Annotated in this window: 49 protein-coding genes and 4 tRNA genes (1 of these 53 running past the window's edge); 10 read left to right on the top strand and 43 right to left on the bottom strand. The window is 71.4% G+C overall.

Going from position 1 to position 57,671, the window contains the following annotated elements; translation table 11 throughout:
* Positions 1-83: the beginning of a dTDP-4-dehydrorhamnose reductase gene (gene rfbD / locus ACGF0D_RS08350; RefSeq protein WP_392867367.1), read on the bottom strand. 853 nt of this gene lie to the left of the window's left edge; 83 of the gene's 936 nt are visible here — the first part of the coding sequence; it begins with the start codon at positions 81-83; its stop codon lies off the left edge, out of view.
* A complete protein-coding gene (rfbB, locus tag ACGF0D_RS08345; protein WP_392867370.1) occupies positions 80-1,057 on the bottom strand; it encodes a dTDP-glucose 4,6-dehydratase in 978 nt (325 codons plus the stop codon). Before rfbB ends, rfbD begins: the two co-directional genes overlap by 4 nt.
* Before the next feature lie 81 nt (positions 1,058-1,138).
* Between rfbB and rfbA the strand changes: the two genes are divergently transcribed.
* The 3 genes from rfbA to ACGF0D_RS08330 all read left to right on the top strand — a co-directional run bounded on the left by rfbA (position 1,139) and on the right by ACGF0D_RS08330 (position 3,997).
* Positions 1,139-2,014, top strand: coding sequence for a glucose-1-phosphate thymidylyltransferase RfbA (gene rfbA, locus ACGF0D_RS08340; RefSeq protein ID WP_392867373.1), 876 nt, complete (start codon positions 1,139-1,141; stop codon positions 2,012-2,014).
* Complete coding sequence (gene rfbC, locus ACGF0D_RS08335; protein WP_392867377.1) at positions 2,011-2,610, top strand: dTDP-4-dehydrorhamnose 3,5-epimerase; 600 nt, start codon at positions 2,011-2,013, stop codon at positions 2,608-2,610. The genes rfbA and rfbC overlap by 4 nt, the downstream gene beginning before the upstream one ends.
* 211 nt (positions 2,611-2,821) lie before the next feature.
* Complete coding sequence (locus ACGF0D_RS08330) at positions 2,822-3,997, top strand: acyltransferase family protein (protein WP_392914378.1); 1,176 nt, start codon at positions 2,822-2,824, stop codon at positions 3,995-3,997.
* Positions 3,998-4,040: 43 nt separating this feature from the next.
* On the opposite strand, the gene ACGF0D_RS08325 is transcribed toward ACGF0D_RS08330, so the two are convergent.
* The 9 genes from ACGF0D_RS08325 to ACGF0D_RS08285 all read right to left on the bottom strand — a co-directional run bounded on the left by ACGF0D_RS08325 (position 4,041) and on the right by ACGF0D_RS08285 (position 15,493).
* Positions 4,041-4,493 (bottom strand): GtrA family protein, encoded by a 453-nt coding sequence (locus tag ACGF0D_RS08325; protein WP_392914377.1) that lies wholly within the window; start codon positions 4,491-4,493, stop codon positions 4,041-4,043.
* A 27-nt stretch (positions 4,494-4,520) separates the two neighbouring features.
* Positions 4,521-6,941 carry a hypothetical protein gene (locus tag ACGF0D_RS08320; protein WP_392914376.1) on the bottom strand — a complete coding sequence of 807 codons (2,421 nt, stop codon included), beginning with the start codon at positions 6,939-6,941 and terminating at the stop codon, positions 4,521-4,523.
* Between the two features lie 95 nt (positions 6,942-7,036).
* Positions 7,037-7,987 carry a glycosyltransferase family 2 protein gene (locus tag ACGF0D_RS08315; RefSeq protein ID WP_392867389.1) on the bottom strand — a complete coding sequence of 317 codons (951 nt, stop codon included), beginning with the start codon at positions 7,985-7,987 and terminating at the stop codon, positions 7,037-7,039.
* Between the two features lie 355 nt (positions 7,988-8,342).
* Complete coding sequence (gene tuf / locus ACGF0D_RS08310) at positions 8,343-9,536, bottom strand: elongation factor Tu (RefSeq protein ID WP_380608275.1); 1,194 nt, start codon at positions 9,534-9,536, stop codon at positions 8,343-8,345.
* Positions 9,537-9,735: 199 nt separating this feature from the next.
* Positions 9,736-11,841 carry an elongation factor G gene (fusA, locus tag ACGF0D_RS08305; RefSeq protein ID WP_392914375.1) on the bottom strand — a complete coding sequence of 702 codons (2,106 nt, stop codon included), beginning with the start codon at positions 11,839-11,841 and terminating at the stop codon, positions 9,736-9,738.
* 39 nt (positions 11,842-11,880) lie between these two features.
* The gene (gene rpsG / locus ACGF0D_RS08300) at positions 11,881-12,351 is read right to left on the bottom strand and encodes a 30S ribosomal protein S7 (RefSeq protein WP_030055803.1); all 471 of its coding nucleotides are present in this window, start codon (positions 12,349-12,351) and stop codon (positions 11,881-11,883) included.
* A 2-nt stretch (positions 12,352-12,353) separates the two neighbouring features.
* On the bottom strand, positions 12,354-12,725 hold the full coding sequence (gene rpsL, locus ACGF0D_RS08295) for a 30S ribosomal protein S12 (RefSeq protein ID WP_014144289.1): 372 nt from the start codon (positions 12,723-12,725) through the stop codon (positions 12,354-12,356).
* Between the two features lie 376 nt (positions 12,726-13,101).
* Entirely contained in the window at positions 13,102-14,718 is a 1,617-nt protein-coding gene (locus ACGF0D_RS08290) for a DUF2142 domain-containing protein (RefSeq protein ID WP_392867395.1), read from the bottom strand.
* Positions 14,719-14,941: 223 nt separating this feature from the next.
* Positions 14,942-15,493: a DUF1707 and DUF4190 domain-containing protein gene (locus ACGF0D_RS08285; RefSeq protein ID WP_392867398.1), complete on the bottom strand. Its 552-nt coding sequence runs from the start codon at positions 15,491-15,493 to the stop codon at positions 14,942-14,944.
* Positions 15,494-15,737: 244 nt separating this feature from the next.
* On the opposite strand from ACGF0D_RS08285, the gene ACGF0D_RS08280 reads away from it, so the two are divergent.
* The 4 genes from ACGF0D_RS08280 (at position 15,738) to ACGF0D_RS08265 (ending at position 20,797) form a co-directional block, all read left to right on the top strand.
* A complete protein-coding gene (locus tag ACGF0D_RS08280) occupies positions 15,738-16,559 on the top strand; it encodes an ABC transporter ATP-binding protein (RefSeq protein WP_392867401.1) in 822 nt (273 codons plus the stop codon).
* On the top strand, positions 16,556-18,184 hold the full coding sequence (locus ACGF0D_RS08275) for a transporter (protein WP_392914374.1): 1,629 nt from the start codon (positions 16,556-16,558) through the stop codon (positions 18,182-18,184). Before ACGF0D_RS08280 ends, ACGF0D_RS08275 begins: the two co-directional genes overlap by 4 nt.
* A 103-nt stretch (positions 18,185-18,287) precedes the next feature.
* Entirely contained in the window at positions 18,288-19,559 is a 1,272-nt protein-coding gene (locus ACGF0D_RS08270) for a DUF2786 domain-containing protein (RefSeq protein WP_392914373.1), read from the top strand.
* A gap of 125 nt (positions 19,560-19,684) precedes the next feature.
* Positions 19,685-20,797 carry an ADP-ribosylglycohydrolase family protein gene (locus ACGF0D_RS08265; RefSeq protein ID WP_392867409.1) on the top strand — a complete coding sequence of 371 codons (1,113 nt, stop codon included), beginning with the start codon at positions 19,685-19,687 and terminating at the stop codon, positions 20,795-20,797.
* 26 nt (positions 20,798-20,823) lie between these two features.
* Here ACGF0D_RS08265 and ACGF0D_RS08260 read toward each other — a convergent pair whose 3' ends face one another.
* The 22 genes from ACGF0D_RS08260 to ACGF0D_RS08155 all read right to left on the bottom strand — a co-directional run bounded on the left by ACGF0D_RS08260 (position 20,824) and on the right by ACGF0D_RS08155 (position 45,833).
* Positions 20,824-22,143: a serpin family protein gene (locus ACGF0D_RS08260; protein WP_392914372.1), complete on the bottom strand. Its 1,320-nt coding sequence runs from the start codon at positions 22,141-22,143 to the stop codon at positions 20,824-20,826.
* A 66-nt stretch (positions 22,144-22,209) separates the two neighbouring features.
* Complete coding sequence (locus ACGF0D_RS08255; RefSeq protein WP_392914371.1) at positions 22,210-23,208, bottom strand: ADP-ribosylglycohydrolase family protein; 999 nt, start codon at positions 23,206-23,208, stop codon at positions 22,210-22,212.
* A 19-nt stretch (positions 23,209-23,227) separates the two neighbouring features.
* Entirely contained in the window at positions 23,228-24,442 is a 1,215-nt protein-coding gene (locus tag ACGF0D_RS08250) for a cytochrome P450 (protein ID WP_392867418.1), read from the bottom strand.
* 89 nt (positions 24,443-24,531) lie between these two features.
* The gene (locus ACGF0D_RS08245) at positions 24,532-25,272 is read right to left on the bottom strand and encodes an NAD-dependent deacetylase (RefSeq protein WP_392867420.1); all 741 of its coding nucleotides are present in this window, start codon (positions 25,270-25,272) and stop codon (positions 24,532-24,534) included.
* Positions 25,273-25,351: 79 nt separating this feature from the next.
* Positions 25,352-25,978, bottom strand: a complete 627-nt coding sequence (locus ACGF0D_RS08240; protein WP_392914370.1) for a hypothetical protein — start codon at positions 25,976-25,978, stop codon at positions 25,352-25,354.
* Positions 25,979-26,092: 114 nt separating this feature from the next.
* Positions 26,093-26,773, bottom strand: coding sequence for a response regulator (locus ACGF0D_RS08235; RefSeq protein WP_392867426.1), 681 nt, complete (start codon positions 26,771-26,773; stop codon positions 26,093-26,095).
* Entirely contained in the window at positions 26,770-27,978 is a 1,209-nt protein-coding gene (locus tag ACGF0D_RS08230; protein ID WP_392914369.1) for a sensor histidine kinase, read from the bottom strand. Before ACGF0D_RS08230 ends, ACGF0D_RS08235 begins: the two co-directional genes overlap by 4 nt.
* Before the next feature lie 79 nt (positions 27,979-28,057).
* Positions 28,058-28,732: a DUF4097 family beta strand repeat-containing protein gene (locus ACGF0D_RS08225; protein ID WP_392914368.1), complete on the bottom strand. Its 675-nt coding sequence runs from the start codon at positions 28,730-28,732 to the stop codon at positions 28,058-28,060.
* Positions 28,733-28,904: 172 nt separating this feature from the next.
* Positions 28,905-28,978, bottom strand: a tRNA-Met gene (locus ACGF0D_RS08220).
* A 143-nt stretch (positions 28,979-29,121) separates the two neighbouring features.
* A complete protein-coding gene (locus tag ACGF0D_RS08215; RefSeq protein ID WP_392867434.1) occupies positions 29,122-33,015 on the bottom strand; it encodes a DNA-directed RNA polymerase subunit beta' in 3,894 nt (1,297 codons plus the stop codon).
* Positions 33,016-33,113: 98 nt separating this feature from the next.
* Positions 33,114-36,590: a DNA-directed RNA polymerase subunit beta gene (rpoB, locus tag ACGF0D_RS08210; RefSeq protein WP_392867437.1), complete on the bottom strand. Its 3,477-nt coding sequence runs from the start codon at positions 36,588-36,590 to the stop codon at positions 33,114-33,116.
* A 709-nt stretch (positions 36,591-37,299) separates the two neighbouring features.
* Positions 37,300-37,683 (bottom strand): 50S ribosomal protein L7/L12, encoded by a 384-nt coding sequence (gene rplL / locus ACGF0D_RS08205; protein ID WP_329930353.1) that lies wholly within the window; start codon positions 37,681-37,683, stop codon positions 37,300-37,302.
* A 91-nt stretch (positions 37,684-37,774) separates the two neighbouring features.
* Entirely contained in the window at positions 37,775-38,338 is a 564-nt protein-coding gene (gene rplJ / locus ACGF0D_RS08200) for a 50S ribosomal protein L10 (RefSeq protein ID WP_045693068.1), read from the bottom strand.
* 351 nt (positions 38,339-38,689) lie between these two features.
* Positions 38,690-39,568, bottom strand: a complete 879-nt coding sequence (locus tag ACGF0D_RS08195; protein WP_392867440.1) for a hypothetical protein — start codon at positions 39,566-39,568, stop codon at positions 38,690-38,692.
* A 145-nt stretch (positions 39,569-39,713) separates the two neighbouring features.
* Positions 39,714-40,646 (bottom strand): hypothetical protein, encoded by a 933-nt coding sequence (locus tag ACGF0D_RS08190; protein WP_392914367.1) that lies wholly within the window; start codon positions 40,644-40,646, stop codon positions 39,714-39,716.
* Positions 40,647-40,734: 88 nt separating this feature from the next.
* Positions 40,735-41,616, bottom strand: coding sequence for a hypothetical protein (locus ACGF0D_RS08185; protein WP_392914366.1), 882 nt, complete (start codon positions 41,614-41,616; stop codon positions 40,735-40,737).
* A 146-nt stretch (positions 41,617-41,762) separates the two neighbouring features.
* Positions 41,763-42,545: a hypothetical protein gene (locus ACGF0D_RS08180; RefSeq protein WP_392914365.1), complete on the bottom strand. Its 783-nt coding sequence runs from the start codon at positions 42,543-42,545 to the stop codon at positions 41,763-41,765.
* Between the two features lie 231 nt (positions 42,546-42,776).
* Complete coding sequence (rplA, locus tag ACGF0D_RS08175) at positions 42,777-43,499, bottom strand: 50S ribosomal protein L1 (RefSeq protein ID WP_218198318.1); 723 nt, start codon at positions 43,497-43,499, stop codon at positions 42,777-42,779.
* Between the two features lie 104 nt (positions 43,500-43,603).
* Positions 43,604-44,038 carry a 50S ribosomal protein L11 gene (gene rplK, locus ACGF0D_RS08170; RefSeq protein ID WP_359897545.1) on the bottom strand — a complete coding sequence of 145 codons (435 nt, stop codon included), beginning with the start codon at positions 44,036-44,038 and terminating at the stop codon, positions 43,604-43,606.
* 166 nt (positions 44,039-44,204) lie between these two features.
* Positions 44,205-45,077: a transcription termination/antitermination protein NusG gene (gene nusG / locus ACGF0D_RS08165; RefSeq protein ID WP_392914364.1), complete on the bottom strand. Its 873-nt coding sequence runs from the start codon at positions 45,075-45,077 to the stop codon at positions 44,205-44,207.
* A 208-nt stretch (positions 45,078-45,285) separates the two neighbouring features.
* Positions 45,286-45,612, bottom strand: coding sequence for a preprotein translocase subunit SecE (secE, locus tag ACGF0D_RS08160; RefSeq protein WP_392867450.1), 327 nt, complete (start codon positions 45,610-45,612; stop codon positions 45,286-45,288).
* Between the two features lie 148 nt (positions 45,613-45,760).
* A tRNA-Trp gene (locus ACGF0D_RS08155) sits at positions 45,761-45,833 on the bottom strand.
* Positions 45,834-46,115: 282 nt separating this feature from the next.
* Here ACGF0D_RS08155 and ACGF0D_RS08150 point away from each other — a divergent pair.
* Positions 46,116-47,363, top strand: coding sequence for a pyridoxal phosphate-dependent aminotransferase (locus ACGF0D_RS08150; protein WP_392914363.1), 1,248 nt, complete (start codon positions 46,116-46,118; stop codon positions 47,361-47,363).
* A 126-nt stretch (positions 47,364-47,489) separates the two neighbouring features.
* Positions 47,490-48,554, top strand: a complete 1,065-nt coding sequence (locus tag ACGF0D_RS08145; protein WP_392867456.1) for an adenosine deaminase — start codon at positions 47,490-47,492, stop codon at positions 48,552-48,554.
* A gap of 7 nt (positions 48,555-48,561) precedes the next feature.
* Here the strand turns inward: ACGF0D_RS08145 and ACGF0D_RS08140 are convergent, their stop codons facing one another.
* The 8 genes from ACGF0D_RS08140 to ACGF0D_RS08105 form a co-directional block, all read right to left on the bottom strand.
* Positions 48,562-49,605, bottom strand: a complete 1,044-nt coding sequence (locus ACGF0D_RS08140; RefSeq protein WP_392914362.1) for a UDP-N-acetylmuramate dehydrogenase — start codon at positions 49,603-49,605, stop codon at positions 48,562-48,564.
* 78 nt (positions 49,606-49,683) lie between these two features.
* Entirely contained in the window at positions 49,684-51,123 is a 1,440-nt protein-coding gene (locus tag ACGF0D_RS08135) for an MFS transporter (protein ID WP_392914361.1), read from the bottom strand.
* 103 nt (positions 51,124-51,226) lie between these two features.
* Positions 51,227-51,790, bottom strand: coding sequence for a TetR/AcrR family transcriptional regulator (locus ACGF0D_RS08130; protein WP_392914360.1), 564 nt, complete (start codon positions 51,788-51,790; stop codon positions 51,227-51,229).
* A gap of 105 nt (positions 51,791-51,895) precedes the next feature.
* Positions 51,896-52,318, bottom strand: a complete 423-nt coding sequence (locus tag ACGF0D_RS08125; RefSeq protein ID WP_097237453.1) for a MaoC family dehydratase — start codon at positions 52,316-52,318, stop codon at positions 51,896-51,898.
* A 5-nt stretch (positions 52,319-52,323) separates the two neighbouring features.
* A complete protein-coding gene (locus tag ACGF0D_RS08120) occupies positions 52,324-52,782 on the bottom strand; it encodes a MaoC family dehydratase N-terminal domain-containing protein (RefSeq protein WP_392867466.1) in 459 nt (152 codons plus the stop codon).
* 117 nt (positions 52,783-52,899) lie between these two features.
* Positions 52,900-53,064, bottom strand: coding sequence for a 50S ribosomal protein L33 (gene rpmG / locus ACGF0D_RS08115; protein WP_006604855.1), 165 nt, complete (start codon positions 53,062-53,064; stop codon positions 52,900-52,902).
* A gap of 83 nt (positions 53,065-53,147) precedes the next feature.
* Positions 53,148-53,220: transfer RNA gene (locus tag ACGF0D_RS08110), tRNA-Met, on the bottom strand.
* 43 nt (positions 53,221-53,263) lie between these two features.
* Positions 53,264-53,336: transfer RNA gene (locus tag ACGF0D_RS08105), tRNA-Thr, on the bottom strand.
* Positions 53,337-53,614: 278 nt separating this feature from the next.
* Between ACGF0D_RS08105 and ACGF0D_RS08100 the strand changes: the two genes are divergently transcribed.
* On the top strand, positions 53,615-54,883 hold the full coding sequence (locus ACGF0D_RS08100) for a hydrolase (RefSeq protein WP_392867467.1): 1,269 nt from the start codon (positions 53,615-53,617) through the stop codon (positions 54,881-54,883).
* A 248-nt stretch (positions 54,884-55,131) separates the two neighbouring features.
* On the opposite strand, the gene ACGF0D_RS08095 is transcribed toward ACGF0D_RS08100, so the two are convergent.
* Both ACGF0D_RS08095 and ACGF0D_RS08090 read right to left on the bottom strand, forming a co-directional pair.
* Complete coding sequence (locus ACGF0D_RS08095) at positions 55,132-55,806, bottom strand: response regulator (protein ID WP_392914359.1); 675 nt, start codon at positions 55,804-55,806, stop codon at positions 55,132-55,134.
* A partial coding sequence (locus ACGF0D_RS08090; RefSeq protein ID WP_392914358.1) for an ATP-binding protein occupies positions 55,803-57,671 on the bottom strand: 1,869 nt, incomplete at its 5' end. The genes ACGF0D_RS08095 and ACGF0D_RS08090, both read right to left, overlap by 4 nt.

Below are 57,671 nucleotides of genomic sequence, written 5' to 3'. Positions count from 1 at the left end.
AGCACCGACAGCAGGTCCTGCCCGAGCATCCCGGCCGCGCCGGTGACCAGCCAGCGCACGGGCGCGGCGGCGTTCGCGGTCACTTGGCCAGGGCCGCCTTCTGCTTCAGCGGCTCCCACCAGGCGCGGTTCTCGCGGTACCAGGCGATGGTCGCGGCGAGGCCGTCCTCGAAGCGGACCTGCGGCTCGTAGCCGAGCTCCTCGCGGATCTTGCTGATGTCGATGGAGTAGCGGAGGTCGTGGCCCTTGCGGTCCTCGACGTGCTCGACCATGTCCCAGCCGGCGCCCGCGGCCTCGAGCAGCAGGCCGGTCAGCTCCTTGTTGGTGGCCTCGGTGCCGCCGCCGATGTTGTAGACCTCACCGGCCCGGCCGCCGCGCATGACCAGCTCGATGCCCCGGCAGTGGTCCGAGACGTGCAGCCAGTCGCGGACGTTGCCACCGTCGCCGTACAGCGGCACCTTCTTGCCGTCGATCAGGTTGGTGGTGAACAGCGGGATGACCTTCTCCGGGAACTGGTAGTGCCCGTAGTTGTTGGAGCAGCGGGTCACCACGACGTCCATGCCGTGGGTGCGGTGGTAGGCCAGCGCCAGCAGGTCGGAGGAGGCCTTCGAGGCGGAGTACGGGGAGTTCGGCTCCAGCGGCCAGGTCTCGGTCCAGGAGCCCTCGTTGATCGAGCCGTACACCTCGTCGGTGGAGATGTGCACGAAGCGGCCGACGCCGTGCTTGCGGGCCGCGTCGAGCAGCACCTGGGTGCCCACGACGTTGGTCAGCACGAACGGGCCCGCACCGGCGATCGAGCGGTCCACGTGGGACTCGGCGGCGAAGTGCACCACCACGTCGTGACCCGGCATGACCTGGTCGACGGCGTCCACATCGCAGATGTCGCCCTGGACGAAGGTGTAGCCCTGGTGCCCGGCCACCGGGGCCAGGTTCTCCAGGACACCCGAGTAGGTGAGCTTGTCAAAGACCGTGATCCGGGCATTCTCGTCAGCCCCGAGGAGCTGACGGACGAACTCCGAACCGATGAATCCGGCGCCGCCGGTCACGAGGATGCGCATAATGCGCGTAGTCTACCGCCGCCCGAACACCCTCCCGACCCGGCCCCTCCCGCGTTCACCGATCTCGAATAAGGTGCACCCATGCGTGGAATCCTCCTGGCCGGCGGCACCGGCTCGCGGCTGTGGCCGCTGACCCGTGCGGTGTCGAAGCAGCTCCTCCCGGTCTTCGACAAGCCGATGATCTACTACCCCCTCTCGACCCTCGTGATGGCCGGGATAAGCGAAATCCTGATCATCACCACCCCGAACGACCGGGACCAGTTCGAACGGCTGCTGGGCGACGGTTCCCAGTTCGGCCTGAAGCTCCAGTACGCCGTCCAGGAGAAGCCCGAGGGCATCGCCCAGGCCTTCGTGCTCGGCGCGGACTTCATCGGTGACGAGCCGGTGGCCCTGATCCTCGGCGACAACATCTTCCACGGCAGCGGCCTGGGCACCCGGCTCACCGAGCACTCGGACATCAAGGGCGGCCGGGTCTTCGCCTACCCGGTGGCCGACCCGACCGCGTACGGCGTGGTCGAGTTCGACGAGAGCGGCCAGGTCCTCTCCATCGAGGAGAAGCCGACCGAGCCCAAGTCCCGTTACGCCGTTCCGGGCCTGTACTTCTACGACAACCGGGTGGTCGAGATCGCCCGCAACCTGCAGCCGAGCGCCCGCGGCGAGCTGGAGATCACCGCCGTCAACGACGCCTACCTGCAGACCGGCGACCTGCACGTGACGATCCTCGACCGCGGCACCGCCTGGCTGGACACCGGCACGTTCGTGTCGATGGTCCAGGCCTCGGAGTTCGTCCGGGTCATCGAGGAGCGCCAGGGCTTCAAGATCGGCTGCATCGAGGAGGCCGTCTGGCGGGCCGGCCTGATCGACGACGCCCAGCTGCGCGAGCTCGCCGAGCCGCTGCTGAAGAGCGGCTACGGCCAGTACCTGCTGGGCCTGCTCGAAGAGGCGGCCGCCAAGTGAAGTTCCGCGAGCTCTCCATCGAGGGCGCCTTCGAGATCACCCCGCAGGTGCACGGCGACGCCCGCGGCCACTTCACCGAGTGGTACCGCTTCGACCGGCTCGCCGAGGTCGTCGGCCACCCGCTGAACCTGGCCCAGGCCAACCTGTCGCTCTCCGCCAAGGACGTCGTCCGCGGCATCCACTTCGCCGACGTCCCGCCCGGCCAGGCCAAGTACGTGGCCTGCACCCGCGGCGCGGTGCTGGACGTCATCGTCGACCTGCGGGTCGGCTCGCCGAACTTCGGCAAGTGGGAGTTCGTCCGGCTGGACGACACCGAGCGCAAGGCCGTCTACATCCCCGAGGGCCTCGGCCACGGCTTCTGCGCCCTCACCGACGACGCCACGCTGACCTACCTCTGCTCGGCGACGTACAACCCGACCGGCGAGCACGGCGTGCACCCGCTGGACCCGGACCTCGGCATCGAGTGGCCGACCGACGCCCCGCAGCTCTCCGCCCGCGACGCGGTGGCGCCCTCCCTCTCGGAGGCCCTCGCCACCGGCCTGCTGCCGGACTACCAGGCCTGCAAGGCCTACACGGACTCGCTGAAGCAGCAGTAGCGGAGCCCGACCGGCCGAGGGGACGAGCGCAGGTGCACCCGTCCCCTCAGCCGTTCCCCCTGCCCCCCTCACAGGCCCATTCCCAGGCCGCTCCCCAGCCGGCCGGATCGGACGGACCATGACCCACCCCGCGGGACCCTCACACGGCATACGTGGGGGCGTCGACACCCGACGCCCCGCGTGGCTGAGGGGAGGCAGTCTGTCCGGCCGCGTGAACAGCTTCGGCGCGATCCGGACGACCCTCGCGGTAGCCGTCGTCTACTCCCACGCCTACCCGCTCGGGTTCGGCCGGCCCGCTCCGCTCTCCCAGTTCAGCGGCGGCCAGATCGACCTCGGCCGGCTCTCGGTGGTCGGCTTCTTCGCGCTCTCCGGGTTCATGATCACCGGAAGTGCCATGCGCAGCACGATCGGCCGCTACTCCTGGCACCGCGCCCTGCGCATCCTGCCCGGGCTCTGGGCGTCGCTCCTGGTCTGCGTCCTGCTGGTGGCACCCGCCCTGTACTACCGGACCCACCACTCGCTCGACGGCTACTGGTCGCACTCGCACGGGCCACTGAGGTACCTGAAGGGTGCCTGGAACGCCTCGCTCTCCACCGGGTTCGACATCTCGAACGTGATCGACGACGGCGTGAAGGCCGGCACCAACCACGACCCCGGCATCAACGGCTCCCTCTGGTCGCTCGACTACGAGATGCTCTGCTACGTCATGATGGGCCTGCTGGCCGCCGGCGGCGTGCTGCTGCGCGCGAAGAAGACGGTGCCGCTGCTGACCCTGGTCGGCTGGATCCTGGTCTTCGAGGACTGGCGGACGACCCCCGGCTTCGTCAACAACCCGCACCACATGGGCTTCTACATCCATGTGCCGGTCTTCGGCCAGGTCTACACCCAGTACTTCGTCTACCTGGCGTTCGTCTTCCTGCTCGGCGCCACGGTGCAGCTGTACAAGGAGCGGATCCCGATCCACGCCGGGCTGGCGCTGCTGTCGGCCGTCGTGCTCGTCGCCAGCCTGCGCTACGGCGGGCTGTTCGCGTTCGGCTACCCGGCCTTCGCGTACCTGCTCTTCTGGCTGGCGGTCCGGCTGCCCCGGCCGTTCCAACGGATCGGCGTCAAGCGGGACCTCTCGTACGGCATCTACGTGTACGGCTTCACCGTCGAACAGGCCGTCGCCGCGCTCGGGGGCAACACGCACGGCATGAAGGTCTACCTCCTGCTGTCCCTCGGCGGGACGATCCTCCTCGCGGCGCTCTCCTGGTACCTGGTCGAGAAGCCCGCGCTGAAGGCGAAGGACTGGACGCCGCGGCCGGTGCGCGCGCTGGCCGAACGCCGGGCCCGCAAGGCCGCCCCGGTGCCGGCCGAGCCGGCCGCGGAGCCGGTCGCCGCGCCCTGACGACCGTACGACGCCAGGCCCCCGGTGGCCCGGTTCGTCCCCCTCAACGGGTCCTGAAGACCCACACCTTGAGGAGGACGAACCGGGCCACCGTCGCGAGGCCGTTGGCCACGATCAGGCCGGCCACCTCGACCACCCGCGAGGCGTGCGGCGCGAGCAGGGCCAGCAGGGCGAGCGCGCCGCTGCTCAGGCCCAGGCCGATCAGGAAGGCGACGGCGCCCTGGAGCTGGTGGCGCACCGCGCCCTCCGAGCCGGTGATGCCGAAGGTGAAGCGCCGGTTGGCGGCGGTGTTGGCGACCGCGCTCACCGCCAGGGCGATCAGGTTGGCCGCCTGCTGGTCGACGACCTGGCGGGCCACCACGTACAGGCCGAGGTAGAAGAGCGTGCTGAGCACGCCGATGACCAGGAACGACGGCAACTGCCGCTTGGCGGTGCCGGCCGGTGCGGCGGCCCGGCCGTCGGGGGCCGGCGCCGGCGCGTTGTCGGTGGAGACCATGGGTTGCCCACTGCTTCGTTCGTCGGGTCAGGAGAGCTCGTACACGGCCACCCGGCCGTTGTCGAACACCTGCTTGGCGAGGTTCCTGAGCTGCGGCGACTCCTCGCCCGCCTTCCGCTGGACCACCAGGTAGCGGACCTTGTGATCGCGGTGCAGCCGCTTCAGGATGTCCGGCGTCGGCGCGTAGAACGCGGCCTCGTTGAGCTGGAACAGCTCGGTGTCCCAGAACGGCGAGCCGGAGGCCGACGCCCCGTTCGCGGTGGCCATCAGCCTCGGCGCGTAGGCCCAGCCCTCGATCAGGACCGAGCGCTCCGAGTAGCCGCTGAGCCAGTGCGAACGGTAGTTGGCGCACGGCAGGCCGTCCGCGTAGTCCTCGTACTGCCAGCAGTGGCTGTTCGTCGCCAGGATGTCCGAGGGCTCGCTGTGCGAGCGGATCCAGCGGGCGGCGTTCACCTGGCTCGCCGGCATCACCCAGCTGCCGTCCCACATCATCTCCTGGGCCTGGACGGCGTCGAGGGCCAGGCCAGGGGTGCCGAGTGTCAGTCCGGCGGTCAGCAGGACGACCCCGCCCCGGCGCCGCAGGCCGCGCGCCCCCCGGGAGAGCAGCCGCCAGAGCAGCCCCAGGAGGAGCGCCAGCACCGCGAACGCGGCCGCCACGCTCAGCGCCGGCAGCAGCGGCGTGTACGGCTCGGTGCCGGTGCCGTCGCCGGTGTGCTCGTGGAGGAAGGTCTCCCAGGTCGCCGAGTACCGGTACGAGAGCCAGGTGAGCAGCCCGGTCAGGGCCACCGCGCCGACGGCCAGGGCGGCCTTGCCGGCCCTGGGCAGCCTGGCCCGCTCGAAGGCCTCGCAGTACCCCCAGGCGGACAGCACCGCCCCGAAGGGCATCGCGGAGATGGTGAAGTAGCTGGCGTTGTAGCCGTTGACCACCAGGTAGGCCGCCGGTCCGGCCACCGCCGCGCCGAGCAGGAACCACTGCGCCGGCTCCAGCCGGAGCCGGCGGCGCCACAGCAGCGGCACCGCGCCCAGGAGCTTGATCTGGTGGTTCAGGAGGAAGGCGATCAGGACGGCCACGACCAGGCCGCTCTGGGCCAGCACCGGCCGGCCCTCCAGGGGTTCGGCCCAGTACTTCTGGATGTTGCCGAAGGGGATGACCTCCAGGCCGTAGCTCTCGAAGTCGAAGATCACCGCCGTCGCGAAGAGCTGCGCTCCCGCGATGGCCCCGCCCAGCCCGACGACCGTCCAGGGGATGCACCTGCTCCTGATCACGACCGCCAGACCGGCGACGGCCAGACCCGCGAGGGCCACCGGGAGGGTGCTCGCCTTGGCCGCGCTGGAGGCGGTCGCGAACATCGCCGTCAGGACGAAGACGCCCCGCCCGAACTGCGGTGCCCGGAACGGCCCGTCCTCGCCGCCCGGACCGCCGACCCGGCGGAGCCCGTCGGCGACCACGCCGACCAGCGCGATCAGCAGCGGCTGGCTGTACGTCAGCGACATGCTCGACCAGGACATCAGCCGGACGGCCGGCGCACCGAAGGTCCAGCTCATCACGGTGTTCGGGTAGACCGCGGTGAACTCCCCGACCGCGAAGAGCAGCAGCGCGGCCAGCGGTCCCGCCCACGCCCGGCCGGTGACCCGCTGGGCCACCACGGTCATGATCAGCACACCGAGCGCGGCGAACGCGGGGACGAGCAGCCTGGTCTCGACCACCGGCAGGTCGATGTGGCCGACCATGTCGGTCATCGCCATGTGCGCGAACGTGAACCAGTGGTAGTGGAGCGGCTCCCCCGCCACCTGCGGCACGGTCAGCGGCACGTGCTGCTTGGCATCGGCCGCCAGCGACAGCATGTACGGCATGTCGCCGAACAGCCGGGACCGCTCGTCCGTCGCCAGGACCGGGAACTTCGACAGGAAGACCTGGTAGTAGTACAGGCTGGTCAGGCCCACCACCGCGGCCGTCGACCAGGAACAGCCCGGGGACAGCCGCCGGTAGCCACTGGGGCGCCAGTGCCGGCGCAGGCCGGGGACGAGCGCGAACGGGACGACCACCGCGAGCGGCCAGCCGACGGCCACCGACTGCAGGCCGGCGCGGACGAGGACCGCCCACGCCGCCAGTTCCAGCACCAGCCCGGTCACCGCGCCGAAGACGAGGTCCTCCAGCAGGGTGTGCGGACGCCTGCGCAGGGCCCGGAAGACCAGGGTGCCCGGGAGCACCACGCCCCAGCCCGCGTAGAAGGTGTACCGGGCGATGTCGCCGACCCTGGTGTCCGCGGCCAGCAGCAGCCCCACCAGGAGCAGGTAGGCCGAGACGGCGGGCAGGAAGCGCCAGAGGGCGTGCGCCCGGGAGCCCCCGTCCGTCGCGCCGCCGGACAGCCCGCCGGACGGCGCCGGGACCCCCGGACGTCCTCCGGTGGCCGGGGCGGCTCCGGTCGCGGTGCTGTTCGTATGCATGGTGTCCGTTCTCTCGTCCGAGCTCACAGCTCGCAGCACGGCAGCCTGGCGGAGGCCGGCCGCGGTCCGTCGACCGGCGGCGGAACGACTCCGGGTCAGCCCGTGTAGGAGGCGCTGCGACGAGCCGTCGCGGGGTCGGGCCCGTCCGCCGAGTCGTAGCCGACGAAGTACGCCGGCCTGGCCTGGGCCGCCGAGTAGATGCGCCCGACATACTCACCCAGCAGACCCATGCAGACGAGCTGGACGGCGCCGAGGAACAGCATGCCCATGAACAGCGAGGACCAGCCGGGGACGGTCTTGTCGAGCGCGTACGCGACCACGGTGTAGACACCGAGGGCGAAGCAGACCAGGAAGCTCAGCAGGCCGAGCCAGGTGGCGAGCCGCAGCGGGCTCGCCGAGAAGTTGGTGACGCTGTCGACGGCCAGGCGGACCATCTTGGACAGCGGGTAGTGGGTCGAACCGGCGACCCGTTCCTCGCGCACGTAGACGACCTCGCCGCTCGGGAAGCCGAGCCACGGCACCAGCAGCCGGTAGACCGGCTGGTGCTCGGGCATCGCCTTGAGCGCGTCCACCGCGGCACGGCTGAGCAGGCGGAAGTCGCCCGCCTGGTTCGGCATCTTCTTGCCGACGAGCTTGCGCATCAGCCAGTAGTAGCCGCCGGCGGTGCGGCGCTTGAAGACCGTGTCGGTGCCGCGGTCGCCGCGCACGCCGTAGACCACGTCGAGGCCCTGCTCGCGCGCGAGCGAGAGCATCTCGGGGATCTTCTCCGGCGGGTCCTGGAGGTCGGCGTCGATGGAGACGACGTAGTCGCCGAAGGCGCGGTGGATGCCGGCCGTGAGCGCGGCCTGGTGCCCGGAGTTGCGGGCGAAGCGGACGATGCGGAACTCCGGCCAGTCCTGGCGGATCTTCTGCATCAGCACCGGGGTGGCGTCCGTGCTGCCGTCGTCGATGCCGACCACTTCGTACGTGATCCCCAACCCGTCGAGGATCGGGCGCAGGCGGTGCACGGTCAGCGGCAGCGCCTCCTGCTCGTTGTAGATCGGCATGACGACCGACAAGAGCGGCGCCGGCTCGCCGGCCGACCCGACTCCCTGATCTCCTGCGTTGAGCATCCTTCTTCGCCTGTCCCCATGTGATCCGAAAGCGGTTGGGAGGCTTGGACCGCCGAGTCGACCCCACCGGCCGGAACCTTCTCCCTCCGCACCCGGAGCATCGCGGACGGCGGCGAGGGAGAGCCAATGAGCGGCAGGATAGCAGTCTGCTCTGAGCACACTCTCAACGGACCTGTTACCTGATCGCCGTCGATTCGATATCCCGACACGCCGAAGGGCCCCGCTCACTCGGAGTGCGCGGGGCCCTTCGGACCGAGCCTGTACGAGGCAGGCAGGTCAGAGCATCAGACTACTTGATGATCTTGGTGACCTGGCCGGCGCCGACGGTGCGGCCACCCTCACGGATGGCGAACTTCAGGCCCTCCTCCATGGCGATGGGCTGGATCAGCGCAACGGTCATGGCGGTGTTGTCGCCCGGCATGACCATCTCGGTGCCCTCGGGGAGGGTCACGACGCCGGTCACGTCCGTGGTACGGAAGTAGAACTGCGGGCGGTAGTTGTTGAAGAACGGGGTGTGGCGGCCACCCTCGTCCTTCGACAGGATGTAGGCCTGGGCCTCGAAGTCGGTGTGCGGGGTAACCGAACCCGGCTTGATGATGACCTGGCCGCGCTCGACGTCCTCGCGCTTGATGCCACGGAGCAGCAGACCGACGTTCTCACCGGCCTGGCCCTCGTCGAGCAGCTTGCGGAACATCTCGATGCCGGTGACCGTGGTGGTGGTCTTGGTCTCCTTGATGCCGATGATGTCGACAGTCTCGTTGACCTTGAGGATACCGCGCTCGATACGACCGGTGACGACGGTGCCACGACCGGTGATCGTGAAGACGTCCTCGATCGGCATCAGGAACGGCTGGTCCACGGCGCGGGCCGGGGTCGGGATGGCCTCGTCGACGGCGTGCATCAGGCCGAGGAGCTTCTCGCCCCACTCCTTGTCGCCCTCCAGCGCCTTCAGCGCGGAGACGCGGACGACCGGCAGGTCGTCGCCCGGGAACTCGTACTCGGAGAGCAGCTCGCGGACCTCGAGCTCGACGAGCTCCAGGATCTCCTCGTCGTCCACCATGTCGGCCTTGTTCAGGGCGACGACGATGTACGGAACGCCGACCTGGCGGGCCAGGAGGACGTGCTCCTTGGTCTGCGGCATCGGGCCGTCGGTGGCGGCGACCACGAGGATGGCGCCGTCCATCTGGGCGGCACCGGTGATCATGTTCTTGATGTAGTCGGCGTGACCCGGGCAGTCGACGTGGGCGTAGTGGCGCGCCTCGGTCTGGTACTCGACGTGCGCGATCGAGATGGTGATACCGCGCTGACGCTCCTCCGGGGCCTTGTCGATCTGGTCGAACGGCGTGAAGGGGTTGATCTCCGGGTACGCGTCGTGCAGCACCTTGGTGATGGCCGCGGTCAGCGTGGTCTTGCCGTGGTCGATGTGACCGATGGTGCCGATGTTGACGTGGGGCTTCGTCCGCTCGAACTTCGCCTTCGCCACTGAGTCCTCCTGAGGACAGTTCCTGTACGCCGTGCTGACGCCAGTTGGTCTGAAATCGGTTTTGGTGCGGGTTGTCCGGAGGACATCCCGTGCCGTCCCGCTGCTGGGGGGGCCGGAGGCCCCGGGAGGATCCGACCGGATCCTCCCGGGTTGCCTCCTAATAGCCTAAGGCTTCGTAATCGTCCCGATTATCGGGACGTCACTCGCCCTTGGCCTTGGCGATGATGTCGTCCGCCACGTTCTTCGGAACCTCGGCGTACGAGTCGAACTGCATCGAGTAGCTCGCGCGACCAGAGGTCTTGCTGCGCAGGTCACCGACGTAGCCGAACATCTCGGAGAGGGGCACCAGCGCCGAGACGACGCGGGCACCGTGACGCTCGTCCATGGACCGGATCTGGCCACGACGAGAGTTGATGTCGCCGATCACGTCGCCCATGTAGTCCTCGGGCGTGGTGACCTCGACGGCCATCATCGGCTCGAGAAGGACCGGCTTGGCCTTCTTCGCGCCTTCCTTGAAGGCCATCGAACCGGCGATCTTGAACGCGAGCTCGGAGGAGTCGACGTCGTGGGCCTGGCCGTCGAGCAGGCTCACGCGGACACCCTGCAGCGGGTAGCCGGCGAGGATGCCGAACTCCATGGCCTCCTGGCAACCGGCGTCGACCGACGGGATGTACTCCCGCGGAACGCGGCCACCGGTGACCTTGTTGACGAACTCGTAGCCCTCGGCCTGCTCGAGCGGCTCGATCGCGATCTGCACCTTGGCGAACTGACCGGAACCACCGGTCTGCTTCTTGTGGGTGTAGTCGATGCGCTCGACCGCCTGGCGGATGGTCTCGCGGTACGCGACCTGCGGCTTGCCGACGTTGGCCTCGACCTTGAACTCACGGCGCATACGGTCGACCAGCACCTCGAGGTGCAGCTCGCCCATACCCGCGATGATGGTCTGGCCGGTCTCCTCGTCCGTGTTGACCTGGAAGGACGGGTCCTCCTCGGCGAGACGCTGGATGGCGACACCCAGCTTCTCCTGGTCACCCTTGGACTTGGGCTCGATCGCGACGCGGATGACCGGGGCCGGGAAGTCCATGGACTCCAGGATGACCGGGTTCTTCTCGTCGGACAGCGTCTCACCGGTGGTGGTCTGCTTCAGGCCCATGACGGCGATGATGTCGCCGGCGCCCACCGAGTCGATCTCCTCACGCTTGTTCGCGTGCATGCGGTAGATCTTGCCGATGCGCTCCTTCTTGCCCTTGACGGCGTTCAGCACCGAGGTGCCGGACTCCAGGCGGCCCGAGTAGACCCGGACGAAGGTGAGCTTGCCGAGGTGCGGGTCCGACATGATCTTGAACGCGAGCGCGGCGAGCGGCTCGTCGTCCGAGGCCTTGCGGGAGATCTTGACGGTGTCGTCGCCCGGCTTGGTGCCCTCGATGGACTCGATGTCCAGCGGGGACGGCAGGTACTTGACGACCGCGTCGAGCAGGGGCTGAACGCCCTTGTTCTTGAAGGCGGTACCGCAGAAGATCGGGGTGAAGTCCGAGTTCAGGGTGCCCTTGCGGATCGCGTCCTGCAGCAGCTCGACCGGGATCTCCTCGCCCTCGAGGGCGAGCTCCATGATCTCGTCGCTGACGTTCGAGACCGTGTCGATGAGCGCCTCGCGGTACTCCTCGGCCTGCTCCTGCAGGTCGGCCGGGATGTCGACGACGTCGTACATCTCGCCCTTGGCGGCCTCGGCGGACCAGACCAGCGCCTTCATGCGGACCAGGTCGACAACGCCCTGGAAGTCCGACTCGGCACCGATCGGGAGCTGCATGACCAGCGGGGTGGCGCCGAGGCGGTCCACGATGGTCTGCACGCAGAAGAAGAAGTTCGCGCCCGTGCGGTCCAGCTTGTTGATGAAGCAGATGCGCGGAACGCCGTAGCGGTCAGCCTGCCGCCACACGGTCTCGGACTGGGGCTCGACACCGGCGACACCGTCGAACACCGTCACGGCACCATCGAGGACGCGCAGCGAACGCTCCACCTCGACGGTGAAGTCGACGTGACCCGGGGTGTCGATGATGTTGATGGTGTTGTCGACGTCGTCGACCGTCCAGTGACAGGTCGTCGCGGCCGACGTGATCGTGATGCCGCGCTCCTGCTCCTGCTCCATCCAGTCCATGGTGGCAGCGCCATCGTGGACCTCACCGATCTTGTACGAGACACCGGTGTAGAACAGGATCCGCTCGGTGGTGGTGGTCTTGCCCGCGTCGATGTGCGCCATGATCCCGATGTTGCGGACCCTGGCGAGGTCAAGGGAGGTTGCAGCCATGGTGGCTCGTTCTCTCTCTGTCTAGTGACGGGGTACGGACTACCAGCGGTAGTGCGCGAAGGCCTTGTTGGACTCGGCCATCTTGTGGGTGTCCTCGCGACGCTTCACGGAAGCGCCCAGGCCGTTGCTGGCGTCGAGGATCTCGTTCATCAGGCGCTCGGTCATGGTCTTCTCGCGACGGGCGCGGGAGTAACCGACCATCCAGCGCAGCGCCAGGGTGCTGGCGCGGCCCGGACGGACCTCGACCGGAACCTGGTAGGTCGCGCCACCGACACGGCGGGACTTGACCTCGAGGGCCGGCTTGACGTTCTCCAGCGCGCGCTTCAGCGTCACGACCGGGTCCGAGCCGGTCTTCTCACGGACGCCCTCGAGGGCGCCGTAGACGATCCGCTCGGCGGTGGAGCGCTTGCCGTGCAGCAGGATCTTGTTGACCAGCTGGGTGACGACCGGGGAGCCGTAAACCGGGTCGATGATGACCGGGCGCTTCGGGGCGGGGCCCTTACGAGGCATTCTTACTTCTCCTTCTTGGCGCCGTAGCGGCTGCGAGCCTGCTTGCGGTTCTTGACACCCTGGGTGTCGAGCGAACCGCGGATGATCTTGTAGCGGACACCAGGAAGGTCCTTCACACGACCACCGCGCACCAGCACGATGGAGTGCTCCTGCAGGTTGTGGCCCTCGCCCGGGATGTAAGCGGTGACCTCGATCCCGCTGGTGAGGCGCACACGGGCGACCTTGCGGAGAGCCGAGTTCGGCTTCTTCGGGGTGGTCGTGTACACACGCGTGCAGACCCCACGGCGCTGCGGGGAGCCCTTCAGCGCGGGAGTCTTGTTCTTCTCGACCTTGTCCTGCCGGCCCTTTCGGACCAGCTGCTGGATCGTAGGCACCGTTTCTCCGTTTTCTGTGTGCCAAGGCTTGGTGAAACTAACCTGCGGTGTCTCCCTCGCACCCGCCCCCGTGGTCGACCCACGCGGTCGGGTGTGTTGGGCTTGTTACGACACGGAATCCCATGGCTGATGTACAGCGACGGCGCTCTACGCGCGGCGCGCTGGGAGGCGCTCCGGCTCGGCGCGGCGACCGGTGTGCATGCACGCACAAGGACCCGGGGACACCCCAGGCACAAGGTCAGAGCGTACCTAGCGCATCGGGCGCGGTCAAAACAAATGCAACGCCGCAGGTCGCGGGGCCTGGCCTCGAAACGGGACGGGAACCGGCGCCGGTGCCGCCCATATCACGGCCGAGAGCCCCCCGCAGGGCGAAACCCTACGCCTCCGCGCGGGCGGCGGCGAGCGGGGTGCTCCCGTCGTCGGCACCGTCCCCGGACGTCCCGGCCGACGCCGACTCGTCCTGTGGCCGGTCCGTCCCCTTCCGGTCCGACAGGGCGACGAGCAGCCCCAGCGCCAGCACGCCCACCCCGTACACCAGCACCCAGGGCTGCCAGCCCACGAACGGCGGCGACCAGTGGGCCGGGCTGATGAAGAACGAACCGCCGGTACCGACCGTGTTGCGGCGCAGCGCCCAGATGAACCCCGCGAAGTCGGCCAGGGCCAGCGCGAGGGAGCAGAGCACCATCAGCCGGCGCCAGGCGAAACCGCCCCGCGGCAGCCGCTCGTGGCAGATCGCGGCGCACACGATCGGCAGCCCGACGGCGAACGGCAGCAGGTAGCGGCCCTGCCAGATCATGCCGACCTCACGCGCCTGCATGGCCTGGGCCACCAGCGGTATGACCACGATCCCGGCCAGGATCCCCAGGACGGCCAGGGTGTCCCTGAGCCGCGCGTAGCAGAGCGCCAGCAGCACCAGGGCGATCGCCACGGCGCACCACAGCAGCAGCGTCGCGGCCGGGGGTTCGGCGTCCAGCCAGCCGAAGTAGCCGATCATCTGCTTCATGTACAGCAGGCCGTTGTCGAAGGTCTGACGGGCCGCGGACAGCGGGGTGAGGTTGCCCGGGGCGTTGATGGTCGAGTGGTCCGGATGGGTCGAGGACCAGACGAGGGCCACGACGGCCGAGACCGCGGCCACGGCGCCCCAGGCCCAGGTCGCCCGATGGCGCAGGATCTGACCCAGGACGCCCCTGCGCCCGAGCAGCAGGGCGAAGAAGACCGCCCCGCTGAGCCAGATCAGGCCCAACGGCCGGATGCTCATCAGCACCACCGCGCCGATGCCGAGCCGGGCGACGCGGCGGCTCAGGAGCTGTGGGTCCGGGTTCATCAGCAGCGCCACGGCGGAGCTCCAGACCAGGATGCCCGCGGCGATCTCCGGGCCGCTCGGGTTGACCACGCCGAACATGAACAGCGACATCGGGGTGGCGGCCGCCACCACGCCGAGGATGCTGAGGGAGCGCCGGCGCCACTCCGCCGCCGAGACCACGGCGCTCGCCACCAGGGCGGAGCAGATCGCGGCCGAGATCAGGCGCATCAGGTAGAAGGCCGTCTTGCCCGGGAGCAGCAGGCTGGGCCAGCCGACGGCGAAGTAGTACGCCGGGTGGTAGCGGCCCGCCGAGGTGGTCACCTCGGCCGTCCCGGAGCGCTGCTTGAGCGGGGGCGCGCAGTCGGCCGACTGCCAGGACTTGAAGGCGTAGCACCAGTGGGTCTCCGCCAGGTCCTCGTAGATCCGCGGGAGCTCCACCCCGCTCTCGGCCCAGTAGCCCTGGATCCCGCCGACCGTGTGCGGGGTCATGACCTCCACGCCGTTGACCTGGCCCCGGGCGACCGCGCCCGCCCGGATGATGTGCGCGGGTTCGTCGGGCGCGCCGCCGATCGGAGTCGTCAGCGACCAGGAGGCGCTCAGCGCGAAGAGGATCGCGAACGCGACCGCCCACAGCCGCCGGGGTGAGGACGCGAGCCGCTCGGCGATGCTCTTGACGGCAGTGATCATCATCTGGAAATGGGCCTTCGGGGTCGGTCCGAACTCGGCGTGCGACGCCCACGGCCGGGCGCGGTGGGTGCTCGCATCGACGAGATGTAACAGGCAACGGTCAGCCATGGACGAGAAGACCGTACCGAACCGAGCCCTGAGGGACTAATGGCACCCTCCCGGTGGAGGCCCGCCGAGTCGGTCCGGCCCGGTGCGGTCCACCGACGACGGAGGCGGTACCAGCGGGTCAGACGGTACCCAGCAGGATCAACAAGGTCCAGAAAGCGGTGCCCATGTAACCGATGACCAGGCCGAGGACGGCCGCCCAGTCGCCGTCCATGTTGCGTTGGCGGATCTGCGACCGGGCGATGTGGCCGGTCACCACGGCGGGCAGCGAGAAGCAGACCAGGCCGAGCACCAACGACGTGACCGCGAGCACATTGGTGGGGCGGGGCGGCGGCGGGGGCGGGGGCGGCGGGAGGAAGGTCGCCGGGACCGGCTGCGGCGCGGTCATCGGTGGCGCCGTCATCGGACCGGAGGGCAGGTCGGCCACCAGGGCGGCCAGCTGGCCGTAGGTCTGCGCTCCGGCCGCCGCCTCGTGGCGCTGCTCGTACTCCTGGATGGTGAGCCGTCCCTCGGCGAACGCGGCCTTGAGGACGTCCAGCGTGCGGTCCCGGTCGGCGTGGCCCGCCCGCATCACGGCCTGCGGGGACACCGGGGGCGCCGGCTGCCAGCCCGCCGCCGGCTGCTTGGCCGGCGGATGGCCGGAACCGGGCTCGCCCCATGGTTGTACGGACATCCGCCACCTCCCGGTAGCGCGGCACCCCCGCGCACGTCACTGCTCACTCATAGTGCAGGACGAACGACAGGACCGGGTAGTTGCCGAATCGGACCAGTGGTCGGGAAGAGGATGTCGGGCGGCGCGCCTGGGCCGTTCGGCGGACGGTCTCAAGGGATGCTCAACTCGGGCGACAGCCCGTTCGAGCAGTGCCAGGCTGGTCTCCAGCCACGACGATGTCCCACCACGAGCAGAGAAGGCCGCCATGCAGGCGTCAGCGCCGCCGTCCTCCGACCTCCCCGGGCCGGGAACCCCGTCCGCCGTCAGCATCCAGGGGCTCTGGAAGCACTTCGGCACCCAGGCAGCCGTGGCCGGGCTGAGCCTGGAGCTTCCGGCCGGGGCGTTCGTCGGCCTGGTCGGGCCGAACGGCGCCGGCAAGACCACCACGCTGTCGATGGTCACCGGGCTGCTCCGGCCCGACCAGGGCACCGTCTTGGTCCACGGCACCGACGTGTGGGCGGACCCGGTCACGGTCAAGGCCCGAATAGGCATCCTGCCCGAGGGCCTGCGGATGTTCGAGCGGCTCAGCGGGCGCGAGCTGCTCCAGTACACCGGGCGGCTGCGCGGCCTGCCCGGCGCCGAGGTGGACCGGCGGGCCGAGGAGCTGCTGGCCGTCCTGGACCTCGGCCGGGACGCCGACAAGCTGGTCGCCGACTACTCCACCGGCATGCGCAAGAAGATCGGCCTCGCCGCCGCCCTGCTGCACAACCCGGACGTGCTGTTCCTGGACGAACCCTTCGAGGGCGTCGACCCGGTCTCCGCCCAGACCATCCGCGGCGTGCTCAAGCGGTACGCGGCGGCCGGTTCCACGGTGGTGTTCTCCAGCCACGTGATGGAACTGGTCGAACAGCTCTGCGACTGGGTCGCGGTGGTCAACGCCGGCCGGGTGATCGCCCAGGGCCCGCTGGACTCCGTCCGGGGCGGGCGCAGCCTGCACGAGGCCTTCCTGGAGCTGATCGGCGTGCGCGAGGACGACGGGCAGGTGCTCGGCTGGCTCGGCGGCGGCCAGGCCGGAGGCGACCGGTGACCGGACGGGACGGGGTCACGGCTCCGGTGCCGGACGGGCGGACGGTGGTCCGTGCCCTGGTGGCGCTCAAACTGCGGCTGCTGCGCAACGGGCTGCGGCGCAGCCCCGGCCGGACCACCGTCTACGTGATCGGCGGCGTCGTGGGCCTGGCCTTCGCGGCCGGCGTCGCCGTCGCGATGGCCGCGCTGAACGGGCGGTACGCCGGCTCCGGGGACGCCGGGGTGATGCTGCTCGGCGTGCTGACCCTCGGCTGGGCCGCGCTGCCGCTGTTCCTCTTCTCCAGCGACGAGAGCGCCGACCCGACCCGGCTGACCATGCTGCCGCTGCGGCCCGGCCCGCTGCTGCGCGGCTCGCTGCTGGCCGCCCTGATCGGGCCCGGGCCGCTGATCACCCTGGTGCTGGTGACCGGCGCGGTGCTGGCCGGCGCGGCGGGAGGCGCCTCGACCGCGGTCGCGGTGGCGGGCGTGCCGCTCGCGGTGCTCTGCCTGGTCACGCTCTCCCGGGCGGTCGCGGCGGGCAACGCCCGGATGCTCTCCAGCCGCCGCGGCAAGGACTTCGCGATCTTCGGCGGGCTGGCCTTCGCCCTGCTGGTGCAGGTCGCCAACGTCGGCTCGCAGAGCATCCTCGGCCGCCGGGGCGGGCCGATCGACCTCACCCCGCTGAAGCCGATCGCCTCGGTGCTGCGCTGGATCCCGCCGATCAGCGCGGCGGACGCGCCGCGCACCGCGGGCGAGGGCCGGTACGGGCTCGCGCTGCTCCAGCTCGCCGCGACCGCCGCGCTGCTGGCGCTGCTGCTGCGCTGGTGGCGGCGGAGCCTCCAGGAGCTGATGGTGACGGCCGACTCCTCCACCCTGGAGGTGGCCCGCGGGGTGCGGAACGCGCGCGGGTGGGGCTTCCTGCCCCAGGGGCGGACCGGCGCGGTGATGCAGCGCCACCTGCGGTACGCCTGGCGCGAGCCGCGGGCCAAGGCGGCGCTGTTCACCAGCATCGGGATGACGCTGGTGATCTGCGTGCTGTCGATGGTCCAGGGCTGGGCGAGCGTGTACCTGCTGGCGATGACCGGGGTGTTCCTCGGGCTGCAGATGCTCAACCTGTTCGGCATGGACGGCTCGGCGTTCTGGATGGTCGCCGCCACCCTGCGCACCCCGGCCGACGCCCGGTCCGAGCTGCGCGGCCGGGCGTACGCGGTGCTGTCGTACGCCGTCCCGGTGACGGTGGTGCTCGGGCTGGTGCTGGCGGCCGTCACCGGCCGGTGGGGCGAGCTGCCGTCGGCGCTCGGCCTGGCGCTGGCGCTGCTCGGCTGCGGGATCGCGCTGGGCTCGATGTTCAGCGTGCTGGCGCCGTACACCATGCCGGCCGACAGCAACCCGATGCGCAACGCCGCCCCGGGGCAGGGCGGGCTGATCCTGCTCAACCAGTTCGGCTCGATGTTCGGCGTCACGGTGCTGGCGCTGCCGGTCGGCGGCTACCTCGCCTGGGCGCTGGCCTCGGACGGGCCGAGCTGGCCGGTGCTGCTGATCGGCCCGCTGTACGGCGCCCTGGTCGCGGCGCTGGGCGTGCGGATGGCGGCGAGCCGGCTGCTGAAGCGCACGCCGGAGATCCTGGCCAAGGCCATCGAGCGCTGAGCCGGGCCGCCGCACCGGCCCGGCCCGCTCCCCGGCGGGTTCCCGCCGCGGCTCCGGCATCATGGGCAGGAGGCCGGACCGTCGAGGAGAGCAGGGACAGACCGTGGGCGAGCGCGCGCAGCAGGCCGGGACCGCCGGACCGCTGCTGGAGCAGGCGGTGCGGTCGGTGCTGACGGCCCCCGAGGACGCACTGGACCTCGCCCTGGACACCGGGGCGTCGCTGCTGGCCGCCTCGGCCGGACAGTGGCCCGAGGTCGGCCGGGCGCTGCTCGGCCACGCGGACACCGCCGTCGGCCGCTGCTGGTCCGCCGGGTGGCGGCCGGCCGACCTGGTCCGGGTGGTGCGGCGCGAGCTGAAGCCCGTCCACCTGGCCCTCGCGGTGGACCTGATCGCCGCCGAGGGCCGCCGCCACCCGGCGGCCGCCCTGGACCGGCGCTGGCTGGAGCAGCTGCGCGAGCTGGAGGCCGAGGTGTGGTGGTCCGGCGACGAGGAGTACCTCGGTGCCTTCACCGACCGGCACCGGCTGGACCGCTTCGCGCTCGCCACCGCCGTCCTGGAGCTGCTGCGCACCTGGGGCCGGCTGCCGCCGATCGCCCCGGTGGGGCCCGCCCCCGGGCAGGCCGTGCGGCCGCAGCGCTCGGCGCCTGCGGCCGGCGAGCCGCGGATGCTGGCGCGGATCCGGGCGCTGCTGGCCAAGGCCGAGTCCACCGAGTACCCGGAGGAGGCCGAGGCGCTGACCGCCAAGGCCCAGCAGCTGATGGCCCAGCACAGCATCGACGAGGCACTGCTGGCCGTGGACGGCACCGACCGCGACACCCCGGCGGCGCTGCGGATCGGGGTGGACAACCCGTACGAGGGCCCCAAGACGATGCTGCTGGACGCGGTCGCGGCGGCCAACCGGTGCCGGGTGGTGTGGGCGAAGGAGTTCGGCTTCTGCACCGTGGTCGGCTTCGACGGCGACCTGGACGGCGTCGAGCTGCTCTACACCTCGCTGCTGGTGCAGGCCACCCACGCGATGAACAAGGCGGGCTCCCGCAGGGACTCACGCAGCAAGGCGTTCCGGCAGTCCTTCCTGGTCGCGTACGCGGCGCGGATCCGGGAGCGGCTGACCGCCGCGACCGAGCGCGCCACCAGCGCCGCCGCGGCCGGGCGGCACCTGCGCGAGGACGGCACCGAGGAGCAGCTGCTGCCCGACGAGCGGCTGCTGCCCGCGCTCGCCGCCCGCTCCGAGGCGGTGGACGAGGAGGTCGGCCGGCTGTTCCCGAAGCTGGTCTCGCAGCGGGTGCGGGTCAGCGACGGGGTGGGCTGGGCGGCCGGACGCGCCGCCGCCGACCGGGCCACGCTGCACGGGCGCGCCGGGGCGATCCGCCGCTGAGGGCGCCGGGCGGGCCCTGCCGGCCCCACCGGTCCCGTCCCGACCCGCGCAAGATCCACAAGAGCCGCCCCGCTTCCCGGGGACCTGATAGAACGTAGTCCGCCAGGAACGAAGGGGGACTCGACGTGACGGAACCGGCGGCGGAATCGGGGTACCGGGACCGGGTGCGCGGAGCACTGCTCGGCGGAGCGATCGGCGACGCGCTGGGCTGGCCGGTGGAGTTCCAGCAGCTCCACCAGATCCAGGACCGGTACGGGCCGCAGGGCGTGACCGCGCTGCCGGCCGGGCCCGGACCGGTCGAGGTGACCGACGACACCCAGATGACGCTGTTCACCGCCGAGGGCCTGATCCGCGGCTTCGTCCGCGGCTGGACGGGCGGCGGCGGCTCGGTGCCGGAGGCCGTGCACGGCGCCTACCGCCGCTGGCTGCGGACCCAGTACCAGGGCGCTCCGGACACCGAGCCGCAGCCCCACCCGTACGACGGCTGGCTGCTGAGCCGGCCCTTCCTGTACGCGCGGCGGGCGCCGGGCAACGCCTGCCTGAGCGGGGTGTCCGAGCACCCGGTGTTCGAGGCGCCGTCGGCGATCGGGCTGACCGGGCCGATCAACCCGGGCTCCAAGGGCTGCGGCACCGTGATGCGCTCGGCGCCGTTCGGGCTGGCCCGGCTGGGCGTCGAGCAGTCCTTCGGACTGGCGGTGCAGTGCGCCCAGCTCACCCACGGCCACCCGACCGGCTACCTCGCGGCGGGCGCCTTCGCGGCGCTCGTCGAGCGGCTCGCGAACGGCACCGAGCCGTGGGCGGCGGTCGGCGAGACGGTGGAGCAGATCCGCGAGTTGCCGAGCTCCAAGGAGACCGTCCAGGCGCTGGCGCGGGCGGTGCGGCTCGCCCAGGAGGCCGAGCCGGCCGCGGAGACGGTGGAGCGGGTCGGGCTCGGCTGGATCGCCGAGGAGTGCCTGGCCATCGCGGTGTACTCGCTGCTGGCGGCCACCCTGGACCCCGACCCGGTGCGCACCGCGCTGCTGCTGTCGGTGAACCACTCCGGGGACAGCGACTCGACCGGCGCGGTCTGCGGCAACCTGGTCGGGGCCGCGTACGGCGCGGCGGCGCTGCCCGCCGAGTGGGCCGGGGCGGTCGAGGGCCGGTCGGAGCTGCGGCAGGTCGCGGACGACCTGCTGGTGCTGTTCGGCAGCCGCGACCCGCTGCACCCCGGGCTCGGCGGGCGCTACCCGGCCTGGTAGCGCGGGCGCGAGTGTGAAGACGGGCGCTACGGCGCCTGCGGGTCGGTGACCTGGCCGAGGAACAGCGGCGCCCCGCTCCGGGTGTCCCGGATCAGGAACAGGAACGGCCGGTCGAGGTGCATCTCGACCGGCCGTTCGACGTTCGGCGCCGCCGCCACGTCGATCCCGGCACCACTGCCGGCCGCCGCGACCGTGCCCTGCTCGCCGACCTCGATGGTGACCTTCTGCACGACCGTGCCGACGGCCAGCGGGTCCTTGGCGATGCCGCCGAAGTCGGCCCGGTCGAAGGCCGCCTCCACCCCGAGCGAGCGCAGCGCGGGGGTGAGCTCCTTCGAGGTGCCGAAGTGGAAGCGCGGCAGCCGGAGGTCGACCGGCCGCTCGGCGAGCGCGCCGAGGATGCGGTCCAGCTGGGGCTGGTCCAGGCCCTTGGCGAAGGCGGTGAAGCCGCCCTGCCCGGGGAGGATCAGGTCCATCGCCAACCCGCCGTCCGCATAGGGCAGTTCGACGGCCTGCCAGGGCTCGCCGACGATCCCGCCGGAGCCGTCGGCGTACTTGAACTCCCCGGTCTGCCCCATCGTGGGGACGGCCGGGGTGGAGCCGTCGAGCTTGTGGAACGGGCGGTCGGCGGTGTGCGAGGGCTTGAAGGCGGAGGCCCACTCGGCCTTGAGGTACAGCGCGTCGGTGAGCACCAGCCGGGTGTTCGAGGTGATCGCGTCCCGGCCGAACAGGTCCTTGATCCGGCCGTCGGTGGCCTTCTCCACGGCCGCGTTGACGGTCCTGCGGGCCCCGTCCGGGTCCTTGGCGAAGTCGGCCTGGTGCACGCCGGTGTCGAAGGCGGCGGCGAGGGTGGCCAGGTAGTCCGGTTCCACGGCCAGGCCCTGCTGCGTCCAGAGGTCGTTGCTGCGGCGCAGGGTGAGCTTGCCGGTGGCCGGGACCGGCCGGTTCAGCGCGCCGGTGGCGTAGGCGTACTGCCGCGGGTCGAGCCCGGTGTGCAGGGCCTTGGCCAGTTCCCCGGCGGTGGTGCCGCGGGCGCCGGGCAGCAGCATGGCGAGCAGGGTGGCCAGGCCGGACGGGGAGACCACCAGGTTGCTCCCGGCGGCGTCCGGCTGGGCGGTCAGGGCGTGCAGGAGGTCCAGGCCGAAGGCGTCGGTGGCCGCCGCGGTGGCGGCCACCTGGGCCGGGTCCACGGCCGGCCGGCTCGCGGGCGCGGACGCCCGGAGCTCCACGGGCGCGGCGGCTCCGGTGCTGCCGCAGCCGGCGAGCAGCGGCGCGGCGAGCGCGGCCGCGAGGAGCAGCGCCGCCGGGCGGCGGAGGGTGCGACGGGGTGCGGTGCTGCGGTTCGTCATGGCCCTTCGACGCACCGCCCCACCGACCGGTTCCGCCCGGCCCGCCCCGCCCGGCGGGGCCCCGGATCAGTCCCAGAGCGCCCCGAACTCCAGCAGTTCGTCCCGGTGCTCGATCCGCTCCACCCAGTCGGCCGGCCAGGCCGCCTCGCCGTGGTGGGCGCCCGCGAAGGCGCCGGTCAGGCAGGCCAGCGAGTCGGAGTCGCCGCTGGAGTACGCGGCCCGGCGGACGGCCGCCACCGGGTCGTCGGGCAGCAGCAGGAAGCAGAGCAGGCCGGTGCCGAGGGCCTCCTCGGCGATCCAGCCCTCTCCGGTGGCCAGGCAGGGGTCGGCCTCGACGTCGGGCGCGGCGAGCGCGGCGTCCAGTCGGTCGAGCACCGTGAGGCACTCCTCCCAGCCCCGGGCCGTGCCGGCCTGCGGGGAGGGGTCGTGCCAGCGGTCGGCGAGGTCGCCGAGCCAGAACCCGTCGTACCGCTCCCGGCTCGCCAGCGCGTACGCCCGCAGCGCCGCGGGCAGGTCGGCCGGCCGGACGCCCTCGGCCAGCCGCCGCACGGCGTACGCGGTGAGGTCGCCGGCGGCGAGGGCGGTCGGGTGGCCGTGGGTGAGCGCGGACTGCAGCTGGGCGGCGCCGGAGAGCTGCCGGGCGTCCAGGCCGCGGACCAGTCCGACCGGGGCGACCCGCATGTTGGCGCCGCAGCCCTTGGAGCCGACGTCGCTGGCCTGCTGCCAGCGGTACTCCGGGTGGCTGAGCCGCTGACAGGCGCGCAGGCAGGTCATGCCGGGGGCGCGGTTGTTCTGCGGGGAGCGCCACCAGTCGACGAACTCCTCGCGGACCGGCCGCTCCAGCCGCAGCGGGGTGAGCGGCCCGCGCTCCAGGGCGGTGCGCAGGCCGCGGGCGAGGGCGAGCGTCATCTGGGTGTCGTCGGTGACCAGCGCCCGCTTGGGCAGCGGGAGTCGCCGCCAGTCGGGATGGATCCAGGCGATCTCCTCGACCTCGTGGAACTCGGTCTCCTTGCCCAGCGCGTCCCCGATCGCCAGACCCAGCAGCGCCCCCGTCGCCTTGCCCACGGCAGCTCCCCCTCCTCCGTCACACCTCGACCAACAGCTCCTTGAGCCCGCGGATCACGTAGCCCGGGTTCCACTCGGGCTCGCGGACCAGCCGCAGGCCCGGGGCCCGGCGCAGCAGCGTGCCGTAGGACTCGGTGAGTTCCAGTCTGGCAAGCGGGGCGCCGAGGCAGAAGTGGATTCCGGCGCCGAAGGTGATGTGCGGGTTGTCGGTGCGGCCGAGGTCGAGGCGGTCCGGGTCGGCGAAGCGCTCGGGGTCGCGGTTGGCGGAGCCGAAGAGCAGGGCGATCTCGGCGCCGCGCGGGATGGTGACGCCGCGGACCTCGATGTCCTCCAGCACCCAGCGCTCGAACATCTGCAGCGGGGTGTCCCAGCGCATCAGCTCCTCGACGGCGGTGGGCAGCAGCTCGTCGACCGAGCCGCGCAGCCGGGCGAGCTCCCCGGGGTTGCGGAACAGCGCCCACCAGCCGTTGCCGGTGGTGTTGACGGTCGCCTCGTGGCCGGCGTTGAGCAGCAGCACGCAGGTGGAGATCATCTCCTGCTCGCTGAGCGCGTCGGAGCCCTCCTGGGCCTGGATGAGCGCGCTGATCAGGTCCGTCCCCGGGTTCGCCCGGCGTTCGCGGATCAGGGTGCGCAGGTAGTCGGAGAACTCGATGCTGGCGGTGACGGCCCGGCGGGCGACCTCCTCGCTCGGGTTGAGCTCGAACATCCCGGTGATGTCGGCGGACCACGGCCGCAGCAGGTGCCGGTCGCCCTCCGGCACGCCGAGCATCTCGGCGATCACGGCGACGGGCAGCGGCTCGGCGACGGCGGCGATCAGGTCGCCGCCGCCGGCCGCGAGCAGCTCGTCGACCAGTTCCCCGGCCAGCCGGCGCACGGTGGGGCGCAGGCCCTCGACCATGCGCGGGGTGAAGGCCTTGGAGACCAGCCGGCGCAGCCGGGTGTGGTCCGGCCCTTCGAGGTCCAGCAGCCCGTGGTCGTTCAGGGTGTGGAAGGGCTCGTGCGCCGGGTCGGGCGCGGTGCGGCCGAACTCCTCGTGGCTGAAGCGGTGGGTGTAGGTGCGGCCCAGTCGCCGGTCGCGCAGCAGGGCGCTGACGTCCTCGAAGCGCGAGACGAGCCACTGGTTCGTCGGCTCGAAGTACGTCACCGGCGCGTGCTCGCGCAGTTCGGCGTACGCGTCGTACGGGTGGGCCACGAACTCCGCCGACCAGGGGTCGAACTTCGCCGTCGTCGTCATCGGTCGATCACTCCAGGCCAGAAGGGGGAAGCCGGAACGATCATCGTACGCACGCGGTACATCCGGGAATACGACCTTCCGGCCCCTGATCAGGCCCGTTCCCGTACAAGTCGGCGCACCAGCTTCGGCAGCGCCTCCGAGATCGACTCCCGGATCACCTCGGCCGCGGCCTCGTCGTACGGGGTGGGCTCGCCGTTCACGATGATCAGCTTCGCCCCGGTCTTCACCGCGTTGTACGGCAGCGCCGCCACCGGGAACACCTGGAGGCTGGTGCCGACCGCGATGAAGACGTCGCAGGCCCGGACGATCGAGTCGGCCTGCCCGAGCACCTCCGGGTCCAGGTTCTCGCCGAACATCACGATGTTCGGCTTGAGGATCCCCCCGCACTCCCGGCACTCCGGGTCCGGCTCCCCCGCCTCGACCCGCGCCAGCGCCTGCGCCATCGGACCGACCACCCGGCAGCGCAGGCACTGCGTCTCCCGGAGGTTGCCGTGCAGCTCCAGCACCTTGCGGGCGGTCAGCCCGGACTCCTGGTGCAGCCCGTCGATGTTCTGGGTGAGCACCCGCGTCGGCAGCCCGGAGCGCTCCAGGTCGACCAGCGCGCGGTGCCCGGCGTTCGGCTCGGCGGCCAGGGCGGCCGTCTCCAGCCGCATCCGCCAGGCCCGCCGGCGCACCCGCGGATCGTCCCGGTACGGCTCGATGGTGACCAGCTCCTGCGCCGACGGGTCCTTCTGCCACAGCCCCTTCGGGCCGCGGTAGTCGGGGATGCCGGAGTCCGTCGAGATGCCCGCGCCGGTGAGCACGGCGACCAGGGGGCGCTTCGCGTTCATACCCCGGACGGTACGGCCGACGGCCCGTCGGCGGCCACCGAAAATCCGGCGGGGGCCGTTTCGGGCCGAAGGGCGCACATCAGGCCAGCGCGGCCCGCGGCGCGGCGGCCGGGCGGGCCAGCGGGGCCAGGGCGAGCAGGTAGCAGGCGGCGGCGAGCGGGATGAGGGCCAGGTCGACGCCGGTGGCCAGGGTGCCGAGCAGCACCAGCGCCGGGCTCCACCAGCGCAGCGCCCGGGAGCGGCCCGCCGCGGCGGCGGTCAGCAGCGCCAGCAGGCCGACGTAGAAGAGCAGCGGCCCGACCTGGTAGACGGCCGGCAGCACGCCGGGGACGCCCTGAACCCGGTCGAACAGCCGGGACTGCTCGGCCTTGTCCGCCGCCACCAGCCCGACGACCAGGTCGACGCCGATCTGCGCCAGCGAGCAGAGCAGCCCCGCGAAGGCCGCCCCCAGGGCCGCCCCGGCCCCGACCCGCCCGGCCGTGCCGCGCGGGGCGAGCCGCCGGTACAGGGCGAGCAGGACCGGGACGAACAGCAGCAGCCCGGCGAACATCGCGGCGTGGCCGGCCGTCCAGCCGGGGCCCGGCGCCCGGGAGCCCGGCACCAGCCGGATGCCGCCGTAGAGCGCCATCAGCGCGGGGGCGCCGACGACGGCGTACGGGGTGAGGCGGGCGATGCGGGTGGTTCGGGCGTCCGAGGTGGCGTTCATCCTGACCTCCGGTGGTGTGGTCCGTTCCGACACCGCAGAGCCTGGCCGCCCGGGCCCTCGTCCCGGATCGCCCGCACCGGCGAAAGGGCCGCCTCCCCCGCACGGGGGAGCCCGTCAGGACTCCCCCGCCACCACCGCCCCGGCCTCGTACGCGAACACCACCGCGTGCACCCGGTCCCGCAGCCCGAGCTTGCTCAGCACATTGCTGACGTGCGTCTTCACCGTGTGCTCGCTGACCACCAGCTCGGCCGCGATCTCCGCGTTGGACAGCCCGCGGGCGATCAGCCGCAGCGTCTCCTGCTCGCGCAGGGTCAGCTGCTCCAGCAGCCGCGACGGCGGCCGCACCGCCCGCTCCGGCGCCCCCGGCCGGCGGGCCGCGAACTCGCCGATCAGCCGCCTGGTCACCGAGGGCGCGAGCAGCGCCTCCCCCGAGGCGACCATCCGCACCCCGTGCGCCAGGTCGTCCCGCCGGACGTCCTTGAGCAGGAAGCCGCTGGCGCCCGCGTACAGCGCGTCGAAGACGTAGTCGTCGATGTCGAAGGTGGTCAGCATGATCACCTTGGTGGCCGGGAACTCGGCGCACACCCGACGGGCCGCCTCCAGCCCGTCCATCACCGGCATCCGGACGTCCAGCAGCAGCACGTCCGGGCCGTGCGCGCGCACCGCCTCGACCGCCTCGGCGCCGTCGCGGGCCTCGGCCACCACCTCGATGTCCGGCTGCGCGTCCAGGATCATCCCGAACCCGGCCCGCACCAGCTCCTGGTCGTCCGCGACGACCACCCGGATCGGCGTCATCCGCCCACTCCCTCCACCACTTCGCCCGTGCCCAGCGGCAGCCGGGCGCTCACCAGGAAACCCCTGCCCTCCGGGCCCGGCCCGGCCTCGGCCCGCCCGCCGCAGGCCGCCGCCCGCTCCCGGATGCCGACCAGCCCGCGGCCGCCGGACCAGCCGACCACGGTACGGCCGGCGGGCGCCGGCACCCCACGGCCGTTGTCCGAGACCACGACCTCCAGCACCTCCCCGGCCCGCCGGACCCGGATCGCCGCCCGGTCCGCCCCGGCGTGCTTGACCGTGTTGGTCAGCGCCTCCTGCACGATCCGGAACGCCGCCGCCTCCACGTCGGCCGGCAGCGGGTCCTGCTCCGCCGGGAGTTCGAGGTCCACCCGCAGCCCCGCCGCACGCACCCGATCGGCCACCCCGGCGAGCTCGGCCAGCCGGGGCTGGGGCGCCAGCTGCCGGCCCGCCTCCGGGTCCTTCAGCACCCCGAGCACCCGCCGCAGCTGGACCATCGCGTCCCGGCCCGCGTCGGCGATGGTGTCGAACGCGCGGATCGCCCGGTCCGGATCGCTACGCACCACCACCGGCCCGGCCTCGGCCTGGATCACCATCAGCGAGACGGCGTGCGCCAGGATGTCGTGCATCTCCCGGGCGATCCGGGCCCGCTCCTCCGCCACCGCCCGGGCCGCGTCGCTCGCCGCCCGCTCCCCGGCCTCCCGGGCCCGCTCCGCCTGTACCCGGGCCAACTGCCGCTGGGCGCGCACCAGCGAGCCGAACACGAAGGAGCCGCCCGAGGTGAGCACGCTGAACAGCGCGCCGTTCGGCGAATGGGTGCCGATCACGTTGGCGACCACCACGAACGCCAGCACCGGCCAGCGCTGCCAGTCCGGGAAGCGCTCCGCCACGGTGTACATCCCGATCACCGCGTACAGCGGCATCTGCGGGTTCGCCGAGTGCGCGAGCACCGTCACCAGCACCGCGGGCACGCTGCCCACGACCATGAGGGGCAGCGTGATCCGCCGCCGCCAGGGCAGGAACAGCGCGGTGGACACCGCCAGCAGGTAGACCCACCAGGGCCAGTCCGTGTCGTCGTGGTAGACCGACCAGACCGACACCGCCGCCGAGCAGACCGCCAGGAAGGTGTCCAGGACGTACGGGCTCGGGCCGGTCGCCCACTCCCGCCGGATCCGCCCCGTCCGCCACCGCGCCGCGCGCTCCACCACCGCACCTCCCCCGTAGCCGGGGACGCCGCCCCCGCGGAGAAGATCATGCCCCAGCGGCAGGACCTCCGGAACGGCCCGGTCAGGCACCGGTGACCGTCACACCGCCGGTGTCCGCCCGCGCGGTGATCCGGCGCTCCGCCCCCGGCTTCGACGGGATGCCCACCTCCACCCCGCCGACCGAGGCCCGGGCGTCCACCGCGTAGGCCTCCCCGACCGGCACCCGCAGCCGCACCCCGCCGTTCGTGGTGCTCGCCTCGACCGTCGACGGCGCCACCGCGAAGTCGGCCCGCACCCCGCCGTTCACCGCGGTCAGCCGCACCTTCGGGGACCGCAGCCCGTCGGCCTCGACGCCGCCGTTGGTCACCTCGGCCTCCGCCTCGCCCGCCAGCCCGGACAGCCTGACGCCGCCGTTGCCCTCCTTGACCCGCACCCTGGTCCCGACCGGCACCTGCACCGTGTAGCCGATCCCGCAGTGACCGCAGTCGTACGTCAGCTTCAGCACGCCGTCCGCCACCTCGTGGCTGCTCTTCGGTACGTCCCCCGAGTAGTTCTGCCGCTCGACCACGTGCACGCCGTCGCCGCCGCCGTTCACCACCACGCCGCCGTCGAACCCCTCGACGACGAGTTCCCGGACCGGCTCCGCCACCCCGTAGCTCAGCGTCCGGTGCTCGTCCTCGCCCCCGAACGGCAGGCACCCCTGCATCCCCAGCACGACCCCCGCCGTGATCGCCACCGCGCCCAGCACCCGCTTCATCCCCGACCCCTTCGAAAGCCCCGTCCCGACGCCGAGAACCCTCCCGCGGCCGCCTCCCCCACCGCCTCCCCCACCGGAGCGGTTCCCGCCCCTCCCCCGCACGACGGAGCCGCCCGCCCCGGGAACGCCGAAGGGCCCGGAGGCTGAATGCCTCCGGGCCCTTCGTACTGAGTAGCGGGGACAGGATTTGAACCTGCGACCTCTGGGTTATGAGCCCAGCGAGCTACCGAGCTGCTCCACCCCGCGTCGGTGAACAGAAGCTTACGCGACTTCGGCCGTATGACCTAATCGGATTCCGTCCGCCACCCGCGCGGCCTCGAAAGGGGCCCGGGAACGCCGCAGGGCGGCCACCCGTGAGGGTGACCGCCCTGCGGTCGGTGCTACGCGACTCAGCCGGTGTACGGGCCGTAGTCGTAGTCGTCCAGCGGGACCGCCTGGCCGGAGCCGGCGCCGAAGGGCGACAGGTCGTAGTCGTCGTAGCCGACGGCCGAGTACATCGCGGCCTTGGCCTCCTCGGTCGGCTCGACCCGGATGTTGCGGTAGCGGGGCAGACCCGTACCGGCCGGGATGAGCTTACCGAGGATGACGTTCTCCTTGAGGCCCAGCAGCGGGTCCGACTTGGCGTGGATCGCCGCGTCGGTGAGGACCCGGGTCGTCTCCTGGAAGGAGGCGGCCGACAGCCAGGACTCGGTGGCCAGCGAGGCCTTGGTGATACCCATCAGCTGCGGACGGCCGGAGGCGGGGTGACCGCCCTCGGCGACGACGCGGCGGTTCTCCTGCTCGAAGCGACCGCGCTCGACCAGCTCGCCGGGCAGCAGCTCGGCGTCGCCCGACTCGATGATCGTCACGCGGCGGAGCATCTGCCGGATGATGATCTCGATGTGCTTGTCGTGGATCGACACACCCTGCGAGTTGTAGACCTTCTGGACCTCGGCGACCAGGTGGATCTGGACGGCACGCTGGCCCATGATGCGCAGGACGTCGTGCGGGTTGGTGGCACCCATGGTCAGCTTCTGGCCGACCTCGACCGCCTCGCCCTCGCTGACCAGCAGCTTCACACGCTTCGAGACCGGGTAGGCGATCTCCTCGCTGCCGTCGTCCGGCGTGATGACCAGCTTGCGGGTCTTCTCGGTGTCCTCGATGCGGACCCGGCCCTGCGCCTCCGAGATCGGGGCCACACCCTTGGGGGTACGGGCCTCGAAGAGCTCGACGACACGGGGCAGACCCTGGGTGATGTCGTCACCGGCCACACCACCGGTGTGGAAGGTACGCATGGTCAGCTGGGTACCGGGCTCACCGATGGACTGGGCGGCGATGATGCCGACCGCCTCACCGATGTCGACCAGCTTGCCGGTGGCCAGCGAGCGCCCGTAGCACATGGCACAGGTGCCGACGGCCGACTCACAGGTCAGGATCGAGCGGGTCTTGACCTCGCCGATGCCGTGGCGGATCAGCTCGTCGATCAGGACGTCACCGAGGTCGGTGTTGGCGGTGGCGAGGAGCTTGCCGTCCACCGTGATGTCCTCGGCCAGCATGCGGGCGTAGACGCTGGTCTCGACGTCGTCGGCCTTGCGCAGGACGCCGTCCGCACCCACGGAGCCGATCGCCAGCTTCAGGCCGCGCTCGGTGCCGCAGTCCTCCTCGCGAATGATGACGTCCTGGGAGACGTCGACCAGACGACGGGTGAGGTAACCGGAGTCGGCGGTACGGAGGGCGGTGTCGGCCAGACCCTTACGGGCACCGTGGGTGGAGATGAAGTACTCCAGCACGGACAGACCCTCACGGAACGACGCCTTGATGGGTCGCGGGATGGTCTCGTTCTTGGCGTTCGACACCAGACCACGCATACCGGCGATCTGGCGCATCTGCATCATGTTTCCACGTGCACCCGAGTCGACCATCATGAAGATGGGGTTCGTCTTCGGGAAGTTCACGTTCATGGCCTCGGCGACCTCGTTGGTCGCCTGGGTCCAGATGCCGATGAGCTCCTGCTTGCGCTCGTCGTTGGTGATCAGGCCGCGCTCGTACTGACGCTGGACCTTCTCCGCCTTCGCCTCGTAGCCCTCCAGGATCTGGGGCTTGCTCGGCGGGACGACGACGTCCGAGATCGAGACGGTGACACCCGAGCGGGTCGACCAGTGGAAACCGGCCGCCTTCAGGTTGTCCAGGGTCGCCGCGACGACGACCTTGGGGTAGCGCTCCGCCAGGTCGTTGACGATCGCGGAGAGCTGCTTCTTGCCCACCTCGTAGTCGACGAACGGGTAGTCCTCGGGCAGCAGCTCGTTGAAGAGCGCGCGGCCCAGGGTGGTGGTCAGGCGGAAGGGCTCGCCGTCGAACCAGCTCGACTGGCCGTCCTCGTCCACCGGGGCGGTCCAGCCACGCGGCGGGACGGTGCCGGCCGGCAGGCGCAGCTCGATCGGGGCCTGGACGTCCAGGTCGCGGGCGTCGAAGGCCATGATCGCCTCGGCGGTCGACGAGAAGGTGCGACCGGCGCCCTTCACGTTCTCGCGGTCCGAGGTCAGGAAGAACAGACCGAGCACCATGTCCTGGGTCGGCATGGTGACGGGGCGACCGTCGGCCGGCTTCAGGATGTTGTTCGAGGACAGCATCAGGATGCGGGCCTCGGCCTGCGCCTCCGCGGAGAGCGGCAGGTGGACGGCCATCTGGTCACCGTCGAAGTCCGCGTTGAACGCGGTGCAGACGAGCGGGTGGATCTGGATGGCCTTGCCCTCGACCAGCTGCGGCTCGAAGGCCTGGATGCCGAGGCGGTGCAGGGTGGGCGCACGGTTCAGCAGGACCGGGTGCTCGGCGATGACCTCTTCGAGCACGTCCCACACGACCGGACGGGCACGCTCGACCATGCGCTTGGCCGACTTGATGTTCTGCGCGTGGTTCAGGTCGACCAGGCGCTTCATCACGAACGGCTTGAAGAGCTCCAGCGCCATGGCCTTCGGCAGACCGCACTGGTGCAGCTTGAGCTGCGGGCCGACGACGATGACCGAACGGGCCGAGTAGTCGACTCGCTTGCCGAGCAGGTTCTGACGGAAACGACCCTGCTTGCCCTTCAGCATGTCGCTGAGGGACTTCAGCGGGCGGTTGCCCGGGCCGGTGACCGGACGGCCGCGGCGGCCGTTGTCGAACAGCGCGTCGACGGCCTCCTGGAGCATGCGCTTCTCGTTGTTCACGATGATCTCGGGGGCACCGAGGTCGAGCAGGCGCTTCAGGCGGTTGTTGCGGTTGATCACGCGGCGGTACAGGTCGTTCAGGTCGGAGGTCGCGAAGCGGCCACCGTCCAGCTGCACCATCGGACGCAGGTCCGGCGGGATGACCGGGACGCAGTCCAGCACCATGCCGTTGGGCTTGTTGGTGGTCTGCAGGAACGCGGAGACGACCTTGAGGCGCTTGAGCGCACGGGTCTTCTTCTGGCCCTTGCCGGTGCGGATGATCTCGCGCAGGCGCTCGGACTCCTCCGCCAGGTCGAAGGTCTCGAGGCGGTCCTTGAGGGCCGCCGCGCCCATCGAGCCGGAGAAGTAGGTGCCGAAGCGGTCGCGCAGCTCGCGGTAGAGCAGCTCGTCGCCCTCGAGGTCCTGGACCTTGAGGTTCTTGAAGCGGGCCCACACCTCGTCGAGGCGGTCGAGCTCGCGCTGCGCGCGGTCGCGCAGCTGCTTCATCTCGCGCTCGGCGCCCTCGCGCACCTTGCGGCGCACGTCGGCCTTGGCGCCCTCGGCCTCCAGCTCGGCCAGGTCGGTCTCGGCCTTCTTGGCGCGGGCCTCGAGGTCGGAGTCGCGACGGTTCTCGATCTGCTGGCGCTCGACCGAGACGTGCGCCTCCAGGGACGGCAGGTCGCGCTGGCGGCGCTCGTCGTCGACCCAGGTGATCATGTAGGCGGCGAAGTAGATGACCTTCTCGAGGTCCTTCGGCGCCAGGTCGAGCAGGTAGCCCAGACGGGACGGCACGCCCTTGAAGTACCAGATGTGGGTGACCGGGGCGGCCAGCTCGATGTGGCCCATCCGCTCGCGGCGCACCTTGGCGCGGGTCACCTCGACGCCGCAGCGCTCGCAGATGATGCCCTTGAAGCGGACGCGCTTGTACTTACCGCAGTAGCACTCCCAGTCCCGGGTGGGGCCGAAGATCTTCTCGCAGAAGAGGCCGTCCTTTTCGGGCTTCAGGGTGCGGTAGTTGATGGTCTCCGGCTTCTTGACCTCGCCGTGCGACCACTGGCGGATGTCGTCGGCGGTGGCCAGGCCGATGCGGAGCTCGTCGAAGAAGTTGACGTCAAGCACTGGTCGTCAAGCCCTCTTTCGTAAGTCGAGAGTCGTTCATGTGGTCTGAGGGGGGCCTGGGGGCGGGCCGGCCGCTGCTGCGGCCGGCCCAGCCTCCGTCAGACCTCTTCGACGCTGCTCGGCTCGCGCCGGGACAGGTCGATGCCGAGCTCCTCGGCGGCGCGGAACACGTCCTCGTCGGAGTCCCGCATCTCGATGGACTGGCCGTCCGAGGACAGCACCTCCACGTTGAGGCAGAGCGACTGCATTTCCTTGATGAGGACCTTGAAGGACTCGGGAATGCCGGGCTCGGGGATGTTCTCGCCCTTGACGATGGCCTCGTAGACCTTGACTCGGCCGAGGACGTCGTCGGACTTGATGGTGAGCAGCTCCTGGAGCGCGTAGGCCGCGCCGTACGCCTCGAGGGCCCACACCTCCATCTCACCGAAGCGCTGACCACCGAACTGCGCCTTACCACCGAGCGGCTGCTGGGTGATCATCGAGTACGGACCGGTCGAACGGGCGTGCAGCTTGTCGTCGACCAGGTGGTGCAGCTTGAGGATGTACATGTAGCCGACCGAGACCGGCATCGGGAACGGCTCGCCGGAGCGGCCGTCGAACAGGCGGGCCTTGCCGGTGGAGTTCACCAGGCGCTCACCGTCACGGGTGAGGGTGGTGTTGTCCAGCAGGCCGGTGATCTCGTCCTCGCGGGCGCCGTCGAAGACCGGGGTGGCGAGGTTGGTGCCGCCCTGGACGGTGTCGGCGCCGATCGCCTGGAGCCGCTGGGCCCACTCGTCGGCGAGGCCGGAGACGTCCCAGCCCTGCTTGGCGAGCCAGCCGAGGTGGATCTCCAGGACCTGTCCCGGGTTCATTCGGGACGGGACACCCAGCGGGTTGAGGATGATGTCGACCGGGGTGCCGTCCTCGAGGAACGGCATGTCCTCGACCGGGAGGATCTTGGAGATGACACCCTTGTTGCCGTGACGGCCGGCGAGCTTGTCACCGTTGGTGATCTTGCGCTTCTGGGCCACGTAGACGCGGACCAGCTGGTTGACACCCGGGGGAAGCTCGTCGCCCTCCTCGCGGTCGAACACGCGCACGCCGATGACCTTGCCGGACTCACCGTGCGGGACCTTCAGCGAGGTGTCGCGGACCTCACGGGCCTTCTCGCCGAAGATCGCGCGGAGCAGGCGCTCCTCCGGGGTCAGCTCGGTCTCACCCTTCGGGGTGACCTTGCCGACCAGGATGTCGCCGGTGACGACGTCGGCGCCGATGCGGATGATGCCGCGCTCGTCGAGGTCCGCCAGGACCTCCTCGGAGACGTTCGGGATGTCCCGGGTGATCTCCTCGGGGCCGAGCTTGGTGTCACGGGCGTCGACCTCGTGCTCCTCGATGTGGATCGAGGAGAGGACGTCGTCCTGCACGAGGCGCTGCGACAGGATGATCGCGTCCTCGTAGTTGTGACCCTCCCACGACATGAACGCCACGAGCAGGTTCTTGCCGAGGGCCATCTCGCCCTCGTCGGTGCACGGGCCGTCGGCCAGCACCTGGCCGGACTCGACCCGGGCGCCCTCGTCCACGAGCACCTTCTGGTTGAAGGCGGTGCCCTGGTTGGAGCGGGTGAACTTGGCGGCGCGGTACGTGGTGTACGTGCCGTCGTCGTTGGCCACGGTGACGTAGTCGGCCGAGACCTCCTGGACGACACCGGCCTTCTCGGCGGTGATGACGTCCGCGGCGTCGACGGCGCAGCGGTACTCCATGCCGGTACCGACCAGCGGAGCCTCGCTCTTCAGCAGCGGCACCGCCTGGCGCATCATGTTCGAGCCCATGAGCGCGCGGTTGGCGTCGTCGTGCTCGAGGAAGGGGATCATGGCGGTCGCGACCGACACCATCTGGCGCGGCGAGACGTCCATGTAGTCGATCTCGGTGCCCGGGATGTAGTCGATCTCGCCACCACGGCGGCGGACCAGGACGCGCGGCTCCGCGAAGTGCAGGTCCTCGGTCAGCGGCGCGTTCGCCTGGGCGATGACGTAGCGGTCCTCCTCGTCGGCGGTGAGGTAGTCCACCTTCTCGGTGACCACACCGTCGACGACCTTGCGGTACGGCGTCTCGATGAAGCCGAACGCGTTGACCCGACCGTACGAGGCCAGCGAGCCGATCAGACCGATGTTCGGGCCTTCGGGGGTCTCGATCGGACACATGCGGCCGTAGTGCGAGGGGTGCACGTCACGGACCTCGAAGCCGGCCCGCTCACGGGACAGACCACCGGGGCCCAGCGCGGACAGACGACGCTTGTGGGTCAGGCCCGACAGCGGGTTCGTCTGGTCCATGAACTGCGACAGCTGGCTGGTGCCGAAGAACTCCTTGATGGAGGCGACGACCGGCCGGATGTTGATCAGGGTCTGCGGCGTGATCGCCTCGACGTCCTGGGTGGTCATGCGCTCGCGCACGACGCGCTCCATACGGGCGAGACCCGTACGGACCTGGTTCTGGATGAGCTCGCCGACGTTGCGCAGGCGGCGGTTGCCGAAGTGGTCGATGTCGTCGACCTCGACCACGATGTCGCGGCCTTCGTCGTCACGCCACTCGGTCTCGCCCGCGTGCAGCTTCACCAGGTACTTGATCGCACCGATGATGTCGGGCTCGGTGAGCACGCCGGAGTCCAGCGACTCGGCGTTGCCCAGCTTGCGGTTGACCTTGTAACGGCCGACCTTGGCGAGGTCGTAGCGCTTCGGGTTGAAGTAGAGGTTCTCCAGAAGCGTCTGCGCGGCCTCGCGCGTGGGCGGCTCGCCCGGGCGCAGCTTGCGGTAGATGTCCAGCAGCGCGTCGTCCTGGCCCTGGGTGTGGTCCTTCTCCAGGGTGGCGCGCATCGACTCGTACTCGCCGAACTCCTCGAGAATCATCTCGTTGGTCCAGCCGAGCGCCTTGAGCAGCACGGTGACGGACTGCTTGCGCTTGCGGTCGATGCGGACGCCGACCATGTCGCGCTTGTCGATCTCCATCTCCAGCCAGGCACCACGCGAGGGGATGACCTTGCAGGAGTAGATGTCCTTGTCGGACACCTTGTCCAGGGTGGAGTCGAAGTACACACCCGGGGAGCGGACCAGCTGCGAGACGACGACACGCTCGGTGCCGTTGATCACGAACGTGCCCTTGTGGGTCATGAGCGGGAAATCGCCCATGAAGACCGTCTGAGACTTGATCTCACCGGTCTCGTTGTTGGTGAACTCGGCCGTGACGAAGAGCGGGGCCGCGAACGTGAAGTCGCGGTCCTTGCACTCGTCAATGGAGTTCTTCGGCGGCTCGAAACGGTGGTCGCGGAAGGTCAGCGACATCGACCCACTGAAGTCCTCGATCGGGGAGATCTCCTCGAAGATCTCCTCCAGACCGGACTTGGTGGGGACGTCCTGACCACTCTCCAGGGCCGCCTCGACCCGGGCCTTCCAGGCCGCGTTGCCGAGCAGCCAGTCAAAGCTCTCGGTCTGCAGGGCCAGGAGGTTCGGGACCTCGAGGGGCTCCTTGATCTTCGCGAAGGAGACGCGGAGCGGGGCGGTGGATGCGGCGGAATTGTTCGAGGCGTTGCGCGGCGCGGCCAAGAGGGGGGTCCTTCCGAGGGCTCGGAGCTCACTACGCGCGTACCAGCCGGGCCTGCTTGGGCTTGGTGCCGCCTCCCTCGCCACTGGCCTCTGCCGGAGTCGAAACCCCAGGTCAGAGCCGCTTTGCGGAGGCGGTGCCAGACCCCTTCAGGGCAACGCAAACTCCGGGCGACGAGTCACGGAGCAGCTAACAGGCAGCGCAAAGGGACAGTGTAGCCAAAGGCGACACTGCTGTCCAGCTCTGATTCGGAGACCGAATCGGAGACTCCTCCCGGTAGCCGGCGAGCGCAGGCGCCCACCGGGTACTGCTCTAACTCACGTGGAGTCATTTCCCGCCGGAGCCACTGGTTATGCATCCAGCAGCGGACCAACCGGGCGGACTCGCGCCTTGAGAATCGCGCGCCGCGCCGGGTTCGTCAAGGGCCCACCGGCGGTGCGGGCCTCGATCGGTCTATCGGTCCGGAGCCCCTCCGCGTTACAGAAACCGTGGTGGGGCCGCCCTCGACGACGGTGATCACCATACCCCCCGGCACCGACGCTGCCGAGTGGGCCGCCGGCCGCGCCGGCGGGCCGGACCGGCCGGTCGGGGGAACCGGGCCGTGGACGGCCCGACGGGGCCCGGCCCCGGCCCGGAAACGCGAAAAAGCCGGGCCGACCACCCACAAGGGTGATCGGCCCGGCTTCAGGCCCCCTCAGAGGGGGCGAGAAGTCACTTGACGGTGACCTTGGCGCCGGCACCCTCGAGGGCGGCCTTGGCCTTCTCGGCAACGTCCTTGGCAACCTTCTCCAGGACCTTGGCACCAGCGGTGTCAACGAGGTCCTTGGCCTCCTTCAGGCCGAGGGAGGTCAGGGTGCGCACCTCCTTGATGACCTGGATCTTCTTGTCGCCAGCGGCCTCGAGGATGACGTCGAACTCGTCCTGCTCCTCAGCGGCCTCGGCCGGGGCGCCCGGGGCGGCAATGCCGGCAACGGCGACCGGGGCGGCGGCGGTGACGTCGAACTTCTCCTCGAAGGCCTTCACGAAGGCGGCCAGCTCGATGAGGGTGAGCTCCTCGAACTGCGCGAGCAGCTCGTCCTGGGACAGCTTCGCCATGATGGCGTCCTTCCACTAAATCGGCAGGTTGGTGCCGGATGTACGGGTGGGGCGGGCGTACGGGCCCGCAGCGAGGCGTGAGCCTGCCGAATTACTCGGCGGCAGCGTCCTCGGCGGCGGGAGCCGGCGTACCGGCACCGCCCTGCTCGACCTTGTCGCGCAGCGCGTCCACAGTGCGGACGAGCTTCGACGGCAGGGCCTGGAAGAGCGCGGCAGCCTGGGACTGCTTGGCCTTCAGGGCACCCGCCAGCTTGGCGAGCAGCACCTCGCGGGACTCGAGGTCCGCGAGCTTCTTGATCTCATCGGCGGACAGCGCCTTGCCGTCAAGGACACCGCCCTTGATGATGAGAGCGGGGTTCTCCTTGGCGAAGTCACGCAGAGCCTTCGCCGACTCCACCGGGTCACCGGTGACGAAGGCAACAGCCGTCGGACCGTTGAACAGGTCGTCGAGCTCCGTGATCCCGACCTCATTGGCCGCGATCTTGGTCAGCGTGTTCTTCACCACGGCGTACTCGGCGTTGTCGCCGAGCGAGCGACGCAGGGTCTTGACCTGCTTCACCGAGAGACCGCGGTACTCGGTGAGCAGCGCCGCGGAGGAGCCACGGAACTTGTCCGTGATCTCGGCGACGGCAGCAGCCTTGTCGGGCCTGGCCATAGGCTTACGCCTCCTTCCGTGATGTCGAAGTCGGGCCGACCGCGAAAGTCGACCTAGGTCGCCGCGGACCGATTGGACGGAAGGAAAGCTCCTGCGTAAATGCAACGAGCCCCGGTGCGCAGGGGCACGGGGCTCGGAACGACCTCGACGGGCGGCCGCGCGAACGCGGAACCCGGAAGTCGAAGCTCCAGACACACCTGCGCGGGCTGCCTGCGACGAAGCGCAGATCCTTCGGCCACCTGCTCCCTGACGGGGGCGTGGTGACAACCAGCGGTCTTTGGCTTCGGCCAGATTAGCCGGAGGCGTTCGCAAGGTGCAAATCGCCCTCGGACGGAGCAGGCCCGGAGCGGCTCAGCGGGCCAGCGGGGAGACCGTCCGGACGCCGGTGTCCACGGTGTCCGACTCGGCCGGCGCCTGCGCCGAGAGCAGCGCCCCGGCGTGGTCGGTGTAGAGCACCGAGTCGTCCGCCCGGCCGCTGTCCCCGCTGCCCGTGCGCTGGAGCCGGACCAGCTGGTCCTTGTCGTTGAGCCAGAGGTCCAGGGTGAGCGAGAGCGAGCCGCCGGGCGCGAGCGCGGTCCGCAGACCGTCCCGGCGGGACGGGGTCAGCTGGGTCTGGGCGGCCGCGTACCTCTCGGCGGTGGTGGCGACCCGGTAGTGCTCGACGGTCGAGTCCTCGAACTTCTCCTCGCCGACGAAGACCGGGTCCGTCCCCTCGGCGGTGGCCGCGGTCAGCGCCTCGACCGGGTTCAGCAGGTCGATCAGCCCGGCGTACGGGATCTCCTTGTGGCCGTCCGCGTCCGGCGGGACGGTGAAGCGCTCCCAGTGCTTCCCGCCCTGCCGGGCGGCGGTGGCGGCGTCCCCGCCCTGGTAGGCGACGGTGTCCACGACGATCAGCTGCTCGGCCTCGGCCGGGGTGGAGCGCTTGATCTGGAGCGCGGTCTTGGGCTGCCAGAACAGCGGGCCGGACCCGGCGTCCGCGCCGAGCCGGTAGCTGACCTTGGCCCGGCGGGCGGTCTGCATGGCCAGCTGGGCGGAGAGCAGCACCCCGTGCGGCGAGCGGTCGGTCGGCTTGGCCTGGGCGCTCGGGGAGGCGGTGGAGGGCGAGGCGCTGGTCTGGCTCGGGCTGCCGGACGGCGTGGCGGTCGCACCGCCGCCCCCGCCGCACCCGCTCAGGCCGCTCGCCAGCAGGACGACGACGGTCACTGCCGCCAACCGCTGCCGTCCCGCCATCGCCCGTTCCCCTCTCGCCCGGCCCCGTCCGACGGCGGCCTCGTTCGGGCCACCTTGCCACCCGTCCCCGGCCCGCCCGGCGGCGGCCCCCCTGGGGCCTGCGGATTCCGCCGGGTCGGCGGAGCCCGTCGGCCGGGCGGTCGGGTCAGCTTGAGGAGCCGCTCTTGCCGAGCTTCGCCAGCGCGGAGGCCTCCACCACGTCGGACGCGGCCGGCGGGGCGACGTTGACCGGGGTTCCGTAGTCCGAGTAGAGGACCGAGGTCTTGAACATGCCCGCCTTGGTGTCCCCGGTCTCGGTCCGCTTGACCACCAGCTGGTCGGCGTCGACCCAGACGTCGATCCGCTCCTTGGTGATGCCGGCCGTGGTCAGCTTCTGCTTGATCTGGTCGAGCTTCTCCGGGGTCAGGCCCTTGCCGGACGCCTTGGCCATGTCGTCGATGCTGAGCTCGCCGAAGTAGTGGGTGGTGGCCTTGCCGGCCACCGTCTCCTCGCCGGCCTCGGTCACCTTGCCGGTCGCGATCAGCAGCCGCACGCCCTCGACCGGGTCCGCGTCCTTGAACTGGTCGGTCGACCCCCCGGTCGCCTTGGCCTGGTCGGCGGCGCTGTAGTGCACCCAGTGCTTCCCGTCCAGGAGCTCGACCGCGTCACCACCGATGCGCAGGTACATCCCGTCCTTGGTGAAGCGGTACGGCGCCGACTCGCTGCCGGTGAGGAGCGCGATTCCCTTACCCACCGGCGAGCCGGAGAAGTCCATCGTGAGGTCGCCCTGGATGCCGTCGCCCCAGTGGATGGCGCCCGAGCCCTTCATGGCGATCTCGCCGATCGTGATGGTCTCGTCGACCTTGGCCGAGTTGGCCGCGCTGGTCTTCTGGGTGACCTGCTCCAGGAAGACCGCCGGGCTGACCTTCGCCGGCTTCGCGTCGGTCGTCGGGGCGGCGGCCGACGGGGTGGCCGGGGCGGCCGTGGTCGGCGCGGCCGGGGCGGCCTTCTTGTCGTCGTTGTTGTCGCACGCGGTAGCGGTCAGCGCCAGGGCGGCGATGACGACGGCGACGGCGGCGGTGTTGCGGGTTCCAGCCATGATTCCCCCCTTGAGGACCCCGGGCGCGTGACGCGCCCGGGGGTGCAGCCGGTCGGTGCGGGTGGGCTCGGTGTCCGGTCCGGCCGGATCAGCCGAGCAGCTTGAGCAGGTCGGATTCCTTGCCGAGGTCGTTCGCGGCGGGTGCGGTGATCGCGGCGGCCTTGCCGAGGTCGGAGTACTTGATGGTGACGGCCTTCTTCTCGCCGTTGGTGTCGCCGTACTCCTTGTACTGGACGAGCTCCTGCTTGGCGTTCAGCCAGAAGTCGATGGTGAGGGTCTTGCCGTCCTCCTCCAGCGTCTTCTGGGCGGACTTGCGCTGGTCCGCCGAGAGCGACGTCATCCCGGCCACCAGCGCGGCGGTGTCCTGTTCCGCCCGCAGGTGGACGGTCTGGACTCCGTCCACGGCCTCCTGGCCGACCTTGGAGAGCTTGCCGCTCTGGGCCCCGACGGTGAGCAGGATGACCGGGTTGGTCATCTGGCCGACCATCCGGAAGCTGTCGCCCGTCTGGTCGGCGGGCATCTTGATCCAGTGCTTGCCGCCCAGGGCCGGGGCGATGTCGTCGCCGCCGCCGAGGTAGGCGTCCGTGCCGAGCACCCGGATCCGGAGCTTCTTGCCCTCGATGTCGCTGGCCATGTCCACGGCCGCCTTGGCCGGGTCCTTCCAGTCCGCGTCGCCGGTGCCGCCCGGGTCGGTGGGGTCGGCCGGGGTCATGGTGATCTTGCCGTTGCCGGCCTTCTGCATCACCACGGCCGCGGCGGCCAGTGCGGCCTTCGGGTCCGCGTTGAGGGCCGCGGCGAGCGGGTCGGCGGGCTTGGCGTCGGCGGACTTGGTCTCAGCGGGCTTGGCCTCGCCGGTCTTGGTGTCGCCGGCCTTGGCGTCGCCGCCCTTGGCGTCACTGCCGCAGGCGGTGGCCGCACCGAGCAGGACGGCCGCCGTCGCGACGGCCGAGGCGAGGCGCAGAGCGCGCATGGAGCTACCCCCGAGAGTTTCCTGATATCCCATGGAAGAACTGATTGTCAGCTCTTCCCATGTTCTTTTCACGCGGACTCTAACGGATCACCCGATTACCCACACACCGGATATCCCCTCCCCCTCGACCCCCGTCGGCCTCCCCGTCACCCGGCCGGGGTCGTCGGTGCCGTGTCCGCCGCCCCCGGAGCCGAGACATCGGTCGTGGTCACCGTGGTTCCCGCGCTCCCCCGGACCGTCTCACGCAGCCGCAGCAGCTGCATGCCGGGCCCGATCCAGACGTCGTAGCCGATCGTCGCCACCCCGTGCTGCCGGTACCAGTCCAGTGTGGCGGCGCGCTGCTTCGGACTCAACTCGTCGTCCTTGCCGAACAGTTCGGCCAGCGGCGCGGAACCCTGGTAGTGCGCCACGGTCACCCCGGCCAGCTGCTCGCCGCCGAGCGAGCGGAGTGTGACGCCCTGGGCGACCTCGTACGCCCGGCTGCCCGGGTTGGTGATCAGCGCCGTCGTCCAGCCGCCCGCGAAGCCCTCCGGGTCGGGGCCCGCCGCGGGGTCGACCGCCTCGGCGGTCCGCCGCTCCGCGTGCTTGGCCGCGCCGCCCTGGTAGACGAGGTCGAGCGCACCGTCCTTGACGGTCAGCAGTCCCCTGCCCAGCTCGTCGGTGACGGCCAGTCGGGCCTCGTCCGCCGCGCCCCAGACCAGGGAGCCGCTCGCGGTGCGCCGGCCCGCCGGGCCCTCCTGGACCACGTCGATCCGGGCGCTGCCCGAGTCGTCCAGCGCCTGCGCGGCCGTGAGCACCACCTGCTTGGGCGGCACCGGCGCCGGCCTTCCGGGGGTGCCGGTGGTCGGGGCGGCCAGCAGGCTGCACCCGGTGGTGGTGGCGAGCAGCAGGGCTGCCACGAGAACGGTGGGGCGGGGGGCGGGCGGCACGGCACACTCCGGCGGTCACAGGTTCTCCACGTGCTGACCGGCAGAGCGTACGACGGTTCGGCCCGCCGTTCCCATCCGCCGGTGTCCCGATCGGGCAACCGTTGCGGCCCACCGGCCCCGCCCCGGCCCCGTTCGGCCCCGCCCCGGCCGCGCCCGGGAACGACGGCGGGCCCGCACCCCCGGTGAAGGGGGTGCGGGCCCGCCGTACGGACTGCTCTAGAGCACTGGGGCTCAGACCGCGGCCGGGTCCTCCTCGACGAGGAGGTTGCGGGTGCGGTTCGGGTCCACCAGGATGCCGGGGCCCATGGTGGTGGAGAACGCGGTCTTCTTGATGTACCGGCCCTTGGCGGCGGACGGCTTGGCGCGGAGCACCTCGTCCAGCGCGGCGGCGTAGTTCTCGACCAGCTGCTCGTCGGTGAAGGAGGCCTTACCGATGATGAAGTGCAGGTTCGAGTGCTTGTCGACGCGGAACTCGATCTTGCCGCCCTTGATGTCGTTGACAGCCTTGGCGACGTCCGGGGTCACGGTGCCGGTCTTCGGGTTCGGCATCAGACCACGGGGGCCGAGCACGCGGCCGAGGCGGCCGACCTTGCCCATGAGGTCCGGGGTGGCGACGACGGCGTCGAAGTCCAGCTTGCCCTTCGCGACCTCGTCGATCAGCTCGTCGGCACCGACGATGTCGGCGCCCGCAGCACGCGCGGCCTCGGCACGCTCGCCGGTCGCGAAGACCAGGACCCGAGCGGTCTTACCGGTGCCGTGCGGGAGGATCACGGTGCTGCGGACCATCTGGTCGGCCTTGCGCGGGTCGACGCCCAGACGCATGGCGACCTCAACGGTGCCGTCGAACTTGGTGGTGCTGGTCGCCTTGGCGAGGCGGACGGCCTCGAGGGGGGCGTAAAGGCGCTCGCGGTCGACCTGGGCGTCCGCGGCCTTCAGGGCCTTGCTGCGCTTCATGGCTGCTCCTGAATGGTGATTGGAGTTGTGGTGTTCGACGGGCCTGCGCAGGCCCTACCACGGGGGACGGCTGAGCCGTTTTGTCCCTGGTGGGACGGGGGCGCTCAGCCCTCGACGGTGATGCCCATCGACCGGGCGGTGCCGGCGATGATCTTCTCCGCGGCGTCCAGGTCGTTGGCGTTCAGGTCGGGCATCTTCGTGGTGGCGATCTCACGGACCTGGGCGCTGGTGAGCTTGGCGACCTTGGTCTTGTGCGGCTCGCTGGAGCCCTTGTCGACACCCGCGGCCTTCAGGATGAGGCGCGCGGCCGGCGGCGTCTTCGTGATGAAGGTGAAGGAACGGTCCTCGTAGACCGTGATCTCCACCGGCACGATCATGCCGCGCTGCGACTCGGTCGCAGCGTTGTAGGCCTTGCAGAACTCCATGATGTTCACGCCGTGCTGGCCCAGCGCGGGGCCGACCGGCGGCGCCGGGTTGGCCGCGCCGGCGTTGATCTGGAGCTTGATAAGCCCCGTGATCTTCTTCTTCTTGGGAGGCATGTCTCTCCGGGTCCTTCCGAGAGGTGATTGCTGGTGCGTGCGGAACCGGGGCGACACCCGGCCGCCAGCACACACATCGGACCAGGCTAACGCGTCCGCGCCGCTGGACCAAAACGGATTCGGGGCGGGGCCCGCAGGCCCCGCCCCGAATCCGAAGACCGTATGACTAGTTCTTCTGGATCTGGTCGAAGGAGAGCTCGACCGGGGTCTCCCGGCCGAAGATCTCGACCAGGCCCTTGACCTTCTTCGAGTCCGGGTTGATCTCGTTGATGGTCGCCTGGAGGGTCGCGAACGGGCCGTCGGTGACGGTGACCGAGTCGCCGACCTCGAAGTCCAGGACCTGGATCTCGCTCGGCTTGATCGGCGACGGCTTGCCGGCCTCCTTGGCGGCCTGGCGCTCGACGTCGGGGGCGAGCATCTTGACGACCTCGTCCAGGGTCAGCGGGTACGGGTCGTAGGCGTTGCCGACGAAGCCGGTGACACCCGGGGTGTTGCGCACGACGCCCCAGGACTCGGGGGTGAGGTCCATGCGCACCAGGACGTAGCCGGGGAGCTTGTTCTGGCGGATGGTCTTGCGGTCACCGTTCTTGATCTGGACGACCTCCTCCTGCGGCACCTCGGCCTGGAAGATGTACTCCTCGACGTTCAGCGAGACGGCGCGCTGCTCCAGGTTCTGCTTCACCCGGTTCTCGTAGCCGGCGTAGGTGTGGATCACGTACCACTCGCCCGGCATGAAGCGCAGGTCCTCGCGGAACTTGGCGACGGGGTCGACCTCGACCTCGTCGGCCGGCTCCTCCTCGACGGACTCCTCGGCGACGGCGGACTCGGTGTCGCCCTCCACGTGCGGCGCGGCCTCCTCGGCGGGCTCGCCGGCCTCGGCCTCGTCGTACGCCTCGACCTCGTCCTCGTCGCTGTCCGCGGCGTCCACGATCTGCTCGGCGGGCTCGGCGTCGTCAGCCAGCTCGGCCGCGTCCAGCTCGGCGGCGACATCCGCCTCGCGGACGGTCTCGTCGGCGTCGTACAGGGGGGACTCAGACACGGTGGCGGCTTCTTTCCTGGAGATGGTGAAGGTGGCGCGCTCCTCGACCGGCCCGGCGTACGACCGCTCGCGCGGGCGCCAGGTGAGGTCTCGGAGACTTCAACAGTACCGAGTCCACGGTAACCGCGCGTACGTCCGGCGCCGACAGCTCGACCCGGGCCGAGGATTCGGCCCGGGTCGGGAAGCTGTTCGAGAGGTGGTGCGGCCGTCAGCCGAAGACCAGCAGGCTGAGCTTGGAGAAGCCGTAGTCCAGGCCGGCCACGAAGGCCATCACGACCACCACGAAGGTGACCACGACGGCGGTGTAGTTGGTGAGCTCGTTGCGGGTCGGCCAGACGACCTTGCGCAGCTCGGCGATGATCTGACGGTAGAAGAGGGCCATCCTGGCGAAGAGGCCCTTCTTGGCCCGCTTGCCGGACTTCTTCTGCTTGCCCGACTTCTTGTCGCCCTCGGCCGATGCCATCTCGGCGGCGCCGTCGGCACCCTCGGGGTTGCCGCTCTCAGGCGTTGCGGTGGAGCCCGTGGTCTCCGTCACTCGTCCTCACCTGAATCCGGGTCCTGCCGAACTTCGCCGCGCACCCGGTTTGGGCACGACCAGTCGGCTAGCGGTGCTGATCGGTGCCATCTCCGCATCAAGCCCGCTCACTCCTGTGGAGCGAACGGGCTGAAAACGGATCTAGCAGCAGGGCAAGAGGGACTCGAACCCCCAACCGCCGGTTTTGGAGACCGGTGCTCTACCAATTGAGCTATTGCCCTACGGTGCCTCGCGGCTCCGGTGGCGACCAACCTACCGCATCTCCCCCCGCTGTCTGCACAGGCGGTGGAAGCTCCGATTTTCTCGGCGGGCCGTCGAGCAGCGAGTGTACGTGGTCGAGGGGTGTTTGGTCGAACGTCTTCTTCCGGAGCCGCCCGTCCGGCGTCGGACGTCCGGTCCGGGGGACCCCTTCCGACGGACCGCCGGGGCCGCGATCCGGACGGGAACGTACGGATCGCGATACCCCGATGCCCGGTAGGTCCCGGTTCTGCGACGATGCAGGCATGAGCGCTTCCACCCCGCAGCCCGACCAGTCCATCCGCCCCGCCGACCGCCGGGTCTCCGCCCGGATCGGTGCGATCGCCGAGTCCGCGACCCTCGCCGTGGACGCGAAGGCCAAGGCCCTCAAGGCCGCCGGCCGTCCGGTCATCGGCTTCGGCGCCGGCGAGCCCGACTTCCCCACCCCGGACTACATCGTCGAGGCGGCCGTCGAGGCCTGCCGCGACCCGAAGAACCACCGCTACACCCCGGCGGGTGGCCTGCCCGAGCTGAAGGCCGCGATCGCCGCCAAGACGCTGCGCGACTCCGGCTACCAGGTGGACGCCTCGCAGGTGCTGGTCACCAACGGCGGCAAGCAGGCCATCTACGAGGCCTTCGCCGCGATCCTCGACCCGGGCGACGAGGTCATCGTCCCGGCGCCGTACTGGACCACCTACCCGGAGTCGATCCAGCTGGCCGGCGGCGTCCCGGTGGAGGTCGTGGCCGACGAGACCACCGGCTACAAGGTCTCGGTCGAGCAGCTGGAGGCCGCCCGCACCGAGAACACCAAGGTGGTGCTGTTCGTCTCGCCGTCCAACCCGACCGGCGCGGTGTACACCGAGGCCGAGGCCGAGGCGATCGGTCGCTGGGCACTGGAGCACGGCCTGTGGGTGCTCACCGACGAGATCTACGAGCACCTGGTCTACGGCGACGCGAAGTTCACCTCGCTGCCCGCCCTGCTGCCCGAGCTGGCCGACAAGTGCATCGTGGTCAACGGCGTGGCCAAGACCTACGCGATGACCGGCTGGCGGGTGGGCTGGGTGATCGGCCCCAAGGACGTCATCAAGGCCGCGACCAACCTGCAGTCGCACGCCACCTCGAACGTCTCCAACGTCGCCCAGCGCGCCGCGATCGCCGCCGTCGCCGGCGACCTGTCCGCGGTGCACGAGATGCGCACCGCCTTCGACCGCCGCCGCAAGACGATCGTGCGGATGCTCAACGAGATCGAGGGCGTCCTCTGCCCCGAGCCCGAGGGCGCCTTCTACGCCTACCCGTCGGTCAAGGGTCTGCTGGGCAAGGAGATCCGCGGCCGGCGTCCGCAGACCTCCGCCGAGCTGGCGAGCCTGATCCTGGACGAGGTCGAGGTCGCCGCCGTCCCGGGCGAGGCCTTCGGCACCCCCGGCTACCTGCGGTTCTCCTACGCGCTCGGCGACGAGGACCTGGTCGAGGGCATCAGCCGGATCCAGAAGCTGCTCGGCGAGGCCCGCGACTGACGTCGCTCCGGTACTGACGTCAATCCGACATACGGGATTCACCCGGCACACCGCCTCCTTTCACCCCTTCGGGGGATTGAAAGGAGGCGGTTCCCGTCTGGGGGTCGCATACGGCAGTATCGGTGAATGGAACGCCTGTTGAACCCGCGAGACGTCAGGGGCCTCCCGAAGGCCCACCTGCACCTGCACTTCACCGGATCGATGCGGCCCGCCACCCTCCTGGAGCTGGCCGAGAAGCACGGCGTCCGGCTGCCGGAGGCGCTCAGCTCCGGCGAACCGCCCCGACTGCGGGCCACCGACGAACGGGGCTGGTTCCGCTTCCAGCGGCTGTACGACACCGCCCGCTCGGTGCTGCGGGACGAGCAGGACATCCGCCGGCTGGTCCTGGAGACCGCCGAGGACGAGCGGCGGGACGGCTCCCGCTGGCTGGAGATCCAGGTCGACCCGACCTCGTACGCGCCCCGGCTGGGCGGACTGATCCCCGCCCTGGAACTGATCCTGGACGCGGTGGAGCACGCCGCCGCGGCGACCGGCGTGGGCATCCGGGTCCTGGTCGCGGCCAACCGGATGAAGTCCCCGATGGACGCCCGGACGCTGGCCCGGCTGGCCGTCCGCTACGCCGACCACGGGGTGGTCGGCTTCGGCCTCTCCAACGACGAGCGCCGGGGCATGGCCAGGGACTTCGACCGGGCCTTCGCGATCGCCCGCAACGGCGGGCTGCTGGCGGCCCCGCACGGCGGCGAGCTGTCCGGCCCGGAGTCCGTCCGGGACTGCCTGGACGACCTGGGCGCCGGCCGGATCGGCCACGGCGTGCGGGCCGCCGAGGACCCCCGGCTGATGGAGCGGCTCGCGGACCGGCAGGTCACCTGCGAGGTCTGCCCGTCCTCCAACGTCTCGCTCGGCGTCTACGAGCGCCCCGAGGAGGTCCCGCTGCGCCGGCTCTTCGACGCCGGGGTCCCGCTCGCCCTGGGCGCCGACGACCCGCTGCTGTTCGGCAGCCGACTGGCCGCCCAGTACGAGCTGGTCCGGGACGTGCTGGGCTTCTCCGACGCCGAACTCGCCGAGCTGGCGCGGCAGTCGGTGCGCGGCTCGGTCGCGCCGGAGGCCGTCCGCAGGGAGCTGCTGGCGGACATCGACGCCTGGCTGGTGGGCGACCGCGCCCCCGCCGAGCCGGCCGCCGTGCCCGCCTAGCGCCCGCTCAGAGCGTGACGCCCACCATCACCGGCTCGTTCACCAGCTCCACCCCGAAGGCCTCGCGGACCCCGTCCCGGATCTCCCGGGCCAGTGCCAGCAGGTCCTCGGCGGTGGCCGAGCCGCGGTTGGTGAGCGCCAGGGTGTGCTTGGTGGAGAGCGTCGCCGGGCCGCTGCCGTAGCCCTTGCCGAAGCCCGCCCGGTCGATCAGCCAGGCCGCCGAGGTCTTGGTGCAGCCCTCCGGGGCCGGGTAGGCGGGGGCGTCCTCGGCGCCCGGGCGGGTGCGGAAGGACTCGTACTGGGCGGCCGTGAGCACCGGGTTGGTGAAGAAGGAGCCGGCCGACCAGGTGTCGTGGTCCGCCGGGTCCAGCACCATGCCCTTGCCGGCGCGCAGCAGCAGCACCGCCTTCCAGGCCGTGTCGACCGCCACCCGGTCGCCCTGCTCGACGCCCAGGTGCCGGGCGGTCTCGGCGTAGCGGACGGGGGTGGAGAGCCCCTCGGCGTCCTCCAGGCGGAACCGCACCCGCAGCACCACGTAGCGGTCCGGCTCGGCCTTGAAGCGGCTGTGCCGGTAGGAGAACGCGCACTCGGCGTTCGGGAGCACGACCACCTCGTCGGCGGTGCGGTCGTACGCGACCACCTCGGTGATCGCCTGCGCGACCTCCTGGCCGTACGCGCCCACGTTCTGCACCGGGGTGGCGCCGGCCGAGCCGGGAATGCCGGCCAGGAACTCGATGCCCGCCAGGTGGTGGTCCAGCACGGTCCGGCGGACCACCTCGGACCAGGTCTCGCCGGCCGCGACCTCCAGCGCGGTGCCGTCCAGGGCGAAGCCCTCGGTGGCGATCCGCAGCGCGGTGCCGGAGAAGCCGGCGTCGCCGATCACCAGGTTGGAGCCGCCGCCGAGGACCAGCAGCGGCTCGCCGGCCGCGTCGGCCTCGCGGACGGCCGCGATCACCTCGTCGTCGGTGTGGGCCGTCACCAGGCGGCGGGCCGGGCCGCCGAGCCGGAGCGTGGTCAGCGGGGCGAGGGGGGCGTCGTTTTCTACCAGCACGCCCACCAGCGTACGGGGGCGCCGGGAAGCCGCTTCCCGGGGAAGGCCCTTCCCGGGAAGCGGCTTCCGGTGCCGCCGTCAGGCCTTGACCATCTCGGGCGCCGGCTGTTCCACCGCGGCCGCGGCCGGCGCCTTGCCCCGCCGCGGGATGAGCCCCGCGGCGAGCGCGCCGAGCCCGACGGCGGCCCCGCCGACGTACAGCGCGGGCACCAGCCCGTCCGTGAAGGCCCGGGCCGACTGGTAGCCGCCCTGCGCCGAGAACACCGCGGCGAGCACGGCGACCCCGAGCGCCCCGCCGACCTCGCGCAGCGCGTTGTTGGCGCCGGAGGCGATCCCCTGCTCCTGCGGCCGGACGCCGACCATCACCAGCTGGGCGGTCGGGCCGAAGTACAGCGACATGCCGACCCCGCAGATCACGATGGCCGGGATCAGGGCGAGGTAGTCGAGGCCGGTGCTCCCGTCCGCGACCAGCCCGAACAGCACCAGGCCCACGGCCTGCAGCGCCAGCCCGGCGACCACGATCGGGCGGCCGCCGATCCGGTCGGAGACGATGCCCGCGACCGGCGAGACCAGCAGCGGCATCGCCGTCCACGGCAGCATCCGGATGCCCGCCTCCTGGGGGCTGAAGCCGCCGACCCCCTGGAGGTACTGGCTGATCAGGAAGATCGAGCCGAACATCCCCAGGTACATCAGCAGGCTCGCCGCGTTGACGGCGGAGAAGGTCCGGCTGCGGAACAGCCGCATCGGCAGCATCGGATGGGCGGCCACCCGCTGCTCGTACCAGACGAAGGCGGTCAGCAGCAGGGCGCCGCCGATCAGGGCGCCGAGGACCGGCGGGCTGGTCCAGCCGTCCGGGTTGCCGCGGATCAGGCCGAGGACGACCCCGAACATCCCCAGGCTGACCAGCAGGGTTCCGGGCACGTCCAGGGCCCGGCCCGCGCCCCGGCTCTCGCCGAGCCGCAGGAAGGCCAGCGGCAGCAGGACGAGGCCCACCGGGACGTTCACCCAGAAGATCCACTGCCAGGAGAAGTGCTCGGTCAGCGCGCCGCCGATCAGCGGCCCGGCCGCGACGGCGAGGCCGCTGACGCCCGACCAGACGCCGAAGGCCAGCCCCCGCCTGGCCGGGGGCACCGCGGTGGTGAGCAGGGTGAGGGTGAGCGGCATCATCACCGCGGCCCCGGACCCCTGGACGGCGCGGGCGGCGATCAGCTCGCCGATGCCGGGGGACAGCGCGGCCGCGGCGGAGCCGGCGGTGAAGACCGCCAGGCCGGCCAGGAAGATCCGGCGCCGGCCGAAGCGGTCGCCGAGGGCGGCGCCGAACATCAGCAGCACGGCGAAGCTCAGGGTGTAGGCGCTGACCGTCCATTCGAGGTCGGACAGCCCGCCGCCGAGCTCCTCGCGGATCGACGGCAGTGCGGTGGTGACCACCAGGTTGTCCAGGGCGGCCATGAAGCTGGCCGCGCTGACGATCACCAGGGTCCAGATCGCGGCTCTGCCCATGGCCGGTTTCTCCGTCATGACATCCCCCAGGTTCCTCTAGGTCGCTCTAGGTAGTTATTGCTCAATAACTTTCATGGGCCGAAAAAAGGCCGCCCGGACGCACCGCGCGGCCGCCCGCCCGCTACTCCGGGTCCTCGCACTCGTCGAAGCCGGTCCAGATCCGGTGGTCCTGCGGATAGCCCAGCGCCACCAGGGTGTTGATCAGCATCCCGTGCGCGAAGAACCGCGTGGCGTCCCTCATGTCCCCGCCGATCCGCATCCTGACCCGCTCGAACAGGCTCTCCCAGAGCCGCCGGGCGGTCTCCCCGATCTCCTCCTCGCCGGCCGAGCGGGCCGCGAAGACCGAGACGTAGATCTGCATCTGCATCATGAGCTGGTCACTGTCCTCGACCAGGCCCATGTACGCGCCGGATATCGCGTCGGCGGCCTCCGCGCCGGTCAGCCCGGCCGAGGCCTCGTCGAACACCCGCCAGGTCTCCTCGACGCAGCGTTCGGCGGCCGCGGCGAAGATCGCCTGCTTGCCCGGGAACAGCCGGAACAGGTACGGCTGCGAGACGCCCACCCGGCGGGCGATCGCCTCGGTGGAGGTGCCGTGGTACCCGCCCCGGGCGAACTCGATCAGGGCGGCGCGGACGACGCTCTCGCGCCGCTCCTCCGCACTCATCCGGATGCTCGACTTCGCCATGGCTCCCAAGTTAGTGGCCGATCACTAGCCAGGCAAGACCCGCGGCCGCGGCCGGAGCTCCCGGTGCGGGCACTCCGGCCGCGGCCGCCGGTGCGCGGAAGCGGCTCAGCCGAGCCGGACGACGGCCCGGGACATGCCGAGCACCTTCTGGCCGCCCGTGGTGGCCAGCAGGTCGACCTGCACCCTGCGGTCGTCCAGCTTCTTGGCGACCTTGGCCGAGACCTCGACCACCGCGCCGACCCCGTCGTTCGGCACCGGCACCGGCCGGGTGAAGCGCACGCCGTACTCGACCACCGCGGCCGGGTCGCCGACCCAGTCGGTGACCACCCGGATCGCCTCGGCCATGGTGAACATGCCGTGCGCGATGACGTCCGGCAGGCCGACCTCCAGGGCGAACTTCTCGTTCCAGTGGATCGGGTTGAAGTCGCCCGAGGCGCCCGCGTAGCGCACCAGTGTGTCGCGGGTCACTGGGAAGGACTGCGCCGGCAGCTCGGTGCCGACCTCGACCTCGTCGTAGCTGATCGCCATCGCGCTCACTCCCCCGCCTCGTCGGCGGCCCGGGCCACCAGGGTCATGACCGACGTCACAACGTGCTCGCCGGTCGCGTCCGTCACCTCGCCGCGCACGGTGAGCACGTCGTTGCCCGCCAGCGACTTGATGTTGTCGATGGTCACCGCGACCGACAGCCGGTCACCGGCCCGCACCGGGCGGGTGTAGACGAACTTCTGGTCGCCGTGCACCACCCGGCTGAAGTCCAGACCCAGCTCCGGGTCCTCGATCACCTGGGCGGCCGCCCGGTAGGTGACCACGAAGGGGAAGGTCGGCGGGGCGATCACGTCGGAGTGACCCAGCGCCTTCGCCGCCTCCGGGTCGGCGTACGCCGGGTTGGCGTCCCCGATCGCGGTCGCGAACTCGCGGATCTTCTCCCGGCCGACCTCGTACGGCTCGGTGGGCGGGTAACTACGCCCGATGAAGGAGGGGTCGAGCGCCATGGCAGCTCCTCGGAACGCGGATGGATACGAAAAAACTCCGGGCCGCACCCCCCAGTGAGGGATGCGGCCCGGAGTAGAAGACCTGAATTCACACAGGCCCGGCGCCCTACGGGAGGGTCAGCGGGTCTCGCGGTGCGCGGTGTGCGAGTTGCAGCGGGGGCAGTGCTTCTTCATCTCAAGACGGTCCGGGTCGTTACGCCGGTTCTTCTTGGTGATGTAGTTCCGCTCCTTGCACTCCACGCAGGCCAGCGTGATCTTCGGGCGGACGTCGGTGGCAGCCACGGGAGTGCCTTCCTTGGACAACGAATAAGAACACAACAAGAGTAGCCGACCGGGAGTGCGATCTCCCGACCGACTACGCGGGGTAGCGGTGACCGGACTTGAACCGGTGACACAGCGATTATGAGCCGCTTGCTCTACCAACTGAGCTACACCGCCACAGTGATCCGCAGCACAGCCGGAGCTGACTGCTTCTCACCCGAGCCCCCATGCGGAATCGAACCGCAGACCTTCTCCTTACCATGGAGACGCTCTACCGACTGAGCTATAGGGGCGAACGAGGAAGAGATTACACGTTTCGCGGCCGGAGGTGAAATCCGTATCCCGCGGCGAAGACCGCAGGTGGGCGACGGGTACGGACGGGCGATCCAAGGCCGGGCGTTCGATCGGCCCGCGAGCCCCACGGCCCGACCCGATACGACTATTGCCCGCCTCCCGGCGACCCGCCTCCCGGGCCCATAGGCTCGTCGCTCATTGATCGGGAGGACTGGCCGGCGGTACGGGCCAGCCGTACGGGGCCGACCGCACGGGCCGGCCCGAGAAGGAGCCGGCGATGGACAGCGCAGCCGCCGACGGGCCGCAGCCCTGGCCCGGCCCGGCGGCCAACCCGCTCGGGCACGGCCCGGTCCTGCTGCTCACCGGCGCCCGACTCGCCGACGGGCGCGTGGTGGACGTCCGGATCAGCGGCGACCGCATCCAGGCGGTCGGCACCGTCGGCAGCCTCGGCCCGCTGCCCGCCCTGCCCGGCGCCCCCACCGTCACCACCGGCGCCCGGATCGACCTGCGCGGCTACCTGCTGCTCCCGGCCCCCGCCGAGGCGCACGCCCACTACGACGCCGCCTTCTCCGCCGCCCTGCCCACCCCGCCGTCGGACACCCCGGCCGACCTCACCCGGCGGATCACCGAGGCCGCGCTGACCTCCCTCGGCTACGGCGCCACCGCCCAGCGCACCCACGTCCGGATCGGCGACGTGCACGGACTGCGCCGGCTGGAGGCCGTGCTCACCGCCCGGCAGGCGCTGAGCGGGCTGGCCGAGCTCCAGGCGGTGGCGATGCCACGGCTGCTCACCGGGCGGGCCGGCGCGGACGGCCGGGCGCAGCTGCGCGAGGCGCTCAAGCTGGGCGCCACGGCGGCCGGCGGCTGCCCGGAGCTGGACCCGGACCCCTCCGGCTACGTACAGCTGCTGCTGGAGGCGGCCCGCGAGGCCGACTGCTCGGTGGACCTGCACGCCAGCGCCGCCGACGCCGCCCAACTCGCCCGGATGGCCGGGGCGTTGGCGCCGCTTCGGCCACGGGTGACGCTCGGCCCGTGCGGGGCGCTGGCCCGCGGCGCGTCGACGGTGCTGGCGACCAGCGGGGTGCGGGTGGTCTGCCTGCCGCAGAACGGCTGCTGCACCGGACTTGAGGGTCGGCCGGCGGGCCTGCGGCCGGGCCTGGTACGGGAGTTGGCGGCGGCCCGGGTGCCGTTGGCGGCGGGCAGCGGGGCGCTGCGCGACCCGTCCAACCCGGTCGGCCGGGCGGATCCACTGGAGTCGGCCTATCTGCTGGCGGCCGGTGGGGAGTTGGACCCGGAGGCGGCGTACGACGCGGTGGCGAACCAGGCCCGGGCGGCGCTCGGACTGGCGCCGGTCCGGGTGGACGCCGGGTTCCCGGCGGAACTGCTGGCGGTGCGCGGGGACAGCCTGGCCGGGGCGCTCGCGGGCGGGCACAGCCGGCTGGTGGTGCACAGCGGCCGGGTGGTCAGCCGGACCAGCGCGGTCCGGGAGTTCGCGGACACGGTGGCGCTGGCGCTGCCCCGCCAGTGCGGGGGCGGGGAGGACTGAGCGGGCCGGACCGGCCCCGACGGCAGATGGGGGCGCGCGACGGGTGTCGCGCGCCCCTCCCCCACCTGCCGGCCGTCCATGGGACGGCTGTCGAAGCGGCCCCAGGCCTCCCCCACACGGAGCAGGGCCGCTCGTTCGGGATCGACACTACGCCCACGGAGCACCGCCCCCGAGCGGCCTTGACGCCGTCCTGTCGCCCACCGGGGCGCTCTTGACGGGCCGTTGACGCAGGCTGCGGCATCGGTCCGTCACGGCACGTAGCGGTACCCGATCCCCGGCTCGGTGACCAGGTGCCGCGGCCGGGCCGGGTCGCGCTCCAACTTGCGGCGCAGCCCGGCGAAGTAGACCCGAAGGTAGTTGCCGCGCCCCTCCTGGGCCGGGCCCCACACCTCGCGCAGGATCTGCCGGCCGGGCACCAGCCGGCCGGGGTTGGCGAGCAGCAGGGCGAGGATGCGCCACTCGGTCGGGGTGAGCCGGACCGGGCCGTTCGGGCCGTTCACCGCGGTGGCCGCGAGGTCCACGGTGTGGTCGCCGATCACCGGCCGGCTCAGCGGCACACCGCCCAGCGGCCGGCGCAGCACGGCGCGCAGCCGGGCCAGCAGCTCGTCCATCAGGAACGGCTTGGTGAGGTAGTCGTCGGCGCCCGCGTCCAGGGCGCCCACCTTGTCGGCCGCGTCGGTCCGGCCGGAGAGCACGATGATCGGCACCGCGCTGTGGGTGCGCAGGCCGCGCAGCACGTCCATCCCGTCGAGGTCGGGCAGGCCGAGGTCGAGCAGGACGGCGTCCGGGGCGCTGTGCGCGGCACGGTCGAGCGCCTCGCCGCCGGTGGCCGCGGTGCGGACGGCGTACTGCCGGGCGCTGAGGTTGATCCGCAGGGTGCGCAGGAGGGCCGGCTCGTCGTCGACGACCAGGATCTCGCTCACGTGTCCGCCTCGCTTCGCTCGATGGTGGGGTCGGCGGCGGGCAGGGTGAGCAGCATGGTGGTGCCGCCGCCCGGGGTGTCCTCGACCTCCAGGCTGCCGCCCATCGCCTCGGCGAGGCCGCGGGAGAGGGCGAGTCCGAGGCCGACGCCGGTGGTGTTGTCGGTGTCGCCGAGGCGCTGGAAGGGCAGGAAGACCCGGTCGCGGTCCTCGGGGGCGATGCCGGGGCCGCGGTCGATCACCCGGATCTCGACCTGGTCGGCGTGGTGGCTGCCGGTCACCAGGACGGGCGCGCCGGGGGCGTTGTACCGCAGCGCGTTGGTGATCACGTTGGCGAGCACCCGCTCCAGCAGCGGCGGGTCGGCGAGCACCGGCGGGGTCGTGTCCAGGTCCAGCGGCTGGATCGGCGCGTACGGGTCGGGGAGGCTGTCGAGCGCCCGGGGCAGGATCTCGTCCAGGTGGGTCTCGGTGAGGTGCAGGGTGAGCGCGCCGGCCTGGAGGCGGCTCATGTCGAGCAGGTTGTCGACCAGCCGGGTGAGCTTGACCAGCGACTCGTCGGCGGTAGCGAGGAGTTCGGCCTGGTCCTCGGGCGAGAACTCGACGTCGGGGCTGCGCAGCGAGCCGACCGAGGCCCGGGCGGCGGCCAGCGGGGTGCGCAGGTCGTGGCTGACGGCGGCGAGCAGGGCGGTGCGCATCCGGTCGGCGGCCTTGATCGGCTCGACCTCGGCGGCGGCCACCGCCAGCCGGTCGCGTTCCAGCGCGGCGCCGACGTGGGCGGCGAAGGCGGTCAGCACCCGCTGGTCGGCGGCCGGCAGCCGGCGGCCGGTGAGCACCAGGAGGGCGTCCCGGCCGACCGGGACCTCGGTGGTCTCGTACGGCCCGTCGCCGTCGCCCTGGTGGTCCCCCTCGCTGTGCGCGAGCACCTCACCGGCGGCCCGGGAGAGCAGCGCGACGGTCCGCATCCCGAAGGCCGTCCGGGACTTCTCCAGCAGGGCGGGCAGCGCGTCGGCGCCGCGCAGCACGCTGCCGGCCAGGGTGGAGAGGGTCTCGGCCTCGGCGGTGGCGCGGGCGGCCCGGCTGGTGAGCCGGCCGGCGTGGTCGACCACGGTGGAGACGGTGAGCGCGATGGCGGCGAAGACCACCAGGGCGACGATGTTGTTGGTCTCGCCGATGGTCAGGCTGTGGATCGGCGGGATGAAGTAGTAGTTGAGCAGCACCGAGGCGACGAACGAGGCCAGCAGGGCCGACACCGCGCCGCCGAGCAGGGCGACGATGACCACGCCGAGCTGGAAGATCAGCGCGTCGGTGGTCAGGTTGATGCTGTGGTGCGCCTGCGAGAGCAGGGCGGTGAGCAGCCAGGGCACCGCCAGGCCGGCCAGGTAGCCGGCGACGGTGCGGCGCCGGGAGTGGCGGCGGCCGAGCGAGGGCAGCCGGCCGCGGCCGGTGAACTCGTGGGTGACCATGTGGACGTCGATGTCCTCGGAGTCGTCCACGGTGGTCTGCCCGGTGCCGGGGCCGGTGAGGAAGCGGTTGATCCGGCCGCGGCGGCTGGTGCCGAGCACCAGCTGGGTGGCGTCGTGGGCGCGGGCGAAGGCGAGCAGCGCGGTGGGGACGTCGTCGCCGACCACCACGTGGTAGCTGCCGCCGAGGGTCTCCACCAGCTGCCGCTGCTGGGCGAGCGCGCCGGAGGAGGCGCCGGCCAGGCCGTCGCTGCGGGAGACGTGGACGGCCAGCAGGTCGCCGCCGGCCGTGCGGTCGGCGATCCGGGCGGCGCGGCGGATCAGGGTCTCGCCCTCGGGGCCGCCGGTGAGGGCGACCACGACCCGCTCGCGGGCCTCCCAGACCCGGTCGATGTTGTGGCTGGCCCG

The organism is Kitasatospora sp. NPDC048298 (genome assembly GCF_043201465.1).
GTDB lineage: Bacteria > Actinomycetota > Actinomycetes > Streptomycetales > Streptomycetaceae > Kitasatospora.
This window is presented reverse-complemented; position numbering and strand designations above follow the sequence as displayed.

Excerpts from the sequence above, each read along its gene's own strand:
- ACGF0D_RS08315 (WP_392867389.1), bottom strand. The coding sequence starts at position 7,987 with ATGCCGATCTACAACGAGCAGGAGGCGCTGCCGCTGACCGTGCACCGC.
- ACGF0D_RS08245 (WP_392867420.1), bottom strand. The coding sequence starts at position 25,272 with ATGAACGCGAAGCGCCCCCTGGTCGCCGTGCTCACCGGCGCGGGCATC.
- rplA (WP_218198318.1), bottom strand. The coding sequence starts at position 43,499 with ATGAAGCGCAGCAAGGCCCTGAAGGCCGCGGACGCCCAGGTCGACCGC.
- ACGF0D_RS08250 (WP_392867418.1), bottom strand. The coding sequence starts at position 24,442 with ATGACGACGACGGCGAAGTTCGACCCCTGGTCGGCGGAGTTCGTGGCC.
- ACGF0D_RS08235 (WP_392867426.1), bottom strand. The coding sequence starts at position 26,773 with ATGACGCCGATCCGGGTGGTCGTCGCGGACGACCAGGAGCTGGTGCGG.
- ACGF0D_RS08260 (WP_392914372.1), bottom strand. The coding sequence starts at position 22,143 with ATGACGAACCGCAGCACCGCACCCCGTCGCACCCTCCGCCGCCCGGCG.
- ACGF0D_RS08130 (WP_392914360.1), bottom strand. The coding sequence starts at position 51,790 with ATGGCGAAGTCGAGCATCCGGATGAGTGCGGAGGAGCGGCGCGAGAGC.
- ACGF0D_RS08125 (WP_097237453.1), bottom strand. The coding sequence starts at position 52,318 with ATGGCGATCAGCTACGACGAGGTCGAGGTCGGCACCGAGCTGCCGGCG.
- rpsG (WP_030055803.1), bottom strand. The coding sequence starts at position 12,351 with ATGCCTCGTAAGGGCCCCGCCCCGAAGCGCCCGGTCATCATCGACCCG.
- ACGF0D_RS08185 (WP_392914366.1), bottom strand. The coding sequence starts at position 41,616 with ATGCGCGCTCTGCGCCTCGCCTCGGCCGTCGCGACGGCGGCCGTCCTG.
- ACGF0D_RS08145 (WP_392867456.1), top strand. The coding sequence starts at position 47,490 with ATGGAACGCCTGTTGAACCCGCGAGACGTCAGGGGCCTCCCGAAGGCC.
- ACGF0D_RS08325 (WP_392914377.1), bottom strand. The coding sequence starts at position 4,493 with ATGGTCTCCACCGACAACGCGCCGGCGCCGGCCCCCGACGGCCGGGCC.
- fusA (WP_392914375.1), bottom strand. The coding sequence starts at position 11,841 with ATGGCTGCAACCTCCCTTGACCTCGCCAGGGTCCGCAACATCGGGATC.
- ACGF0D_RS08195 (WP_392867440.1), bottom strand. The coding sequence starts at position 39,568 with ATGGCGGGACGGCAGCGGTTGGCGGCAGTGACCGTCGTCGTCCTGCTG.
- ACGF0D_RS08100 (WP_392867467.1), top strand. The coding sequence starts at position 53,615 with ATGGACAGCGCAGCCGCCGACGGGCCGCAGCCCTGGCCCGGCCCGGCG.
- ACGF0D_RS08225 (WP_392914368.1), bottom strand. The coding sequence starts at position 28,732 with ATGAAGCGGGTGCTGGGCGCGGTGGCGATCACGGCGGGGGTCGTGCTG.
- ACGF0D_RS08290 (WP_392867395.1), bottom strand. The coding sequence starts at position 14,718 with ATGATGATCACTGCCGTCAAGAGCATCGCCGAGCGGCTCGCGTCCTCA.
- ACGF0D_RS08280 (WP_392867401.1), top strand. The coding sequence starts at position 15,738 with ATGCAGGCGTCAGCGCCGCCGTCCTCCGACCTCCCCGGGCCGGGAACC.
- rfbA (WP_392867373.1), top strand. The coding sequence starts at position 1,139 with ATGCGTGGAATCCTCCTGGCCGGCGGCACCGGCTCGCGGCTGTGGCCG.
- ACGF0D_RS08150 (WP_392914363.1), top strand. The coding sequence starts at position 46,116 with ATGAGCGCTTCCACCCCGCAGCCCGACCAGTCCATCCGCCCCGCCGAC.
- ACGF0D_RS08135 (WP_392914361.1), bottom strand. The coding sequence starts at position 51,123 with ATGACGGAGAAACCGGCCATGGGCAGAGCCGCGATCTGGACCCTGGTG.
- ACGF0D_RS08320 (WP_392914376.1), bottom strand. The coding sequence starts at position 6,941 with ATGCATACGAACAGCACCGCGACCGGAGCCGCCCCGGCCACCGGAGGA.
- rplL (WP_329930353.1), bottom strand. The coding sequence starts at position 37,683 with ATGGCGAAGCTGTCCCAGGACGAGCTGCTCGCGCAGTTCGAGGAGCTC.
- ACGF0D_RS08285 (WP_392867398.1), bottom strand. The coding sequence starts at position 15,493 with ATGTCCGTACAACCATGGGGCGAGCCCGGTTCCGGCCATCCGCCGGCC.
- rplK (WP_359897545.1), bottom strand. The coding sequence starts at position 44,038 with ATGCCTCCCAAGAAGAAGAAGATCACGGGGCTTATCAAGCTCCAGATC.
- rfbB (WP_392867370.1), bottom strand. The coding sequence starts at position 1,057 with ATGCGCATCCTCGTGACCGGCGGCGCCGGATTCATCGGTTCGGAGTTC.
- ACGF0D_RS08240 (WP_392914370.1), bottom strand. The coding sequence starts at position 25,978 with ATGAACGCCACCTCGGACGCCCGAACCACCCGCATCGCCCGCCTCACC.
- rplJ (WP_045693068.1), bottom strand. The coding sequence starts at position 38,338 with ATGGCCAGGCCCGACAAGGCTGCTGCCGTCGCCGAGATCACGGACAAG.
- ACGF0D_RS08190 (WP_392914367.1), bottom strand. The coding sequence starts at position 40,646 with ATGGCTGGAACCCGCAACACCGCCGCCGTCGCCGTCGTCATCGCCGCC.
- ACGF0D_RS08120 (WP_392867466.1), bottom strand. The coding sequence starts at position 52,782 with ATGGCGCTCGACCCCTCCTTCATCGGGCGTAGTTACCCGCCCACCGAG.